Source organism: Streptomyces sp. BRA346, from assembly GCF_052851135.1.
Genome location: NZ_JAIWIH010000014.1, coordinates 57672 through 115342, shown reverse-complemented (window position 1 = coordinate 115342; position 57671 = coordinate 57672). Strand labels below are relative to the sequence as shown.

Here is a 57671-nt window from a genome sequence, read left to right as displayed (position 1 = left end):
GGGGGATGGCTGCGATGGCTGTTCCGGCATGGTTCTGATCCTGCCACCGGTCCCGGACCGGCGGGAAATGCCCCTGCGCGGGCCCCGGAGTGGCCGTAAGCTGTATCAGCTTCGACGTTCCTTACCCCCTCGGCCCCGCCGACCTGCTCTCTTCGCTCCCGCCGTCCCGTCCCGCCGCTCTGCCCGCCCGCGGAGGCCCCGCCATGCCCGGACCCGGTCCGTACCGTGTGATCTTCGCCGCCCCCGGCGCCAAGGCGTTCTCCGCGGCCGGGTTCATCGGGCGGATGACGGTGGCCATGACGAGCATCGGCGTGGTCACGATGGTCTCCCAACTCACCGGGCGGTACGGGCTCGCCGGGGCGCTGGCGGCCACCCTCGCGCTCTCCGTCGCCGTCATCGGCCCGCAGACCTCCCGGCTGGTCGACCGGTACGGCCAGCGCCGGGTGCTGCGCCCCGCGACGCTCATCACGCTCACCTCGCTGGCCGGACTGCTGCTGGCGGCCCACCGGGGCTGGCCGGACTGGACGCTGTTCGTGTTCGCCGCCACGGCCGGCTGCGTGCCGAGCGTCGGCTCGATGGTGCGGGCCCGCTGGGCGGCGATCCACCAGGACGCGCCGCGTGCACTGCACGCCGCGTACGCCTGGGAGGCCATCGTCGACGAGGCCTGCTTCATCCTCGGGCCGATGATCGCGATCGGGCTGTCCACCGCCTGGTTCCCGGAGGCGGGCCCGCTGCTGGCGGGCTGTTTCCTGGCCGTCGGCGTCTTCTGGCTCACCGCGCAGCGGGCCACCGAGCCCGTGCCGCATCCGCGCGGTTCGCACAGCGGTGGCTCCGCGCTGCGGTCGCGCGCGCTCCAGGTGCTGGTCCTCACCTTCGTCGCGGTCGGGACGATCTTCGGGGCGGTCGACGTGGCGACGGTGGCGTTCGCCGAGGCCGAGGGCCACAAGGCGGCGGCGAGCCTGGTCCTGGCGGTGTACGCGCTGGGCTCGTGCACGGCGGGAGCCGTCTTCGGACTGCTGCCGCTCAAAAGATCGCTGTCTTTCCGCTGGTTGCTGGGTATTTGTGCGATGACCGTGAGTATGATCCCCCTCCAACTGGTCGGGAACCTGTCGTTTCTGGCCGTGGCGCTCTTTGTCGCGGGCCTGGCCGTCGCACCGACGATGGTCACGACCATGGCCCTCGTCGAACAGCACGTACCACGCGCGCGCCTGACCGAGGGCATGACCTGGGTGAGTACCGGGCTCATGGTCGGCGTGGCGCTCGGCTCGTCGGCCACCGGAGGGGTGGTGGACGCCGCCGGGGCCCGCGCGGGGTACGCGGTGCCGGCCGTGGCCGGGGCGCTCGCGGCGGCGGTGGCGTTCCTCGGGTATCGCCGGCTCCGGCCGGCGCCACAGCGGGAGGGGTCGGGTGCGGATGGCCGTCAAGACCGTAAGAACCGAGCGGAACAGCGTGTGGCGTAACTGGGCGGGGAACGTCATCGCCCGTCCGGTGCGGAGCGTGGCTCCCTCCTCGACCCAGGAGCTGGCCGAGGCCGTGCGCCGGGCCGTGGCGGACGGGCTGCGGGTCAAGCCGGTGGGCACCGGCCACTCCTTCACCACCACGGCCGCCACCGACGGCGTGCTGATACGCCCGGACCGCCTGGTGGGCGTGCGGGAGGTGGACCGGGAGGCGGGCACGGTGACCGTCGCGGCGGGCACCACGCTGCGTCAGCTCAACGAGACCCTGTCGGCCCACGGTCTGTCGCTGACCAACATGGGCGACATCATGGAGCAGACGGTCGCCGGGGCCGCCTCCACCGGCACCCATGGGACGGGGCGCGACACCGCCTCGATCGCCGCCCAGATCAAGGGACTGGAGCTGGTCACGGCGGACGGCTCGGTGCTGCGCTGCTCGGCGACCGAGCACCCGGAGATCTTCGCGGCCGCCCGGGTCGGCCTCGGCGCGCTCGGCGTGGTCACGGCGATCACCTTCGAGGTGGAGCGGGAGTTCCTGCTCACCGCGCGCGAGGAACCGATGTCCTTCGACCGGGTGATGACGGACTTCGAACAACTCGTCGCCGAGAACGAGCACTTCGAGTTCTACTGGTTCCCCCACACCGGCAACTGCAACACCAAGCGCAACAACCGCAGCACCGGCCCCGCCTCCCCCGTCGGCCGGGTCAGCGGCTGGGTGGACGACGAACTGCTGTCCAACGGCATCTTCCAGGTGGCCTGCACGGTGGGCCGGGCGGTCCCCGCCACCATCCCCGGGATCGCCAAGATCTCCAGTCGGGCCCTGTCCGCCCGGACCTACACGGACATTCCTTACAAGGTCTTCACCAGTCCGCGCCGGGTCCGTTTCCTGGAGATGGAGTACGCGGTGCCGCGCGAGGCCGCCGTCCCGGCGCTGCGCGAACTGAAGGCGACCGTCGAGCGGTCGGGGCTGCGGGTCAGCTTCCCGGTGGAGGTGCGGACGGCGCCCGCCGACGACATCCCGCTGTCCACCGCCTCCGGCCGGGACACCGCGTACATCGCCGTCCACCTCTACCGGGGCACCCCGCACCGGGCGTACTTCACGGCCGCCGAGCAGATCATGACCGCGCACGGCGGACGCCCGCACTGGGGCAAGCTGCACAGCCGCGACGCCGCCTATCTCTCCGGGGTCTATCCGCGGTTCGGCGAGTTCACCGCGCTCCGCGACCGGCTCGACCCGGACCGGGTGTTCGGCAACGACTACCTGCGGCGGGTGCTCGGCGGCTGAGCCGCCCGGCCGGTCAGCGGGTGCGCCCCGGGCCGCGCCCGCTCCGGCGCCTCCGGCCACGGCGTGGACATTCGTTCCAGCTCCCGGGGGGAAGCGGACTATAAACGAAGCGGACCGTTCCGATTCTGACGTTCCTGTGAAACTTGCGGCCCAAAATGCGCCCCACTTCGAAGGATTCGGCGCCGGATCACCACGCCACGCCCGAACTCGGCTGGCGCGCCGCTCCACCCGAGCGGCCCAAATGGAGTACTGTGGCGAGCCCTGGCCCCGCTTTCCCGTCCGGCCGCCCGGACCCAACGGGAGGGGGCAGAGGGCGGCAACCAACCGGCCCGGGCAACTCGGCAAAGTTGTGGCAGGCTGCACCCGGGCAGGCCACACTCGTCTAGCGGGAGAGCAGCGACGCAACCGTGACGTCGGCAGGCACCACCCGGGAGGTCCCCATGCCCGAACTGCGTGTCGTGGCCGTCAGCAACGACGGCACACGGCTGGTGCTCAAGGCTGCGGACAGCACGGAGTACACACTTCCCATCGACGAGCGACTGCGCGCCGCGGTGCGCAACGACCGCGCTCGGCTCGGCCAGATCGAGATCGAGGTCGAGAGCCATCTGCGACCCCGTGACATCCAGGCCCGTATACGTGCCGGCGCCACGGCCGAAGAGGTCGCGCAGATGGCCGGCATTCCCGTCGACCGCGTGCGCCGCTTCGAGGGCCCGGTGCTCGCGGAGCGCGCGTTCATGGCCGAGCGCGCCCGTAAGACACCCGTGCGCCGCCCCGGCGAGAACACCGGACCGCAGCTCGGCGAGGCCGTGGCGGAGCGGCTGCTGCTGCGCGGCGCCGAGAAGGACACCGCGCAGTGGGACTCGTGGCGGCGTGACGACGGCACCTGGGAGGTGCTGCTGGTCTACCGGGTCGCCGGTGAGCCGCACTCGGCGAGCTGGACGTACGACCCGCCCCGGCGGCTGGTCCAGGCCGTGGACGACGAGGCGCGGACGCTCATCGGCGAAGCCGACGACACCCCGGAGCCCAGCTTCCCCTTCGTCCCGCGCATCGCCCGGCTGCCCCGGGACCGGGACAAGGACAGAGACAGAGACCGGGACAGAGAAAGAGACTGGGACCGGGGGACATCCTCCGAACAGGGCGACGACGAGGACGAGTCCGCCCTGCCGGTACCGGCGTCCGCCTCGGTGGACGACGGCCTCGGCGAGCGCGACTCGCTGACCAGTCTGCTGGAGGCCGTGCCCAACTTCCGTGGCGACATGGTCGTGCCCGAGGCACCGGTCGTGGCGCCGCCACCCCCGCCGGACGAGCCGCTGGAGGAGGCCGAGGCCGTCGAGCCGCCCGCCCCGGCGGCGAGCGCGGGTTCGGCGTACGCGGATGTGCTGATGCCCCGTTCGGTCGCGGGCCACCGCGACCGGCTGACGGGGACGACGGACCGCCAGGCGGAGGCGGACGGTGTCCGTCCGGGTCGCCGGGCCGCGGTGCCGAGCTGGGACGAGATCGTCTTCGGTACGCGCCGCAAGAAGCAGGAGTAGCCTCCGGGCCGCTCGCTCTCCACAGGCTCCGGGCCCGTCACCGCGGTGCGGTGGCGGGCCCGGAGCCTGGTGCGCGGCGGTGCGGATTCAGCCGGGCTCGTGGCCGGTGGCCACCGGACGGCTGCCGTCGGCGGACCACTCGCTCCACGACCCCACGTACAGAGCCGCCGGAATCCCGGCTTCCGCCAGCGCCAGCACCTGGTGCGCGGCCGAGACGCCCGAACCGCAGTACACCCCGACCTCCGCGTCCCCGGCGGCACCGAGGTCCGCGAAGCGCTCGACCAGCCGCTCGGCGGGCAGCAGATGGCCGTCGGTGGTGACGTTCTCGGCGGTGGGAGCGGAGATCGCGCCCGGGATGTGGCCGCCGACCGGGTCGATCGGCTCGACCTCGCCGCGGTAGCGCTCCCCCGCCCGCGCGTCCAGCAGCACCCCGCGCCGGGCGAGCGCGGCCGCGTCATCCGCCGTGAGCAGCGGCAGGGCGCCGGGCTCCGGGAAGAAGTCCCCCTCGGGCTCGCCCGGGAGTTCGGTGGTCAGCGCGCCCCCGGCCGCGGTCCAGGCGGGCAGACCGCCGTCGAGCACGCGGACGTCGGGGTGGCCCGCCCAGCGGAGCAGCCACCAGGCGCGCGCCGCTGCCCACCCCTGTCCGCCGTCATACGTCACCACGCGCCGGTCCCGGCCGACCCCGGCCCGGCGCATCGCGGCCGCGAACGCGGAAAGATCGGGCAGCGGATGGCGCCCCGCCGCGCCGGCCGGGCTCGCCAGTTCGGTGTCGAGATCGACGTACACGGCGCCGGGCAGGTGTCCGGCCTCGTAGGCAGGGCGGCCGGGCGGGCCGCCGAGCTGCCAGCGCACGTCCAGCAGCAGCGGGGGGCGCTCCCCCGCCAGCGCGTTCATGAGGTCGGGTGCGGTAATGATGGCATTCATGGGAACCATCCTTGCGTAGATCCGCCCGCGACGTTTGGACCCCCCGATCACTCAACGCACAGCTGAACGTCACTCCACGGCAAGCACAGCGAAACGGATGCGCGGCAATAAACCGGTCATTCTTCCTCCGGAGCAGGCATTTTGCGGCGCGGCCGGGCGCTTGCCGTGGCAGGTGGTGCAAATATCGTTCGGGCCCCCCACATCAGCACGTCCGCATCACCGCCCCGCGCCGCCGAACGGCCCGGGGCCGCACGGCCACGACGATGGTCCGAGGAGAGAGTGACGTATGACCGAGGCAACGACTCGGCGCACACCGGGCACGCCCTGCTGGACGAGTTTGATGGTGCACAGCCTTGCCGCGACACAGGACTTCTACCATGCCCTGTTCGACTGGGAGTTCACCCCGGGTCCGCAGCAGCTCGGGGCGTACGTCCGCGCCGTACGGGACGGCGTGCCGGTCGCCGGACTGGGCGAGCTGCCACCGGAACGTCGGCTTCCAGTCTCCTGGATGACCTATCTGGCCTCCCACGACGCCGACGAGACGGCGGAGATGATCCGCGCCTGCGGCGGCACCGTGGCCGTGGGCCCGCTGGACGCGGACGAGGCGGGCCGGATGCTGATCGCCGCCGACCCGGAAGGCGCCGTGTTCGGGGTGTGGCAGGAGGAGGAGCACGCCGCCCTCCGGGAGTCGGGAGCGCCCGGCACCCCGGTCTGGCACGAGCTGACGGCCCGCGACTCCGGGGCGGTCGTGAAGTTCTACCAGATGGTCTTCGGCTACGAGCCGGACGGTACGCCGAGCGCGTCGCCGCCCGAGCCCGGCGAGCCGGTCCGCCGGACCCTGCATCTGGGCGGGCGGCCGGTGTGCGCGCTCCGGAGCGCGGACCGGGCCCTGCCCCGCGACCGGGGCGCGCACTGGATGACCCACTTCGCGGTACGGGACGTGGACGAAGCGGTGCGCCGGGTCGCCGAGTTGGGCGGCCGGGTGGTCGAGCCGCCGTCGGACCGGGCGACCGGGCGCGCGGCCCTGGTCACGGACCGGGAGGGGGCGGCCTTCACGGTCGTCCGGGCTGAGGGGGGTTAGGGAGCCGTCGGCGGGCCCGCGGGCGAGTCGACCGGGAGCACATCGGGTGACAGGCTGGCGGCCCGCGCGCCGGCGGCCGTCATCCGGCGCCGGTGGTGGCGGCGGCACAGCACCTCGTAACCCACCTCGCTCTCCGACTGGTTGACGTCGCCCACCACGACCTGGGCGCCCTCGACGACCATCTCGCCGCCGACCGTACGGGCGTTGTGCGTCGCCCGGGCACCGCACCAGCACAACGCCTCGACCTGGAGCACCTCCACACGGTCCGCGAGTTCGACCAGCCGCTGGGAGCCGGGGAAGAGCTTGCTGCGGAAGTCGGTGGTGATGCCGAACGCGAAGACGTCCAGCCCCAGGTCGTCGACGATGCGGGCGAGTTGGTCGATCTGGAGCGGGGTGAGGAACTGCGCCTCGTCCACGATGACGTAGTCGGCACGGTTCCCGGCCGTCAGCACGCCGACCACATGGGCGTAGAAGTCCAGGTCAGGCATGGCCTCGACGGCCTCGGTGACCAGCCCGAGCCGCGAGGAGAGCTTGCCGTGGCCCGCCCGGTCGTCCCGGGCGTAGATCATCCCCTGGAGCCCGCGGGCCGAGCGATTGTGCTCGATCTGAAGAGCCAGCGTGCTCTTTCCGCAGTCCATGGTTCCGGAGAAGAACACCAGCTCGGGCATGGGGGTGGCGGAGCCTTTCGTACGAGACAGGTGACGGTGACGCGGTCGTGCGGGTGACGCGGTCGCTCAGGAGCGTACTTCGAGCAGCGGGACGAGCTGCTCCACCGGGGTCATCGAACCGTGCAGCCCGACCATCGCGGACTCCTTCGGCTCGGTCTCCGAGGCGACGATCGCGATGTCGTCGCGGGCGGCGGCCACGATGTCGCCGATGCGCCGGTAGACCCGGTCGTCCACACCGCCGGTGCCGCCGGGCGGCCCGAACCAGCCCGCCTCGATGGCCTCGTCACGGCTGGCTACCCACATCCGCTCCCCCACCACCTCGCGCCATACGGCGAGCACGTCGCCGGCCGCGCCGGGGACCGCGTACAGATGGCGGGCACGGCCCTCGCCGCCCAGCAGCGCGACGCCCGCCCGCAGCTCCCAGTCGGTGTCGAAGTCGAGGCGCGACTCCGGGTCGAAGGGGATGTCGATCATGCCATGGTCGGCGGTCACGTACAGCGCGGCGCGGGGCGGGAGTTGTTCGGCGAGCCGCCGGGCCAGCCCGTCGACGTAGCGGAGTTGGTCACGCCACTCCGCGGAGTCGACGCCGAAGCGATGACCCTTGCCATCCACTTCGCTGTAGTACGTGTAGACGAGCGAGCGGTCCGCGGCGCCGAGCTGCTCGGCCGCGAGGTCCATCCGCTCCTCGCCGGAGAGCCGGCCGTGGAAGGTGCCGCCGCTCAGCGCGATCTTGGTGAGCGGGGTCTCCGCGAAGGTCGGCGCGGAGACCTGGCAGGTGTGCACGCCCGCGGCGTCGGCCAGCTGGAAGACCGTGGGATACGGCTGCCAGGCGTGCGGATCCGTCCAGGGCTGCCAGCGCAGCTGGTTCATCAGCTGGCCGGTGGCGGGGTCGGCCACCGTATAGCCCGGCAGCCCGTGGGCGCCGGGCGGCAGGCCCGTGCCCACGGAGGCGAGCGACGTGGCGGTGGTGGAAGGGAAACCCGCGGTGAGCGGGGCGCCGGTGCCGTTCAGCGAGGTGGAGAGCAGCGAGGTCAGGAAGGGCGCCTCGGCGGGGTGATCGCGGAGCAGCTCCCAGCCCAGGCCGTCGATCAGGAAGACGCAGACCCGGTCGGCGGGTGCGAGGGCGAGCCCGGACGTCAGCCCCGGGACCTCCTGGCCCGCGGCGATCGCGGGCAGCAGATCGGCGAGCGAGCCCGTGCCGTAGCGCGGCAGCGGAGCGGCACGGGGGTCGAGCGGGACCGGCTCGGGCCAGGCGGAGTCGGCGGCGGTGGTCGGGCCGGTGGCGGAGCCGGGCATCAGCGGCCGGTGTCCGGCGTGGCCGCGGTGGCCTCGGAGAGCGCCTGGGCGAAGGCGAGGGTCTGGCGGACGGTGTCGGGGCCGTCGCCCGCCTCGCTGACCCGCAGGCTCAGGTCGTCGGCGGTGGACGAGCCGGTGTAGCCGTGGTCGGCCTCGCAGTTGGGGTCGCCGCAGGCGGCGGGCTCCAGGTCGAGGCGGTTGACGGCGCCCCAGCCGATGGTCAGCACGACCTCGCGGGGCAGCGTGCCCGGGGTGTACGACTCGGGGTTGGCGACGACCCGGCTGAGCACGACCGACGAGATGCGCTGGAGCTTCACGGACTCGGTGGAGGTGGTCGCGTACGGCGACGGGGAGGTGCCGTCCGCGGCCTGCTCGTCGGTGTGGCTGACGATGAAGCGGTTTCCGGTGAGGACGAGGACCGTGACATGGCGGCGCACCTCGTTGGCGTCGAACGTGGTCTCCTGATGGACCAGGTACGACACGATCGGCTCGCCGCCCACGGCGGCCTCCACCGCCTCGGCCACGAGTGCCGGGTAATAGCCGCTGCGCTCGATCGCCGCGCGCAGCCCCTGGGTCGTCGTACCGGTCTTCGCCATGGGCACCATCCTACGGGGCGGCGCCGACACCGGCTCCCATGCCCGTCACCGGTCCCGGCCCGTCAGTACGCGGGCAGATGGCGGGGGCCGAGGTCGGTGCGCACGGGCGGCGGCGCCAGCCGCGCGGACGCGCCGAGCACGGAGAGGCCGCGCTGGGCGACGACGACCGGCTCCAGGTCGACGGCGACCACCTCGGGATGGTCGTCCACCAGCCGCGACACCCTCAGCAGCAGCTCTTCGAGGGCCGCGGTGTCCACCGGCTTGGAACCCCGCCAGCCGAAGAGGAGCGGCGCGGTCCGGATGGACCGGATCAGTTCGGCCGCGTCCCGGTCGGTGGCGGGGACGAGCCGGTGGGCGGTGTCGCCCAGCAGCTCGGACGGGGCGCCGGCGAGCCCGAAGGAGAGCACGGCTCCGGCGGCGGGGTCTATCGCGGCCCGTACGACGGTGTCGACGCCGCGCGGGGCCATCCGCTGCACGACCAGGCCCAGCTCCTCGGCAGGGCCGAGATGGGCGGTCAGTTCGGCGTACGCGCGGCGCAGTTCCGTCTCGCCGCCGAGGTCGAGCCGCACCCCGCCCAGGTCGGTGCGGTGGCGCAGCTGCGGGGCGGTGGGCTTCAGCGCGACCGGGTAGCCGAGCCGCCCGGCGGCCCGTACGGCGGCGTCGGGGTCGGGTGCGGGCAGCGCGGGCAGCACGCTGACGCCGTAGCGGGCCAGCAGGCGCTGGGTGTCGGCGGCGGACAGCTCGAGGCCGGATTCGCCAGTCCCGTCCGGTACGGGGGCGTCGGGCGGCGGGATGTCCGGGTGCGGGGCTCCCTCGGGCGGGGCCAGCAGCACCTCGATGTCGGCGGCGGCCCCCGCCTCGTCGATGTCGTCGTACTCCGGCACCCGGCCGGGTTCCTCGGATTCCCGCCGCCAGCGCGCGTACCACACGGCCTCGGCGAGCGCCCGCACCGCGCGCTCGGCGGCCGGATAGGCCGGGATCCGGCGGATCTCGGCCGGTGGTGCGGCGCCGGGCGCCGAGGCCGGGTCGCCGATGCCCGCGAGGGCCTCCGCGAGGCCGGGGATCTCCAGGTGGACCACCGCCACCGGCTTGGCCGCGCCGCGCCCGGACGCCTCGGTGGCCGCCGTGCGGACGGCCGCGGCGAGGTCCGCCGCACGGGCGTCGCCGACCCATGGGATGGCGGTGACGACGACGGCGTCGCACGCGTCGTCGGCGAGCGCCCCGGTCAGGGCGCGGTGGAAGTCCTCGGGGGCGGCGGCCGTGGTCAGGTCGCGGGGCGGCAGCGGGCGCAGCCCCTCGGTGAGGCAGGCGTCGTAGGTGAGCAGCCCGAGGGATTCGGAGTTGCCGAGGATGGCGACGCGCGGCCCGTCCGGGAGCGGCTGGGAGGCGAGCAGGACCCCGGCGTCGGCGAGCTGGGTGACGGTGTCCACACGCAGGACGCCCGCCTGTCGCAGCAGGTCGGAGACGGTGGCGTCGGGGATGCGGGTGGTGGGCACGGCGTGCCCGGTGGGGGCGCTGCCGCTGTGCCGGGCGCCCTTGACGACCACGACGGGCTTGACGGCGGCGGTGCGCCGGGCGAGCCGGGTGAACTTGCGGGGGTTGCCGATGGATTCGAGGTACATGAGGGCGACGTCGGTCTCCGGGTCCTCGTACCAGTACTGGAGGAGGTCGTTGCCGGAGACGTCGGCGCGGTTTCCGGTGGATACGAAGGTGGAGAGGCCGACCATGCCCGCGAGGCCCGCGAGACCCGCCGTCCCCTCGGTGCCGGTGGGGCGGGTGAGTCCGGCGCCGCGCCGGTGCAGCCCGGACAGCAGGGCGATGCCGATCGCGCCGGACTGGGTGAACAGCCCGATGCGGCCGGGGACGGGCAGCCGGGGTGAGAGGGAGGCGTTCAGCCGCACGCCCTCGGCGGTGTTGATGATGCCGAAGGCGTTGGGGCCGATGACGCGCATACCGTAGGTGCGGGCCTGGCGGACCAGGTCGCGCTGGCGGTCGCGGCCCTCGGGGCCGCTCTCGGCGTACCCGGCGGAGAGGACGACGAGCCCCTGGACGCCGTGGTCGCCGCAGTCGGCGACCACGGCGGGCACCTGCGCGGCGGGCACGGCGACGACGGCCAGGTCGACCGGTCCGTCGATCTCGCGCAGGGAGCGGTGGGCCGGGACGCCGTCGGGCTCCAGGCGCGTCCAGTCCTCGGGGAAGGCGTGGTTGACGGCGTGGACCCGCCCGGTGAAGCCACCGTCGAGGAGGTTGCGCAGCACGGTGCGGCCGACCCCGCCGGGGGCGCGGCCGGTTCCGATGACGGCGACGGAGCCGGGGGTGAGCAACCGCTGCACGGAGCGCGCCTCGGCGCGCTGCTCACGGGCGCGCATGACGGCGAGGGAGCGGTCGGTGGGTTCGAGGTCGAATTCGAGGCGGACGACGCCGTCGTCGAAGCTGCGTTTCTGGGTGTAGCCGGCGTCCGTGAACACCTTGATCATCTTGGTGTTGGCGGGCAGCACCTCGGCGGCGAAGCGGCGGATCCCGCGCTCGCGGGCGACGGCCCCGATGTGTTCGAGGAGGGCCGAGGCCACGCCGCGGCCCTGGTGGGCGTCCTGGACCAGGAAGGCGACCTCGGCCTCGTCGGCGGGGGGCCGGTCGGCGTCGCCCTCACCGGGTGGCGGGAGGTGGGCGGGCAGCCCGTCCTCGTCGATGCGGTCGTAGCGGACGGTGGCGATGAACTCGCCCCCGACGGTCGCCGCGAGGCCGACCCGGTCGACGTAGTCGTGGTGGGTGAAGCGGTGGACGTCGCGGTCGGAGAGCCGGGGGTAGGGCGCGAAGAAGCGGTAGTACTTCGACTCGTCCGAGACGTGTTCGTAGAAGCTGACCAGGCGCTGCGCGTCATCGGGCGTGATGGGGCGGATCTGCGCGGTACCACCGTCCCTGAGCACCACGTCGGCCTCCCAGTGGGTGGGGTACGCGTGATGATCCGACGGGCTCGGCATGGGGACAGGGTACGGGCTGAAGTCCGGGACGCAGAGGTCCGCATGGCGGACACCCTTGCGTGAACGGGGGGTGTCGAGGGAAAGTCCGTATCGGACCTGTTCGGACATGACTGGACCCACTCGGGCCCCGACCCGGGCGAGACCGGACACCGTATGATCTGGTCTAGACAACAGCACCCGCAGATCTGAAGGGCAACACCATGGCTGAGCGCCGCGTCAACATCGGCTGGGCCGAGGGCCTGCACGCCCGCCCGGCGTCGATCTTCGTCCGTGCGGCGACCGCCGCCGGCGTCCCCATCACGATCGCCAAGGCGGGCGGCGCCCCGGTCAACGCCGCTTCCATGCTCGCCGTGCTCGGCCTGGGCGCTCAGGGCGGCGACGAGGTCGTGCTCGCCTCCGAGGCCGACGACGCGGAGGTCGCGCTCGACCGTCTGGCGAAGCTGGTGGCCGAGGGCCTTGAGGAGCTTCCGGAGATCGTCTGATTCCGTCCGAATCACATTTCGGCGCGGCGGGGCCGCGGTGAACCATTACGGGTCACCGCGGCCCCGTTGTTTTTTCGCATCCCGAATTCCATTGAGCCGCATTAGCGGACGGCTGTTAATTCCGGCCGCTCGCCGTGTTTACGGAATGTTTCGAAGTTCTCACCTGGGACCCGTTTCGCAATCGGTATTCGGCCAGCGAGCGTTCGGTGTGCGCGGCGGCGAGCGCCCGCGCCCGGTCGGCGTCGCCGCGCGCGACCGCGTCCACGATCGCCCCGTGCTCCGCCCAGGACTCGACGGCGCGCACCGACGGGTCGGCGCCCCCGGTCGCCCCCGGTAGGCCCGGCGCGGCCTGTACGGGCTGCATGGACTGGACCACCTGCGCGGCCTGCCGGGCCGGGTCCGACGCGTACACCCACGCCGTCTTGCGCCGCAGCTGCACCAGCATTCCCGCCAGGCTCGGGCTGCCGGACGCCTGGGCGAGCGTCTCGTGGAACCAGTCGCCCAGCGAGCGCAGCTCGCCCAAGCGGCCGCGCTGGGCCCGCTCCTGGCCGAGCCGGACCAGACCGCGCAGCACCTTCAGATGCCCCTCGGTGCGGCGCTGGGCGGCCCTGGCGGCGCCCAGCGGCTCCAGCAGGGCCCGGATGTCCAGGAGGTCGGCCGCCTCCTTCTCGGACGGCTGGGCGACGCACGCGCCCGCATGCCGCCGGGTCGTGACGAAGCCCTCGGACTCCAGGGTGCGCAGCGCCTCGCGGACGGGCACCCGGGAGACCCCGTAGCGCCGGGCGAGCAGCTCCTCGGTCAGCCGGCTGCCGGGCGGATAGGTACCGGAGATGATGTCGTCACGGATCGCCGTGCACACCGCATGCGCCGAAATCCGGCGACCGCCCTGGAGTGCGGCCGTATCCCCGTTCACTTCCGGTCCCGCATTGTCGAACCTCCGCCTCAACCCCGCGAAACGCATCCGATTGACGCGTGTTCAGCGACTCTATTCGAAGCCGCCGGGATTTCCGATGGGCGAAGGCAATTCAGGGATATTTTTTGGTCACAGTGGAGCGTCCCGGCCGGGTAACGCCGAAGGCCCCGTCCGGAGCGGACGGGGCCTTTCGACAGGAGCGGCGACGGGTCAGAGGTTGACGCCGTGCGAGCGCAGGTAGGACAGCGGGTCCATGTCCGAGCCGTACTCCGCGGTGGTGCGGGCCTCGAAGTGCAGGTGCGGGCCGGTGACGTTGCCGGTGGCGCCGGACAGGCCGATCTGCTGGCCGGGGGTGACCTTCTGGCCGACCGAGACACCGATCGAGGAGAGGTGGCCGTACTGGGTGTAGGTGCCGTCGTTCATCTTGATGACGACGTTGTTGCCGTACGAGCCGCCCCAGCCCGCCTCGACGACCTCGCCCATGCCCACCGACTGCACCTCGGTGCCCGTGGAGGCGCTGAAGTCGATGCCGGTGTGGCTGCCGGAGGACCACAGGCCGCTGGACGCCTGGTAACCGGTGGAGACGGAGGAGCCCTCGACGGGCGACACGAACGTGTTGAGGCGCTTGCGCTCCTCCTCGCGCGCGGCGCGCTCCTTGGCCTCGCGCTCCGCCTTGGCCTTCTTCGCGGCCGCCTCGGCCTTCCGCGCGGCCTCCTGGCGGGCCACGGCCTCGGCCTTCGCCTTGGCGGCGGCGGCCTCGGCGGCGCTCTCCTGGGACTGGGCCTGCGCGTCGATCTGGTCGGAGAGGCCGTCGCCGATCACCATCGCCTGGCGGAGACCGGTGTCCTGGGGAGACGGCGTCTCGCCGGTCGCGGCGAGGGCCGGGCCGGCGATGCCGGCGACGACGCCCGAGGCGACCGTGGTGATGCCGGCGATGTTCGCGCCGGTACGGACGGCGGTCTGGCTGGGACGTCGGTGCTTCCCTGCGGCACGGGTGAACGCCATGTGGTGGCGCACTCCTTTCCTTCCTTCTCGCCTACCGGGTTAGCTGACGGGTTCGGAGCAGGAAGGTCTCCTACGGGCCCCTCCCCCGGCCGGGGAAGGCGTCCGATTCACCCCAGGGACGTTTGGGTCCCCGGCTCCCCTGGCACTCGCACCATGGGACTCGGCGATGACTGTCCGTGCCGCGGGTGCGGCGGGTATCCGGCGAACAGCCGCACTGACGCTAAACGGGCCGCGTTTCGATCACCAAACGGTTACGGGTTTTTGTTGTTCTCGCCACAAACCAAACGCCCCTCATATCGGGCATAAGGGAGGACCCTGGCGTCTCGCTTGACGCCAGGGTCCTTGTTCTGATGGTGCGTTGAGCCGGGCCCCGGAACATCTCGGGCCCGGCGGAGAGCGGTTCAGCCGGTGATGACGCGCACCTCTCCGATGCCGAGCGCCCTGACCGGCTCCTCGATCTTCGAGGCGTCACCCACGAGCACGGTCACCAGCCGGTCGGCCGGGAAGGCGCTCACGACCGCCGCGGTCGCCTCCACCGTCCCCGCCTCCGCGAGCCGGGCGTACAGCTGCGCCTGGAAGTCGTCCGGCAGGTGCTGCTCGACCTGGTCGGCGAGCGTGCCCGCGACAGCGGCGGCCGTCTCGTACTTCAGCGGGGCGACGCCGACGAGGTTCTGCACGGCGACATCGCGCTCGGCGTCCGTCAGCCCCTCCTCCTTCAGCGTCCGCAGCACCGTCCACAGGTCGTCCAGCGCCGGGCCGGTGACCTCGGTGGCCACCGAACCGCTGATCGCCAGCAGCGAGGCGCCCGCCGAGCCGCCACCGGCCGGCGAGGGCGGCGTGGAGCGCAGCACCTGGCCGAAGGCGCGCACCCCGTAGGTGTAGCCCTTCTCCTCGCGCAGCACCCGGTCCAGCCGGGAGGTGAGGGTGCCGCCCAGGCAGTAGGTGCCGAGCACCTGCGCGGGCCAGACGCGGTCGTGCCGGTCGGCGCCGATGCGCCCGATGAGCAGCTGGGTCTGGACCGCGCCGGGCCGGTCGACGATCACCACACGACCGGTGTCGTCGGCGATGATCGGCGGGACCGAGCGCTGCGGGGCCGGGCCGCCGGTCCAGGCGCCGAGGGTGTCGGCGAGCGCCTGGTCGAGGTCGACACCGGCCAGGTCGCCGACGACGACCGCGGTCGCGGTGGACGGCCGGACGTGCGCCTCGTAGAAGGCGCGCACCGCCGCGGCGTCGATGCCCTCGATGGTCTCCTCGGTGCCCTGGCGCGGCCGGGACATCCGCGACTCGGCCGGGAACAGCTCCTTGGCCAGAGCCATGGAGGCACGGCGGGCCGGGTTCGCCAGCTCGTGCGGGATCTCGTCCAGTCGGTTGCGCACCAGCCGCTCGATCTCGCCGTCGGGGAAGGCGGGGGCGCGCAGCGCGTCGGCGAGCAGGCCGAGCGCCTTGGGCAGCCGGGAGACCGGCACCTCCAGGGAGACCCGGACGCCGGGGTGGTCCGCGTGGGCGTCCAGGGTGGCGCCGCAGCGCTCCAGCTCGGCGGCGAACTCCTCGGCGGTGTGCTTGTCGGTGCCCTCGGACAGGGCGCGCGCCATGATCGTGCCGACGCCGTCCAGACCGGCCGGTTCGGTGTCCAGCGGGGCGTCGAGGTTGATCTCCACGGCGACGACCTGCTGGCCGGGGCGGTGGCAGCGCAGCACGGTGAGCCCGTTGGACAGCTCACTGCGCTCCGGCGCCGGGAAGGCCCACGGCTTGGGGGCGCCGCCCTGCGGCTGCGGGTGGAAGGTCATGGTGGCGGTGACGGCGTCGCTCACTGGGCCGCCTCCCCTTCTGCGTCGGTGTCGGCGGCTTCTGCGGCACCGGAGGACTCGTCGTCCGCGTCCTCGGCGCCCTGGACGGGCTCGTAGACCAGCACGGCCCGGTTGTCGGGGCGCAGCCGCGCCGCGGCCACGGCCCGCACCTCCTCGGCGGTGATGTCCAGCACCCGCCCCACGGCGGTCAGCGCCAGCTGCGGGTCGCCGAACAGCACGGCGAAGCGGCACAGCTCGTCGGCGCGGCCGCCGACGGTGGCCAGCCGGTCCAGCCACTCGCGCTCGATCTGCGCCTGGGCGCGCTCCATCTCCTGCGGCGTCGGGCCCTCCTCGGCGAAGCGGGCCAGCTCCTCGTCGACGGCGGCCTCGATGCCGGGCACCTCGACCCCGCCGGAGGTCTTCACGTCCAGCCAGCCCAGCGACGGCGCGCCCGCCAGCCGCAGCAGACCGAACCCGGCGGCGACTGCCGTACGGTCGCGGCGCACCAGTCGGTTGTGCAGCCGGGAGGACTCGCCGCCACCGAGGACGGTCAGCGCCAGGTCGGCGGCGTCGGCCTCACGGGTGCCGTCGTGCGGCAGCCGGTAGGCGGCCATCAGGGCGCGGGCCGGGACCTCCTCCTCGACGACCTCGCGCAGCTGCCCGCCGATGACCTCCGGGAGCGTGCCGTCGCGGGGCGGCCGCTTGCCCTCGTGGGAGGGGATGGTGCCGAAGTACTTCTCGATCCAGCCGAGCGTCTGCTCGGAGTCGATGTCGCCGACGACGGACAGCACCGCGTTGTTCGGCGCGTAGTACGTGCGGAAGAACTCCCGGGCGTCCTCCAGGGAGGCGGCGTCCAGGTCGGCCATCGAGCCGATCGGGGTGTGGTGGTACGGGTGGCCCTCGGGGTAGGCCATGGCGACGAGCTTCTCGAAGGCCGTGCCGTACGGAACGTTGTCGTAGCGCTGGCGGCGCTCGTTCTTGACGACGTCCCGCTGGTTCTCCAGGCTCTCGTCGTCCAGCGCGGTCAGGAGGGACCCCATCCGGTCCGCCTCCAGCCACAGCGCCAGCTCGACCTGGTGGGCGGGCATCGTCTCGAAGTAGTTGGTGCGCTCGAAGCTGGTCGTGCCGTTGAGCGAGCCGCCGGCCCCCTGGACCAGCTCGAAGTGGCCGTTCCCCGTCACCTGGGCCGAGCCCTGGAACATCAGGTGCTCGAAGAGGTGGGCGAGGCCGGTACGCCCCTTGACTTCGTGGCGTGAGCCGACGTCGTACCAGAGGCAGATCGCGGCGACCGGGGTCAGGTGATCCTCGGAGAGCACTACCCGCAGGCCGTTGGCCAGACGGTGCTCGGTCGCTTTCAGGCCGCCGGAGCCGGCCTGTTGCGTGGCCGTGTGACCCATGGGCATGTACGTCCCTTCGATCGCGTGTGGAGCGCGTGCGAACCGCTGTGATGAGCGCTTCTGTCACTGTATGCAACCGCACGGACATCTGGCGAAGTTCCCGTCACGCAAAGGTCCGGCAGAGGTCCCGCCGTGCCGTTCGGGGACGGCCCGTTCCACAGTTGTCGGTGGACGGGGCCACAATGGTCCGCGTCAGATCCCGCTCTGCCGTTGAAGGAGCCGCAAGCGCGATGGCCCGCCGCAGCACGAAGAGCCCGCCGCCGGACGACTTCGAGGAGCGCATCCTCGACATCGACGTCGTCGACGAGATGCAGGGCTCCTACCTGGAGTACGCCTACTCGGTCATCTATTCGCGCGCGCTGCCCGACGCCCGCGACGGGCTCAAGCCCGTGCACCGACGCATCCTCTACCAGATGAACGAGATGGGGCTGCGCCCCGAGCGCGGCTTCGTGAAGTGCGCCCGCGTCGTCGGCGAGGTGATGGGTAAGCTCCACCCGCACGGTGACGCGTCGATCTACGACGCGCTGGTGCGCATGGCGCAGCCGTTCTCGATGCGCCTGCCGATGGTCGACGGCCACGGGAACTTCGGCTCGCTGGGCAACGACGACCCGCCCGCCGCCATGCGGTACACCGAGTGCCGGATGGCCTCGGCGACGTCCCTGATGACCGAGTCCATCGACGAGGACACGGTCGACTTCTCGCCGAACTACGACGGCAGCGAGCAGGAGCCCGTCACCCTCCCCGCCGCCTATCCGAACCTGCTGGTCAACGGCACGTCCGGGATCGCGGTCGGCATGGCGACGAACATGCCGCCGCACAACCTGGGCGAGGTGGTCGCCGCCGCCCGCCACCTGATCAAGCACCCGGGCGCGGACCTCGACACGCTGATGCGGCATGTGCCGGGTCCCGACCTGCCGACCGGCGGCCAGATCGTCGGGCTCAGCGGCGTCCGGGACGCGTACGAGACGGGGCGCGGCAGCTTCAAGATCCGCGCCACGGTGGCCGTGGAGGACGTGACGCCCCGCCGCAAAGGCCTCGTCGTCACCGAACTGCCCTTCACCGTCGGTCCCGAGAAGGTCATCTCCAAGATCAAGGACCTGGTCGGCGCGAAGAAGCTCCAGGGCATCGCGGACGTCAAGGACCTCACCGACCGTGCGCACGGCCTGCGCCTGGTGATCGAGATCAAGAACGGCTTCAACCCGGAGGCCGTGCTGGAGCAGCTCTACAAGCTCACGCCGATGGAGGAGTCCTTCGGCATCAACAACGTGGCGCTGGTGGACGGCCAGCCGCTCACGCTGGGGCTCAAGGAGCTGCTGGAGGTCTACCTCGACCACCGCTTCGACGTGGTGCGGCGGCGCAGCGAGTTCCGGCGCACCAAGCGGCGCAACCGGCTGCACCTGGTCGAGGGGCTGCTGGTGGCTCTGCTCGACATCGACGAGGTCATCCGCCTCATCCGGTCCAGCGAGAACTCGGCGCAGGCCAAGGAAACGCTGATGGACCGCTTCGACCTGTCGGACGTCCAGACGCAGTACATCCTGGACACTCCGCTGCGCCGGCTGACCAAGTTCGACCGCATCGAGCTGGAGTCGGAGCGCGACAAGCTCAACGCGGAGATCGAGGAGCTGACCCGGATCCTCGACTCGGACGCCGAGCTGCGCAAGCTGGTCTCCTCCGAACTGGCCACGGTGGGCAAGAAGTTCGGCACCCCGCGGCGCACGGTGCTGCTGGAGTCCGCCGACGCCCCGGTGGCCGCGGTGCCGCTGGAGGTCGCGGACGACCCGTGCCGGGTGCTGCTGTCCTCCACCGGGCTGCTGGCCCGTACGGCGAACGGCGAGCCCTTCGCGGGCGAGCAGGCCAAGCGCAGCAAGCACGACGTGATCGTCTCGGCGGTCCCGGCGACGGCCCGCGCGGAGGTCGGGGCGGTGACCTCGACGGGGCGGCTGCTGCGGCTCCAGGTGATCGACCTGCCCCAGCTACCGGAGTCCTCCGCGACCCCGAACCTGGCGGGCGGGGCGCCGATCGCCGAGTTCCTGTCCCTGGAGGAGGGTGAGGAGCTGATCTGCCTCACCACCCTGGACGAGTCCTCGCCGGGGCTCGCGATCGGCACGGAGCAGGGCGTCGTCAAGCGCGTGGTCCCGGACTATCCGGCCCACAAGGAGGAGCTGGAGGTCATCGGCCTCAAGGAGGGCGACCGGATCGTGGGCGCGGTCGAGCTGCGCACCGGCGAGGAGGATCTGGTCTTCATCACCGACAACGCCCATCTGCTGCGCTATCCGGCCGGCCAGGTGCGGCCGCAGGGGCGGGCCGCGGGCGGCATGGCGGGCATCAAGCTCGCGCCCGACGCGAAGGTGATCTCGTTCACGGCGGTCGACCCGGCGGCCGACGCGGTGGTGTTCACGGTCTCGGGTACGCACGGCACGCTCGACGACTCCGTACAGCAGACGGCCAAGCTCACCCCCTTCGACCAGTACCCGCGCAAGGGGCGGGCCACGGGCGGGGTGCGCTGTCAGCGGTTCCTCAAGGGCGAGGACTGTCTGGTGCTGGCCTGGGCGGGCGCGACCCCGGCCCGCGCGGCGTCGGCCACCGGCGCCCCGGTGCCGCTGCCGGAGCCCGATCCTCGCCGGGACGGCTCCGGAGTGCCGCTCGCCAAGCCGGTGGCGGTGGTCGCCGGGCCGGTGTAGGCACGGCGGGAGCGGACGGTCAGGGGCGCGGCACCGGAGCGGTGCCGCGCCCCTGCGCATGCGGCTACCGTGAGCGACGAGCGCGGCGCCTCCTCAGTGCCCGGCGCCGTTGCGGCGGGCCCGCAGCTGCCGGAGCGCGACCCGGGCGCCGGGGTGGCCGCGGTCGGCCGCCTTCCGGAAGTGCCGCTCCGCCCCGGTCGGGTCGCCGAGGTCCAGATGCAGGGTGCCGAGCACCACCAGCGCGGTGAGATCCCCGGCGTCCACCGCCTTGCCGAGCCAGTGCAGGGCCTCCGGGTACGCACCGCGGTTGCCGAGCCCGATGCCGTAGACCGTCATGCCCTCCCGGTCACCGGCGAGCGCCGCCTGCCGGGCGAGCTCCTCGGGGATCGGCCGCCCCTCGGCGTACGCCGCCCGCACCCTCGCCCGCACCGCCGGATCCAGCCGCCGCACCCCGCGCTTCCCTCGGCGTCCGCGCCACCGCGCCCACAGCCCGCACATCAGAACCCCCCTCCGCCCCCGGAGCGGCCATTCTCCCGCCGTCCCGGCCCCCGCGGAACAGGGTGCGCGTCCCCGGGGAACCGGACCGTCTCGCTCCCCCGTCACCCTGATTACCCCACCCGTGCGCGAAGTTGATCGACAGAGGTTAGGCTTACCTTCGTGAGCACGTGCACGACCGCTTCCCGGGATCTGTCCGAGCCGCTCGCCGGGACGGCGGCCACCGCCCCCACCTGGCTGCTTGTCGAACAACCGGGCCCCTGGGGCACCGAGGCCCTGACCGCCAGCCGCCTGGACCCGGCCGTGGGGCGCGCCCTGGAGCGCGCCGCCGAAGGCACCGGCGTCCGGGTCGCGCTGATCCGCCGGCCCGGGCGCCATGCCGACCTGCACGCGGGCAGCCGTCACCGGGTGTTCGTGGCGCACACCCGGCCCGGCCGCTCCTGGATCCGTACGACCGCCCTCGCCGACCCGGGGCAGCTGCTCGGCCTGGACTTCGCCGCGCTGGGCGCGGGCGACGCGGGCTGCCTTGCCGGTGCGGCCGACGACGCTCCCGGCGGCCTCCCCGGGGAGTGGGAGGAGTACACCGGCGATCCGCTGGTGCTGGTGTGCACCAACGGCAAGCGCGACCGCTGCTGCGCGCTGCTCGGCCGCCCGCTGGCCGCCGAGCTGACCGCCGCCGGGGTGGAAGGGACCTGGGAGATCACCCACATCGGCGGCCACCGCTTCTCGCCGACGCTCGTCGTCCTGCCGCACGGCTACGCCTACGGCCGGGTCACCGCCCAGGACGTCAAGGACACCCTCGCGGCGCTGCGCGAGAACCGGGTGGCCACCGAGGGCTGCCGCGGCCGCTCCGCCTGGGAGCGGCCCGGACAGGCGGCCGAGCTGGCGGTCCGCGAGCTGACCGGTGAGGACGGCGCCGACGCGCTGACGGTCATACGCACCGAGAGCGCCGCCCCCGCCTGGTCGGTGACCGTGGCGCACACCGACGGCCGGGTGTGGCGGGTGAGCGTGGCGCAGGCGGCCGCCGCACCGCCGCGGCCGCAGAGCTGCGGGTCGCCGCTGGGCTCCCCGGCCCGCATGGACGTGGTGGGCATCCGGGCCGTGCGGCCCGCGCGCGCCGGACGGACGGTCACCGCCGCCAGGCGCTGAGCGACCGCCCTCTCCCCAGCGGCCCCGGCCTCCCCCGCCGCGCGCGGCCGCCGGGGGTACGGGGGCGTGCCCTCGCCCTGCCCTTCGTTACCCTTCGTTGCCATGAGCGCCGCGATACCGCCGGGGCCGCCCTCCGCGGCCACAAGGTGGCGCATCGGCTGGCCCCGACGCGTCTTCTCCCAGGTGCTGCTGATGCAGCTGGCCATCGCCACGGGCGTCACCGTGCTCGCGACCGGCCTCTTCCTGCGCCCGCTCGGCTCCCAGCTCGACGACCAGGCCATGCGCCGGGCGCTGTCCATCGCCCAGACCACGGCCTCCGAGCCGCGGCTGGTCACGGCGCTCCAGCACACCCGGCCCAGCCGGGGAGGACCGGTCCAGGCCGCGGCGGAGCGCATCCGCCGCGCGACCGGCGCCGAGTACGTCGTGATCATGGATCGGCGCGGGGTCCGCTGGTCGCACACCTCCCCTGACGAGATCGGCAAGCACGTCTCGACCAGCCCCGAGCAAGCCCTCGCGGGCCATGAGGTCATGCAGATCGACAACGGCACGCTCGGCCGCTCGGCCCGCGGCAAGGTGCCGCTGCGCGACAGGGACGGCCGCATCGTGGGCGCGGTGTCGGTCGGCATCGCGTACGAGACCGTGCGCGGACGGCTGCTCGGCACGCTGCCCGGGATGCTCGCGTACGCGGGCGGCGCGCTCGCCGTCGGCGCCCTGGCGGCCTATCTGGTGTCCCGCAGGCTCCAGCGGCGCACCCATGACCTGGCCTTCTCCGACATCTCCGCGCTGCTCGCCGAGCGCGAGGCCATGCTGCACGGCATCCGCGAGGGCGTCGTCGCGCTCGACGCGCACGGCCGCATCCGGCTGATGAACGACGAGGCGCAGCGGCTGCTGGACCTGCGCGCCGAGGACACCGGACAGCCCCTGGAGGCGGTGCTGCCGCCCGGCCGCACGACCGATGTGCTGGCGGGGCGGGTCACCGGCGCCGATCTGCTGACCGTCAGCGGCGGCCGGGTGCTGGTCGCCAACCGGATGCCCACGGACGACGGCGGCGCGGTGGCCACCCTGCGCGACCGCACCGAACTGGAACGGCTCGGCCGCGAACTGGACGGCACCCGCGGGCTGATCGACGCCCTGCGCGCCCAGGACCACGAACACGCCAACCGGATGCACACCCTCCTCGGCCTGCTCGAACTCGAACTCCACGAGGAGGCCGTGGAGTTCATCACCGAGGCGGTCGGCGTCCACCGTGCCACCGCCGAGCAGGTCACCGAGCGGGTGCACGATCCGCTGCTGGCCGCCCTGCTGGTCGGCAAGGCCACGGTCGCCACGGAGCGCGGGGTGTCCCTGCGCATCGCCGAGGGCACCCTGCTGCCGGACCGGCTGGTGGATCCGCCGGGGCTGGTGACGATCGTCGGCAACCTGATCGACAACGCGCTGGACGCGGCGGTCGGTTCGGCCGAGCCGCGGGTCGAGGTGGAGCTGTGCGCGGACGACCGTACGGTGCTGCTGCGGGTCTCGGACACCGGGCCCGGCATCCCCGCCGACCGGCGCGACCTGGTGTTCACCGAGGGCTGGTCCACCAAGAAGCCGCCCGCGCACGGACAGCGCGGCATCGGGCTGGCCCTGGTGCGCCGCCTCGCCGAGCGCCAGGGCGGCAGCGCACGGGTGGCCGACCGTGACGGCGGCGGCGCCGAGTTCACCGTCGTCCTCCCCGAGGCGCTGACCCAGGAACCGGCCGGGGAACCGGCCAACGCGCCGCTGACCGCGACAGGAGAGCCGCGATGACATCGGACACCGGCCCGGGCGGTCTCATCGGGGTACTGGTCGTGGACGACGACGTACGGGTCGCCCGCGTCAACGCGGCGTACGTCGGGAAGGTGGCGGGCTTCCGCGTCGCCGGGCAGGCGCACACGGCCGCCGACGCGCTGGCCTTCCTGGAGCGCGGCCACGCCGACCTCGTCCTGCTCGACCACTACCTGCCGGACGAGACCGGACTCGCGCTGGTGGGGCGGCTGCGGCAGCTGGGCCATCACACGGACATCATCATGGTGACCGCCGCCCGCGACATCGGCACCGTGCAGGCCGCGATGCGCAACGGCGCGCTCCAGTACCTGGTCAAGCCGTTCACGTTCGCCGGGCTGCGCGCCAAGCTGGAGGGCTACGCGGCGCTGCGCCGCGCCCTGGCGGGCGGCGGCGAGGCCGGACAGGACCAGGTGGACCGGATCTTCGGTGCCCTGGGCGGCGCGTCGGCGGGCCCCGCCGAGCTGCCCAAGGGCCACTCGGCGCTCACCGCCGACCTCGTACGGGAGGTGCTGCGCGGCGCCGACGGCCCGCTGTCGGCCCAGGAGGTCGCCGAGCGCGCGTCGCTCAGCAGACAGACCGCCCAGCGCTATCTGAAGCTCCTGGAGCGCACGGGCCGGGTGCGGCTCAGCCTCAAGTACGGCGAGACCGGCCGCCCGGAACACCGCTACGACTGGGTCTGAGCCCGGGGGCGCGCGGCGCCCTCAGGCCGCGCCCGCCCCGGTGAGGGCCCGCACCTCCGTCTCCGCGTGCCGGGCCGCGTGCCCGCGGGCGTCCGTGGCCTCGTCGGAGAGGACCGTGCCGAGCCAGCCGGCGAGGAAGCCGAGGGGGACCGAGACCAGCCCGGGGTTCTGGAGCGGGAAGAGATGGAAGTCCACCCCGGAGAAGATCGCGTCGGGCCCGCCGGAGACCACCGGGGAGAACACCACCAGCACCACCGCCGGGACCAGCCCTCCGTAGACCGACCACACCGCTCCGCGCGTGGTGAACCGCCGCCAGAACAGCGAGTACAGCAGCACCGGGAGGTTCGCCGACGCGGCGGCCGCGAAGGCGAGCCCCACCAGGAAGGCCACGTTGAGGTCGTCGGCGAGCAGCCCGAGGCCGATCGCCGCCGCCCCGATCCCGACCGCCGCGACCCGCGCGACCGCGACCTCGCTGCGCGGTGTGCGGTCCTTGCGGCGGCTCAGCGAGGCGTACAGGTCGTGGGCGACGGAGGCCGAGGAGGCGAGGGTGATCCCGGCGACGACGGCGAGGATGGTGGCGAACGCGACGGCGGCGACGATCGCGAACAGCACGGTCCCGCCCGTCGATCCCGCGCCCCCGCCGAGATCGAGCGCGAGCAGCGGCACGGCCGTGTTGCCCGCCGCGTTGGAGCTGCGCACGGCATCGGTGCCCAGCACGGCCGCCGCGCCGAAGCCCAGCACGATCGTCATCAGGTAGAAGCCGCCGATCAGCCCGATCGACCAGATGACGGACCGGCGGGCGGCCGGGGCGGTCGGCACGGTGTAGAAGCGCGAGAGGATGTGCGGCAGCCCCGCGGTGCCCAGCACGAGGGCGACGCCCAGGCTCACGAAGTCCAGCCGGGCGGTCCAGCCGTCGCCGTACGCGAGCCCCGGGGCGAGGAAGTCGCTGCCCTGCCCGCTGTGCCGCGCCGCGGTGCTCAGCAGGCTGTCGATGTCGCCGTGGAAGCGGACCAGGACGAGCACGGTGAGCGCCACCGCGCCGCCCATCAGCAGGACGGCCTTCACGATCTGGATCCAGGTCGTGGCCCGCATCCCGCCCAGCGCGACGAAGACCACCATCAGCGTGCCGACGCCGATGACCGTCCAGGACCGGGCCCGGGCCCCCGTCTCGTCCAGCAGCAGGGCGACCAGGCTGCCCGCGCCGACCATCTGGGCGACGAGGTAGAGCACGCAGACGGTGACCGAGGAGACGCCCGCGGCGATCCGGACCGGGCGCTCGCTCATCCGCGCGGCCAGCACGTCGGCGAGGGTGAACCGGCCGCAGTTGCGGACGAGTTCGGCGACCAGCAGCAGCACCACCAGCCAGGCCACCAGGAAGCCGACGCAGTAGAGCACCCCGTCGTAGCCGAAGAGCGCGATGAGGCCGGAGATGCCGAGGAAGGAGGCGGCCGACATGTAGTCGCCCGCGATGGCGAAGCCGTTCTCCATCGGCGAGAACAGCCGCCCGCCCGCGTAGAACTCCTCCGGGGAGCCCTGCCGCCGGCGGCTCGCCCACGTGGTGATCGCGAGCGTGGCGGCCACGAAGACGCCGAAGAGCAGCAGCGCGAGGCTCTGCTGATTTCCCGTCACCGCCCGTGCCCCCGCATCATCTCCTGCGTCACCCAGCGCAGCTCCAGCGCGACCCGGTCCCTGCGCAGCCGGGCATGGCGGGCGTACGCCCACGTCAGCAGGAACGTGGTGGCGAACTGCGCGAGCCCCGCGACCATCGCGACGTTGAGCGACCCCGCCACCGGGCGGGCCATCACACCGGGCGCGGTCGTCGCCGCCACCACATACGCGAGGTACCAGAGCAGGAAGGCGGCGACCGCGGGGAAGACGAAGCGGCGGTAACGCCTGCGCACCTCCTGGAACGCGGCGCTGCCGTGCACCTCCGTGTACACCTCCTCGGCGGCGGGCGGGCGGGCGCGCCGGGGCGGACCGGCCGTCTCGTCCGGCCCGCCCCAGCCGGAGGCGAGCGCGTCGTACCAGGGATCGTCCAGCCGGGCCGCCCCGGCATCGCGCGCGTTGTGCATGTCCACCCGAAAGCTCCTTGTTCACTGCCGCGTTGGCGTGCCCAAGGATGGACAGAGGGAGAAGATCCCGGATACTCCAATACCGGACGTTCACCCCATCAGGTGACTCAGGTGATGAACGACCCGGAATCGTCGTCCCGTGGAGCGGCGATGCCGTAGCGGTAGGCGTAGCGCACGGCCTGGGCGCGGTCGCGGACCGCGGTCTTCGCGAACAGGTTGTTGATGTGCGTCTTCACGGTGGCGGGCGCGATCATCAGTCGGCGCGCGATCTCCGGGTTGGACAGCCCCTCGGCGACCAGCGCCAGGACCTCCGCCTCGCGGGTCGTGAGCCCGTCCGGCAGCGGCCCGGCGGCGGTGTCCCGCCCGGACTCGCCCCGGTCGGACCCGTCTCGCTCCGCGAACCGCTCCCCCTCTGGTCCCGCCTCCAGCGTGCCGCCGAGGAGTTCGGCGCACTCGCGCATTCCGAGCAGACCGTACCCGGCGCCACTGACGGTCAGACCGGCGGCGGCCGGTGCCGAGCGGGCACCGCTGTCGCGGACCTCGAGCGAGACCGCGGCGCGGCGTAGCCCAGCCGCAGCTCCACCCGGGCGCCCGGCGCGTGCTTGCGGACGTTCGTCAGCGCCTCCTGGGCGACCCGGCGGAGCGTGAGTCCCGCCTCCGCGGTCAGCGTCCGCGGCTCACCCTCCCGTACGAAGCGGGCGCCCTCGGCCGCGGCCGAATCCCGCAGGAAGTAGCGCCGCGGCGGCCACGCGGTGGTCGTGGTCGATCAGCCCGGGTTCACGCGGGGCCAGGTAGCCGAGCACCACCGGCACCACCCACCAGCGCCGCGCGTCCTCGGTCACCTTCTGCGGCCGGAACTGCCGTACGAGCACGATCACGAACGACCGCGGCGATGAGCACGACCCGGGCGAGTTCCGGCATGACAAGAGCCTCCGTGGGGCGGGAACGACAACGCTCCCGACGCTACGGACGGGCCCGGCCACGGAGATCGGAGCCAGGGCGGATTCCGGGTGGACGCCGTCTCTCCACCCGGGGGTGGAGAGACGGCCGCTTCAGACGTCGCCCGGACTCCTCGGACGCCTCGGACGCCTCAGAGGCCTCAGGTACCTCAGATGCCTCAGACGTCGATGCGCGACCGGTCCAGGGTCGCCGCCGAGTTGGTGATGAACTCCTTGCGCGGCGCGACCTCGTTGCCCATGAGCAGGTGGAACGCCTGCTCGGCGGCCTCCAGATCGCTGATGTTGATGCGCCGCAGCGTGCGGTGACGCGGGTCCATCGTCGTCTCCGCGAGCTGGTCGGCGTCCATCTCGCCGAGACCCTTGTAGCGCTGGATGCCGTCCTTGTAGCGGACCCCACGGCGCTCCAGGTCCAGCAGCGTCTCCCGCAGCTCGTTGTCGGAGTACGTGTAGAGGTACTTCTCCTGACCCCGCTTCGGGTTGATCAGCTCCACCCGGTGCAACGGCGGCACGGCCGAGAAGACCCGCCCCTGCTCCACCATCGGCCGCATGTAGCGCTGGAAGAGGGTGAGCAGCAGACAGCGGATGTGGGCGCCGTCGACATCGGCGTCGGCAAGGAAGATCACCTTGCCGTAGCGGGCCGCGTCGATGTCGAACGTACGGCCCGAACCGGCCCCTATGACCTGGATGATCGATCCGCACTCGGCGTTCTTCAGCATGTCCGACACGGACGACTTCTGGACGTTGAGGATCTTGCCGCGGATCGGCAGCAGCGCCTGGAACTCGGAGTTCCGGGCGAGCTTGGCCGTACCGAGCGCCGAGTCGCCCTCGACGATGAACAGTTCGCTGCGGTCCACGTCGTCGCTGCGGCAGTCGGCCAGCTTCGCGGGCAGCGAGGAGGACTCCAGCGCGGTCTTGCGGCGCTGCGCCTCCTTGTGCTGGCGGGCCGCGATGCGCGTACGGGCCGCGGCGACGACCTTCTCCAGGACGGCGCGGGCCTGCTGCTTGGCGTCCCGCTTGGCGGACGTCAGGAACGCCTTCAGCTCCTTGGCGACCACATTGGCCACGATCCGGGAGGCGGCCGAGGTGCCCAGCACCTCCTTGGTCTGCCCCTCGAACTGCGGCTCCGCGAGCCGCACGGTCACGACGGCGGTCAGGCCCTCCATGACGTCGTCCTTGACGACGTCGTCCTCGGCGACGCGCAGCAGCTTGGCGGAGCGCAGCACCTCGTTGACGGTCTTGGTGACCGAGCGCTCGAAGCCGGAGACGTGCGTGCCGCCCTTGGGTGTGGCGATGATGTTCACGAAGGACTTGGTGGTGGCGTCGTAGCCGGTGCCCCAGCGCAGCGCGATGTCGACGCCCATCTCCCGGGTGACCTCGGTCGGCGTCATGTGGCCACGCTCGTCGAGGACCGGCACGGTCTCCTTGAAGGTGCCCTGCCCGGACAGGCGCAGCACGTCGCAGACGGCCTTGTCCTGGGCGAGGTACTCGCAGAACTCGCTGATGCCGCCGTCGTAGCGGAACTCCTCCTCGACGGGCCCCTCCCGGCCCTCGAGAGCCCGCTCGTCCCGGACGACCAGCGTCAGGCCCGGCACCAGGAAGGCGGTCTGGCGGGCGCGGGCGTGCAGCGTCTCCAGGGAGAGCTTGGCGTCCTTGAGGAAGATCTGCCGGTCCGACCAGTAGCGGATGCGGGTACCGGTGCGGGTCTTGGGGACCCGCTTGCCCTTGAGGAGGCCGCTGGAGGGGTCGAAGGGGGCGTCCGGTCCGGATTCGGTGAAGATTCCGGGGACGCCGCGCCGGAAGCTGATCGAGTGGGTCTTGCCGTGCAGGTCCACCTCGACGTCGAGGCGGCTGGACAGCGCGTTCACCACGGAGGCGCCGACGCCGTGCAGACCGCCGGAGGCCGCGTACGCTCCGCCGCCGAACTTGCCGCCGGCGTGCAGCTTGGTCATCACGACCTCGACACCGGACAGCCCGGTCTTGGGCTCGACGTCGACCGGGATCCCCCGGCCGTTGTCCCGGACCTCCACGGAACCGTCGTCGTGCAGATGCACCTCGATGCGGTCACAATAGCCGCCCAGGGCCTCGTCCACGGAGTTGTCGATGATCTCCCAGAGGCAGTGCATGAGACCGCGACTGTCGGTCGATCCGATGTACATACCGGGCCGCTTGCGCACTGCCTCGAGCCCCTCGAGGACGAGAAGGTGCCGCGCGGTGTAGTTGGAGCCGCCCCGGTCTGCTCCGGTCAGCATCGCAGTGGACGGCACGGACGTGTCGGCGGTCACGCGGTTCGCTCCTCGCTGAATTTCTGTTGGCCCAACTGTGGGCACGATGGTGGCACGGGTCGCCCGTCAGAGCGTACCGAGGCCTGATAGAGCCTTCGTGCCGCCACCCGTGAAACGTCCATCCTAGTCCAGGCCGCCCTGTTTTCGCTCGTACGTTCGATAGCCCGTTTGGCGTGAAGCACACATCACGTTCCCTTGGAGGCATGAACCATTTAGGCTCCGGGCACGTCCTCATTCACAACCGGCAACCCGGCCGGGGGGACAAAACCCGACAAGCGACGTGAATCCGTAAACCAACGCAATACGGCTCATTCGCCGCCAACCGTCACCATCCGGCCCACTCAGAAGCAATTTTTGAGAAAAAGCCACGAGCGGGAACGATATCGGGCTGGTTGGATGTTGACCCTGGTACGACAGCTCGTCGAGCTAGAGAAGAGGCGACGTGACTACTGTTCTGACCCCCGCGAGCCCGCTGACGGCCGCTGACCGCTGCGACCGCTGCGGCGCCCAGGCATACCTGCGCGTCGTCCTGATGAGCGGCGGTGAACTGCTCTTCTGCGCCCACCACGGTCGCAAGTTCGAGCCGGAACTCAAGAAGATCGCCGCGGAAATACAGGACGAGACCGAGCGGCTGACCGCCGCTCCGGCGTCTGCGTCGGACGACGAACGCTGACGCCTCGCGCCACGACGACGAGCGAAACCGGCCAAGGGCCGGACGTCGGGCGGCCCGCCCCAGCCAGGGGAGGGCCGCCCGCGCTCGTCGTGGCGTGTCGCGACCGCTGACGCCGTCCGGCGCCCAGGACCCCGGGGACCCCTCCGGGCCCCTCCCGGGCCTCTCGGACCCCGCGGCGGACCTGAGGCACCCCCTCGGCCGCCTCAGCCATACGCGGCCACCAGCGACACCACCGCCGAGATCCGGGTGTAGACGCCCGGCCGTCCGGCCACCGCACAGCCACTCCCCCACGACACCAGGCCCACCAGCCGCCCGTCGGCGACCAGCGGACCTCCGCTGTCCCCCTGACAGGCGTCCCGGCCGCCACCCGGAACCCCGGCACAGACCATCGAAGCCGACTGGTAATCGCCCTCCGCGTTGCCGGGATAGGCGCTCCGGCACGTCGCGTCGGTCAGGACGCGTACCGCCGTGGCCCGCAGCGTCAGCGCATAGCTGCCGTCACCGTCCGTATCACCCCAGCCGTACACCAGCGCCTTGCTCCCGGCCCGGTACGCCGGATCCCCGGCCCGCGCCATGCGGATGACGTAGGCGGGCGGCAGCGGCCGCCCCAGGGTGAGCACCGCGATGTCACCGGCCCGGTCGTCGGACTGGTACGCCGGGTTGACCCACACCTTCGCGGGCGCCATCTCCACCCCGCGGGTCCCGCGCAGATCATTGCGGCCGACGATCACCCGCAGGTCCCGCACCTCCTGCCACTTCTTGCCCAGCACCGCCCGGCTCAGGCAGTGCGCCGCCGTGATGACCTTCGTGGGGGTCACCGCCACACCGCCGCAGAACTGGCCCGAGCGCTTCTCCCCGAACAGCTCACGGCTGGCCAGCGCGACAACCCAGGGCGCCTCGGCCGTACGAACCCGGTGCCCACCCACCACGGCACGATCGGCCGTCGCCGGGCCGGGCGCGAGCAACAGCAGCGCGAGCGCGGCCGCGAGCAGCATGGCGAGGCGGGCGGGGGACGAGGGCAGCGACTTACGCATGCAGCCTCCTGACCGTACGGAGCGAGTCGCCCACCCAGCGTCACCCCGCCCGGCGTGATCCGCATCCCGGGGAGGTCCAATCGGGGCGGGCCGCCCTGGGCCAACCGAGTGATTCGTCCCCGGGCAGCACGTTCCGCGGACGGCGCTTCCGACAGCACGAAGGCCGGGCCCTCCGAGGAGGCCCCGGCCTTCGTGTTGGCGCTGTGCGGCGCGGAAGCCGCCCGTCAGTCCAGGTAGTCCCGGAGGACCTGGGAGCGGGACGGGTGGCGCAGCTTCGACATGGTCTTGGACTCGATCTGGCGGATGCGCTCACGCGTCACGCCGTAGACCTTGCCGATCTCGTCGAGCGTCTTCGGCTGACCGTCGGTGAGGCCGAAGCGCATGGACACCACGCCCGCCTCGCGCTCGCTGAGCGTGTCGAGCACCGAGTGCAGCTGCTCCTGGAGCAGGGTGAAGCTCACGGCGTCGGCCGGGACGACGGCCTCGGAGTCCTCGATGAGGTCACCGAACTCGCTGTCCCCGTCCTCACCCAGCGGGGTGTGCAGGGAGATCGGCTCACGGCCGTACTTCTGGACCTCGATGACCTTCTCGGGGGTCATGTCCAGCTCCTTGGCCAGCTCCTCCGGAGTGGGCTCACGACCCAGGTCCTGGAGCATCTGGCGCTGCACCCGCGCGAGCTTGTTGATGACCTCGACCATGTGCACCGGGATACGGATGGTGCGGGCCTGGTCGGCCATGGCACGCGTGATCGCCTGGCGGATCCACCAGGTGGCGTACGTCGAGAACTTGTAGCCCTTGGTGTAGTCGAACTTCTCGACGGCGCGGATCAGACCCAGGTTGCCCTCCTGGATCAGGTCCAGGAAGAGCATGCCGCGGCCCGTGTAGCGCTTGGCCAGGGAGACCACCAGACGGAGGTTGGCCTCCAGGAGATGGTTCTTGGCGCGGCGGCCGTCCTCGGCGATGATCTCCAGCTCGTGCTTGAGCTTGGGGGCGAGCTTGTCGGAGTTGGCGAGCTTGTCCTCGGCAAACAGACCGGCCTCGATCCGCTTCGCGAGCTCGACCTCCTGCTCGGCGTTGAGCAGCGGGACCTTACCGATCTGCTTCAGGTAGTCCTTGACCGGGTCGGCGGTGGCGCCGGCCGCGGCGACCTGCTGCGCGGGGGCGTCGTCCTCGTCCTCGTCGGAGAGCACGAAGCCCGCGTTCTCCGGCTCCGGCTCGGCACCCTCGGGGGCCGGCTTGCCGCCCGTCGGCACCTCCTCGATGACGTCCTCGGCCTCGAGGATCTCGTCGGTGACGTCCTTCTTGGGGGTGGTCTTCTTCGCGACCGTCTTCTTCGCGGCGGTGGTCTTCTTCGCCGCCGCCTTCTTGGCGGTGGTCTTCTTGGCGGCGGCCTTCTTCGCGGGGGGCGCCGACGCCTCCTCGGCCGGGCCTCCCGCGGCGGCCGCGGGAGCGGCCGGAGCAGCGGGGGCCTTCTTGGCGGCGACCGTCTTGGCCGCGACGGTCTTGGTGGCGGTGCGCTTTGCCGGACTCTTCGCTGCGACGCTCTTGCGGGTGCGCTTGGGCGCCTCTGCGGCACTGACCATCAGCGTCACACCCTCCTCGTCGAGGATCTGGTTGAGGCTGCGCAGAACGTTCTTCCACTGGGTTGGCGGAATCTGGTCAGCCTCGAAGGCCCGACGCACGTCATCGCCGGCAATCTGCCCCTCAGCCTTTCCCCGCTCGATGAGCGCCATGACAGACTCGGATTCGGCGATCTCCGGCGGGAGCGTACGGGATGTGCTGGCCGACACGAACAACCTCTCGGAACGTTGGAAACGGCTTCCGGCCCCGTCCGCTGTGGACCGGAGCCGACGACCGCCGGCAGGGATGAACCGACGGCGCGCGGGCGGAGTGCGGAGGAGTACAGCGTCGCGAGCGACATCCGTATTCCCTCCGCGGCTGCCACCTCTTTAATCATCGCGCTGCCCCAAAGAGCGTTACGCCCAATCGTCGTGGCCCGAGTCACACCACATATCGGTCTTAATACCCACCCAACGGGACAGATAACTCCGAGTCGATCACGCGCCGACTCCCGGGCGGCCTTCCTGGTCAGCCCGTACTGCGTCTCATGTCACGTCCCGCACTCCACGTTTCCGCGCCGTCGCCAGGCTCCGCGCCGCGCCGCCGAACCCGCGGGCGGGATCCGGCGACGCCGCTCCGTACGCCGTACCCCGCTCACCGCCGGCGGCCCGCCGCCCGCGGCATGCCATACGCCGTACGCCCCGGGCGCCGTACGCGCCGCGGGGTCAGTGCTCGCGCGGCGCGGGCACCCCGACCTCGGCGTGATCGAGATCCGGGTGGACGGTCAGGAGTTGGCGCATCGCCCCTTCGGCCGCGGCGGCGTCTCCCGACCCGACCGCCTCGACGATCCGGCGGTGGTGGCCGACGCTCGCCTCGGTGAGCCGGTCACAGCCGCTGGCCGGCGCGCCGGAGACATGGAGCGCGGCGGCGACGATGCCCGCCAGGTGCTCCAGCATCCGGTTGCCCCCGACCTGGAGCAGCAGGGCGTGGAACTCGGCGTCGGCGCGGGAGAAGGTGAGAGTGTCACCCTGGGTCAGCGAGTGCCCCATGATCTCCGCCATGTCGGCCAGCCGCTGCTGCACGTCCTCGCGGCCGTGCCCCGCGGCGAGGCGCGCCGCGAGCGGCTCGATCGTCCAGCGCAGCTCGCACAGCTCGCGGCGCTGGTCGTCACGCTGCGGCCCGAAGGCACGCCACTCGATGATGTCCGGATCCAGCAGGTTCCAGTCGCTGACCGGGCGGACCCGGGTGCCGACGTTGGGACGGGCGCTGACCAGGCCCTTGGCTTCGAGGACGCGCAGCGATTCCCGGACGACGGTGCGGGAGACCTCGAAGCGCTGGCCGATCTCCTCCGGGACCAGCGGGCGGTCCGCGCCCAGGTCGCCGGAAACGATCATCTGGCCGAGCTGCTGAACGAGTTGGCCGTGCAGCCCGCGGCCCCGGTTGCCGGCCGCGCGGCGGCCCACCCGGCCGATCTCCGCGTCCGCGCCGTCCCAGGAGGGGGCACTGCCGCGGTCGGCGCCGGGGGCGTCGGCGTAGGAGTAGCGGTCAAGCTCGCCCGAGCCGGCGAGGCCGGAGTCGGCGGGGCGAGCCGCGGTCATGGTGGTGTGCGCAAGGGTACTCACGCATCCTTTGTCGGCGACGCTCCGGAGACCCTTGAGGTCTTTGGTGAAAAGCACACGAAAGGGTGATCGCCCATTACCTCACAATTGACGCTGATTCGGACAGAAAGCGGCACCCTTCACCGGAGTTGCGACCACTTCATGAGCAGCCCCTGCGCGACCATCGACGAGCCGCTCCCGGGGCACAGAATCCCCTGCCGCGGACCGGCCCCTGCGTCCCGGTCCGCGGCAGGGCCGTCTACTGGCGGGCTCTTCTGCCGCGCAGCCCGGTGAGGGCGTAAGCGAACAGCAGCACCGCCACCGACAGCATCAGGGCCTGTCCCACGGGCTGGCCCGCGAGCCGCAGCACGGCCGCCACTCCCCGGTTGAGCATGGACGGCGGACGGTCCAGCGCCACGGCGCGCAGCCGGTGCGGCAGCCCGACGAGCGAGTGCAGCGACGGCTCGTCCATCGCGCGCCGGACCACGGGAACCGCCAGGAGCGGCACCGCGAGGAGCGTGGCCAGCCCGAGCGCGGTGGACCGGAAGACACCCGCGGCGAGCAGTCCGGCCCAAGAGCAGCCGATGGTGAGGCCGAAAACGCTCGCCATCAGCACCGGCCAGTCGCTCGGGAGCGGCACCGCGTTTCCGCCGACGAGCAGGAGGAGCGCCGCGCTGTCGAGGACGATGGCGCCGAGCGAGAGCAGCGTGGCACCGACCGCGCAGACGACGAACTTGGCGGCCAGCAGACCGATCTGTTGCGGTACGGCGTCCCGGGCGGGGGCCAGCGCCGGATAGCGGAACTCGTCGCCGAAGGCCAGGGCGCCCAGCAGCCCGGCGGCGATCGCGATGGGCGGCAGCGGAAGGTCGGTGGGCCAGCCGGTCAGCCGGTGCAGCTCCCCGGCACCGCCGTCGCGGGCCAGCAGCACGGACGCGAGGAGCGAGAGCGCGAGCGCCGCCGCGCCGATCAGCCAGCTGGACCGCACTCCGGTGGCGCGGCGCAGTTCGTACCGCATCGGCCAGGCGGGGCCCGGAAGCCGGAGCCTGTGGAGCACCCGGGGCGACGAGGTCTCGGGGGCGCGGGCGCGGGCTCCCGCGGGGGTCGCGGGTCCCAGGTCGGCCGTCTCCTCGACCAGCCGGTGCACCACGATGCCGTGGCGGTAGGCGGCCTCGCCGACGGAGGCGCTGGGCAGGCCGTAGACGGAGATGCGGGTCTCGTCGTCCCGCACCACCGAGAACGGGTCGGCGACCGCCTCCTCCTCGGCCTCGGGTTCCGCCTCGGCCAAGACACTCACGGGGGCCGCGGCGCCGGGCCCCGGGACAGGCACGGGAACCGTGGCGGGCTCGGCATCCGCCTCGGGCGCGCTCGCTCCCGCGGGCGCGGTGTCGCCCTCGGCCTGCGTCGTGTCCTTGGCGCGGCCGAGGCCGCCGAACCTGGATGTGGCCTTGAGCTTGATCCCACCCTTGGCCTCACCCTCGGCCGCGGCCTCCTCCGCCTGGGCGCGAGCCGCCGCTTCGGCCGCCGCCGCACGCTCCGCGCGCCGCTCGACCTCCGCCGCCTCCCGGGCGGCATGGGCCTCCTCCTCCAGGACGGCGGCCAGCCGTCCGGCGAGCGGTGAGCGGACGACGACGCGGGGGCGCAGCCGGGTACGGGCGAACTCGTCGACCGACTGATCGGCCACCAGCCGGCCCTCTTCCAGCGTGAGGACGCGGTCCGCGACGCGGACGACCCCTTCGGCGTCCTCGGTGGTGATCAGCACGGCGCCGCCCTGGTCGGCGAATCCGCGCAGCAGTCCGTTGAGCCAGTCGGTCTCGCGGGCCGACAGGCCCCGGGCCGGTTCGTCCAGCACGAGGGCGTGCGGGTCTCCGAGCAGCGCGGTGGCGATGCCGAGGCGGCGCTCCATCCCGAGGGCCAGGTCGCCGAGGCGCTCGTCCGCCAGATCCGTGAGGCCGACGACGTCGAGGACGACATCGGCGCGCGTGGCGGGCACCCCGGCGGCGGCACCGAGCATTCTCAGATGACCGCGCACGGTGCGCCCCGGATGTCCCGGGACATCGTCGAGGAGGACGCCGATCTCACGGGCCGGGCGCCGGATGCGGTGCAGGGGGCGGCCCCGGAAGAACGCGGAGCCTTGGCCCCGGTCGAGCTGAAGCAGCAGCCGCAACGCGCTGGTCTTCCCGGCGCCGGGACCACCGAGCAAGGCGGTGACACGGCGCGGCGGGGCCTCGAAGGTGAGATCGTCGACGGCGGGCGCGTGGTTGCGACGGCGGGCGCTGGTCAGTCCGGTGGCCTGGATCATGGCTTCTCCCGCGGGGCATGGAACCGCTCGGTGGCACGTGGGGACTGGTGTGTACCGGAGCACGGTAACCCGCTATGTCCTATTTCGTCGTCACATACACCCCTTGATGAGTCGTCGTGTCACAGGCCGTCACACCTCGGGACGAAGCATGGGCGGGTTGAGCAGCGTGGCACCCCCGGCCCGGAACAGCTGCGCGGGACGACCGCCCTGACGGGTCGTCGTGCCCCCGGTGGGCACCAGGAATCCCGGGGTTCCGGTGACCTTGCGGTGGAAGTTGCGCGGATCCAGAGCCACGCCCCACACCGCCTCGTACACCCGGCGCAGCTCGCCGACCGTGAACTCCTGCGGGCAGAAGGCGGTGGCCAGCGAGGAGTATTCGATCTTGGAGCGGGCGCGCTCGACGCCGTCCGCCAGGATGCGGGCGTGGTCGAAGGCGAGCGGGGCGGCCAGGTCCGCGTCCCGGCTGAAGGCTCCTTCCTGGTCGAGCAGCGACTCCACCGGGGCCCAGCGGACGCTGTGGGCGTCGCCCCCGGGCCGGGGCGCGGGCAGGTCGGGCGCCAGCGCCAGATGTGCGACGCTGACCACCCGCATCCTGGGATCCCGCTTCGGGTCGCCGTAGGTGGCGAGCTGTTCGAGGTGTGCGGCGTTCGGCGGGACCGGAAGCGCCGGGTCATGGGCGTGCAGCCCGGTCTCCTCGGCCAGCTCCCTGGCCGCGGCGGCGGTCAGGTCCTCGTCGGCGCGTACGAAACCGCCGGGCAGCGCCCATCGCCCCTTGAAGGGTGGCTCGCCGCGACGGACGGCCAGCGCACACAGCGCGTGCCGCCGCACGGTGAGCACGACCAGATCCACGGTGACGGCGAAAGCCGGGAAGGCCGATGGGTCGTAGGGCATGACTCGATCATAGTCGTCTGCCTGACGATAATCAGGCCGTTGAGCATGATCGGCGATGTTCCGAAAAGCGCTCTCCCAGGCGTTTTCCCGTTCGGCGTTCGCATCTCCTTCCGCATGGGGTGATCACTCCATGGCATTCCTGACGGCCCGTCCGGCGCCGCCCGTGGTCAGCGGCGGCTGCGCGTGCCGCGCCCGCCCGACCTGCGCCGGGTCCGGGCCCTGCCCTCCGGCCGCCGCCTGGCAGCGGACGCTCCCGGTCCGGTGGGGCCGCCCGGTCCGGTGGTACGCGCGGGCCAGCGCCGTCCGGCCCGCTCCGGATGCCCTCCGCCGTCCGTCGCCGGGGGTTCCGCACTCGCGGGCTCGGGAGCCGTGCCGGTGGCCGTGCCGTCGAGCCGTCGCAGCTCGTCATGGACCGCGGCGTGCATCGCCTGGTCCGCACCGTCCCGGCGAAGACACTGACGCAACAGCTCGGGATCGAGCCCCTCGTTGCACGCCTGATGGAGCAGCTTGGCGAAGAGGTAGTGCGGATCGACCCGCAGCGCCCGGCCGAGCGCGACCCGGGCCGAGGGCTCGTCGCCGGATGACCAGGCGACCCACCCGGCAAGGGTGAGCGGGGCTGCGGCGTGCTCCCCGTACGAGCCGACGCAGCGGCGGGCCAGTGCGCGCCACAGCCGCAGCGCCGCCTCGGCGTCCGGCCCCTCCATCCACTGGGCGGCCCGGTCGCGCGCCATCCTGTCCTGTAGCCCGATGATCACCGACGCGGCCTCCTCGTCGTCCAGCAGGCCGTCGTCGCGGGCATCGGCCGCGCCCGGGTCCGCGATCGGCGGCGCGCCGCGCAAGCGGTCCATCATCCGGCGCGCGAGGTCCAGGGTCTCCTCCCGCACGGCGGCACAGTCCACACCTCCCAGGATCTTCGGCACGAGCCGGCTCCCGGCCATGTCGAGCGTCCGCTCCTGCCCCTCGGCGCGAGCCCCGGTGAGCGGCGCGAGCCTGGCCTCCATCTCGCGCAGCGAACCGCGCACGTGCACCCCCGCGAAGGTCGCGGCCGCGGCCATCACCGAGGTGCCCGGCATGGCGAGCGGCACCCCTTCCGGCGGACAGCACCGCCGGTCGGGACAGACATACGACCAGAACCGGCCGTCGGAGAGGCACAGCGCCTCGAAGACCGGCACCTCGAGGCCGCCGCACGCGGTGCGCAGACGCTGGGCGAGGGGCCGCAGCCGCTCCATCACCTCCCGCCCGGACTCGCCCTCGGCCGGTTCCTGGCACAGGAACAGCACGATCCCGCCGGGCCGGTCACCACGCCGCTCACTGCCCCCGATCAGGCATTCGGCGAGCTGATCGCACACCTCGGGCCACTCCTCGCGGACGCGGGGGATGCCGAGCCGAAGCCTGCCGCCGAACCGGCCGCGCGGTCCGTGCAGCGCGATCATCACCACGCTGTCATCGGGGTGGAAGCCCAGAACGTAGGGCAGGGCGTCGGCGAGCTCGGCGGGGCTGCGGAGGGTGACCTGCTCCTCGCCGGACAGACCGGCCGTGTCGTTGTCTCGAGTCATGACCCGACGGTCCCTCAGCCCGGTCGGCTCCGCCAGCCCTGTGGATAACGTTATCCACAGGCTGCGGGCCCCGCTCGCGCGTTGTCGGGGGGATCGGGTTGCATGGGGGCATGAGCGACGAAGACCTGCGTATCTCGGCCGACCGCGTCCTGGCCCGCCTCGTCGGGGACACCACCGGCTCCGCACGACTGCGGGAGGATCAATGGCGGGCCATCGAGGCGCTGGTCGCCGATCGCCGTCGGGCGCTGGTCGTGCAGCGCACCGGCTGGGGCAAGTCCGCGGTGTATTTCGTCGCCACCGCGCTGCTGCGCGAGCGCGGCAGCGGCCCGACCGTGATCGTCTCCCCGCTGCTGGCGCTGATGCGCAACCAGGTCGACGCCGCGGCGCGGGCCGGTATCCACGCCCGCACCATCAACTCCTCGAACGCCGAGGAGTGGGACACCATCCAGGCGGAGGTGGCCGCGGGTGAGGTGGATGTGCTGCTGGTGAGCCCCGAGCGGCTGAACAACCCCGACTTCCGCGATCAGGTGCTGCCCCGGCTCGCCGCCGCCACCGGGCTGCTGGTCGTGGACGAGGCACACTGCATCTCCGACTGGGGCCATGACTTCCGGCCCGACTACCGCAGGCTGCGCACCATGCTGGCCGACCTGCCCCAGGGCGTGCCCGTGCTGGCCACGACGGCGACGGCCAACGCCCGGGTGACGGCGGATGTGGCCGAGCAGCTGGGCACGGGCGGGCGCGAGAAGCCGGGCGACGACGAGGGAAGCGCGCGGGCGCTGGTGCTGCGCGGGCCGCTGGACCGGGAGAGCCTGAGCCTGGGCGTGCTGCGGCTGCCGGATGCCGCGCACCGGCTCGCCTGGCTCGCCGACCACCTCCATGAGCTGCCGGGCTCCGGGATCATCTACACCCTCACCGTCGCCGCGGCCGAGGAGGTGACCGCGTTTCTGCGGCAGCGCGGCCACACCGTCGCTTCCTACACCGGCAAGACCGAGAACGCGGACCGCCAGCAGGCCGAGGAGGATCTCCTGGCCAACCGGGTCAAGGCGCTGGTCGCCACCTCCGCGCTGGGCATGGGCTTCGACAAGCCGGACCTGGGCTTTGTGGTGCACCTCGGTTCGCCCTCCTCCCCCATCGCCTACTACCAGCAGGTCGGGCGCGCCGGGCGTGGTGTGGAGCACGCCGAGGTGCTGCTGCTGCCGGGCCGCGAGGACGAGGCGATCTGGCGCTATTTCGCCTCGCTTGCCTTCCCGCCCGAGGAGCAGGTGCGCCGCACCCTCGACGTCCTGGCGGCAGCGGACCGGCCGGTGTCCCTGCCCGCGCTGGAGCCGCAGGTCGAGCTGCGGCGGTCGCGTCTGGAGACGATGCTCAAGGTGCTCGACGTGGACGGCGCGGTGCGGCGGGTGCGCGGCGGCTGGACGGCCACCGGCCGGCCCTGGACCTACGACGCCGAGCGGTACGCCTGGGTGGCGCGGCAGCGCGAGGCGGAGCAGCAGGCGATGCGCGACTATGCCTCGGCGACCGCCTGCCGGATGGAGTTCCTCCGGCAGCAGCTGGACGACGAGAAGGCGGCGCCCTGCGGCCGCTGTGACAACTGCGCGGGGGCCCGGTTCACCACCGAGGTGTCCGACGCTTCACTCGACGCGGCGCGTGGCGAGTTGGGGCGGCCCGGTGTGGAAGTGGAGCCGCGCCGCATGTGGCCGACCGGGCTGCCCGCGGTCGGCGTGGACCTCAAGGGGCGTATCCCGGCGGGCGAACAGGCCGCGACCGGGCGGGCGCTCGGCCGCCTCTCCGACATCGGCTGGGGAAACCGGCTGCGTCCGCAGCTCGCGCCGCAGGCTCCGGACACCCCGGTCCCCGACGATGTGGCGAGCGCGGTGGTGACCGTGCTCGCGGACTGGGCCAAGGGCCCCGGCGGATGGGCGTCGGGCGCCCCGGACGCACCGGCCCGTCCGGTGGGGGTTGTCTCGCTCGCCTCGCACACCCGGCCCCAGCTGATCCAGAGCCTCGCGGAGCGGATCGCCGCCATCGGCCGGATGCCTCTGCTGGGCACCGTCTCGTACCACGACACCGAGGTGGACACCCGCGTGCCGCGGACCAACAGCGCGCAGCGGCTGCGGGCGCTGCACGGGGCGCTGACAGTGCCGCCCGCTCTGGCGTCGGCCCTCGCCGAGGCCGGTGGCCCGGTACTGCTCGTCGATGACCTGGCGGACACCGGCTGGACGTTGGCCGTCGCGGCCCGGCTGCTTCGCCGGGCCGGTGCGGCGGCGGTGTTTCCGCTGGTCCTCGCCGTGCAGGGCTGAGCACGGCGGTGGTCCGGAGAAGGGATGAGGAATATAGGAGGCACATAGCCGCAAACCGGCCAGGTGTGCCAACTGCTCATTGCCGCGCGCGAGCGCTTCCCGCAAGAATTGTCTGAAGCTCCCCGCGCCGGCCCTCTCGTGGTCCTGACGGGGCCGTGTCGTGGTGTGCGCCCGCGCCCGACCCTCGCACGGACCATGGGCGCGCAGACGAAGGGAGGACTGTGACCTTCGGCTTCGCTCCGCCACCGTCCGCCGACCCCGCTGTCCGGCTGGGCCGGACGCTCGAACCCGCCGAATGGGCCGCCGCCGGCATTCCGCTGCTGCGCAATCCGCGCGAGGTCGTCCTCGGGCTGCACAGCCGCCATCTGCCGACTCCCTCGACGGCCGTCGTCGCGGTCCTCGACCCGGAGGAACGCCTGACGGCAAGCGCCTCGTTCAGGCAGCACGGCTCCGCCGCACCCGACGGATGGGCGTTCCGCAACGCCCTCCTGGCGCAGCTGCGCCGGGTGATCCCGCACGATCTGCGGCGCCGCTCGCCGATCCGCACCGCCGTGCTGCTCTACTGCCGCGAGGGTGAGAGCCGGTGGACCGAAGAGGACGGCGCCTGGATGTGGGGTCTGCGGGACGCCTGCACCCTGCACGGGCTGCGCTGTGGTGCGTACATCACGCTGACCCGGGAGGGCTGGCAGGTCCTGGGAGAGGGGCGGGGCGGCCGTCGGCCGCACTCCGCTTCGCTCCGGACCACCCTGGGGATCGCCCCCGCACCCGATGGCGACGCGGCGCCCCCGCCGCGTCCCCTGAACGGGACACACGAGGCGCTGCACCGCTCAGCGGCCGTGTGACCGCCGACCGTCCGGACGCCGGACAGCTCCGTGACGTGCGTCAGGGGCTGCCGGGCACCGGGCGTACGGGAACTGCGGAATCAGACGCCCGCGGTCATGAGGGTGTTGATGCGCTGCGGGTCACCGCAGACGATCAGCAGCGCCGAGGCACGGCTCATCGCCTGGGGCAGTGCGCCGGCCACGGCATCGTCCGCTCCGCCGTTGACGGCGACGACCACGACCGAGCGGCCCTTGGCGCGGTCGGCGTCCGCGGCGGCGTAGAAGACATCGTCACCGGCGTCGTGCTGCGCCCAGTAGGACGCCTCGCCGAAGGACAACTCGTGTGCCGCCCACGGATGCTGGTCCCCGGTGGTCAGCACCAGGATGTCGCCTGGCGCCCGGCCGGAGTCCAGCAGCAGGTCGACCGCCTCGTCGGCCGCGTCCAGGGCGCCGTCCACCGAGGCGGGGATCAGCTGGATCTGGGGCGCGGCCGTCGAGGCGGGGGCAGTCTTGGCAGCCGAGGCCGTCGGTGCGGTCGGCGCGGGCTTCGACGCATCGCTCGTGGTGCGCTGCGACGGAGCCGACGAGGTCCCGGCGGAACCACGGTTCGGACCGGGGCTGCCGGGCCGCCGCGGGGCGGGCCGGGGGCCGGGACCAGGGACAGGACGAGGGGTCGGCGCGGTGCGGCCTGCGGCCGGTGTCGCGCGAGGACCCGGGACACTCTCGTGAATCTGAGGCTCCTCGGGGATGAGAGGCATGGGCTGATGTCTATCAAACGTCGGTGCGAGTCGCACCAGCGGGTGGTGGTTTGGACCGTTCGGTCTGCTCAGAAGTCGAAGCCGAGTTGGCCGTCGACCTCCAGCTCGGACGGTCCAGGTGTCGTGCGCACGCGCTTGAGATGCCGCCAGCGGGGCAGCCCGTCCAGGTAGGCCCAGGACAGCCGGTGGTGGGGCGTGGGCCCCTGGTCCCGCAGGGCGGCGCGGTGCACGGGGGACGGGTATCCGGCGTTGTCCCCGAACCGGAAGTCCGCGTGTGCGTCCCCCAGTTCGGCCATCAACGCGTCCCGCCGCACCTTGGCGATCACGGAGGCGGCAGCGACGGCCACACAGGACTGATCGCCCTTGATGACCGTGCGGACCCTCCAGGGAGCGCCGAGGTAGTCGTGCTTGCCATCGAGGATCACCGCGTCCGGACGGACGGGCAGCCCCTCGAGAGCCCGGGTGGCGGCGAGCCGGAGGGCAGCCGTCATCCCCAGGTCGTCGATCTCCTCGGGCGAGGAGTGACCCAGGGCGTGCGCGGTGACCCACGTCTCCAACTCGTGCGCCAGCTCCGTGCGCCTCTTGGGGCTCAGCAGCTTGGAGTCCGTGAGCCCGGTCGGCGGGCGCCGCAGACCGGTGACCGCCGCGCAGACCGTCACCGGGCCCGCCCAGGCCCCTCGCCCGACCTCGTCGACACCGACGACGATCTTGGCTCCTGTCGTGGCGCGGAGCGAGCGCTCGACACTGTGGGTGGGCGGTTGGTAGGCCATGGCGAGGACAACATTACGCCGCTCACCCGGGCGCCGTGTACCCGGATCAGGCGCTCCGCCCCCAGGTGGCCGGAACGGGTCCGGCCACGGACGGCTTCGACGCCCCTCCCTACCCAACCGGACTCGGCGCGGGGGCGATTCGGTGGCGCGGGGCACCCGGCCGCGATCCGGGACGGCACTCGGTGCCGTCCGTCAGTCAGCCGCCGGGATCCAGGCCGGGAGCGGCTCGGTGAGCTCCTGCCATGCGCGAGGCGGTGCGCCGCCAGAACCGGACGCGACCACTCCCCCGGCGATCGCGCAGGTGGTGTCCACGTCCCCACCGGCCTGGGCGGTCGTCCAGAACGCGTCCTCGAAGGAGCCCAGATGCCGGGCCGCGGCCCACAGGGCGAAGGGCACGGTGTCGTGGGCGCTGGTGCGGCGGCCGCACCCCAGCACCGCGGCGACCGTACCGGCGTCCGCGTAGTCCAGCATGTCGCGGGCGCGCCGCAGCCCCGCCTGGACGGCGCTGCGCGGGACGGCCTCGACCACCCGGTCCAGCAGGGCTTCCGGCCCGCCGTGGCCCGCCGGGTCGGCCACCACGGCTGCCGCGGCGGCTACCGCCATCGCCCCCGCCACGGCTTCCCGGTGCTGGTGCGTGGTGTACGCGGAGATCTCCGCCTGATGCGTCGCTTGCTCCACGTCCCCGGCGTACCAGGCGCCCAGCGGAGCGATCCGCATCGCGGCGCCGTTACCCCATGATCCTTGTCCCTGGAACAGTCCGGAGGCCAGATCGCGCCAGTCGCCGCCCTCTCTGACCAGCCGGAGCATCCGGTTCACGGCGGGGCCGTACCCCCGGTCGAAGTCATGGCGCACGGCGAACGACCGGGCGAGGTCGTCCTGGTCGATCCGGCCGTGCTCGGCGAGGACGGCCAGCACGGAGCAGCCCATCTCGGTGTCGTCCGTCCACTGCCAGGGGGATGGCGGCAGTTCGCGGCGCTTGAGGAAGGGATAGTTGGCGGGAACGAAGAACTGGGAGCCGAGGGCATCGCCCACGGACAGCCCGCGCAGGCTCGCCAGAGCCCGGTGGTAACGGTCAGCGGTCATCGCTGGGCACTCTAACCGGTGAGTCCGTAGGGCTCGGGCGTACACCAGCGCTCGAAGGGGCGGTCGAGGTGGTAGCGGCCGTCGGAACCCAGCAGCAGCATCCGCGTCTCGGCGTTGTCCGGGTTGGACAGGGACTCGAATTCGGCCACGCTCCAGTGCAGCCAGCGCATGCAGAACAGCCTCATGGTCAGCCCATGGGTGACCAGCAGGACGTTCGGCGGGTGCGCCGGGTCCTCGAAGCTGCGCCACAGGCTCTCCAGGAACGCGTCCACCCGGTCGTAGACATCGGCCCCGGACTCGCCCTGCGCGAAGCGGTAGAAGAAGTGCCCGTAGGCGTCGCGGTACGCCTTCTGCTTCCGCACGTCCTCGCGGTCCTGCCAGTTTCCCCAGTCCTGCTCGCGCAGCCGCGGCTCCTCCCTGACCCGGGTACGGGAAGGGTCCAGGCCGAGCAGCTCCAGGGTCTGGTGGGTGCGGCGGTACGGCGACACATAGACCGAAACGCGCTCGTCGGCGAAGGTGGCACGCAGCCGGGCACCCGCCTCCTGCGCCTGCTGCCGCCCGGTCTCGGTCAGTCTCAGGGCATGGTCGGGCACGCGTTCGTACACCGAGTCATCGGCATTCCCCTCCGATTCTCCGTGCCGTATGAGGATGATGCGCCGGGGTCGTGCCATGCCGCCCACCCTAGATCGGGCGTCGGGCAAGCGCCTCGCTCCCCTCCTCCGTCACCAGGCGGCCGTCGCGGATCTCGCAGAGACGGCCGGTGAACCGGCGGCGCAGCAGCCGGTCGTGCGAGACCACCACCAGCGCGCCTTCCCATCGGTCCAGCGCCTGCTCCAGCTGCTCCACGAGGCCGAGGGCGAGATGGTTGGCGGGCTCGTCGAGCAGCAGGAGATCGGCGGGGCGGGCCAGCAGCCGGGCGAGGGCCAGGCGGCGGCGCTGGCCCGCGGAGAGCGCCCCCACCGGCACATGGAGATCACGCTCATGGAACAGACCGAAGGACAGCAGCAAGGCGGCGTGCTCCTCCGCCGCACCCGGCAGCCCGAGCCCGAAGGCCGATAACAACCGCTCCCTGGGGCGGGCGACCGGGATCTCCTGCGCGAGGTAGCCGATGCGGCCTCGACGCACCACGTGGCCCTCGTCCGGCCGCTCCACACCGGCCATCACCCGCAGCAGGGTGGATTTACCCGCCCCGTTCGCACCGTGGACGAGCAGCCTCTCGCCCGCGGCCACCGTGAGCGCGTCCACCGCCAGCCGGTCACCCACCCGGACCCCGTCCAGGCCGACGAGCGCCCCTTGCTCGCCGCCCGCCGCGGGGCGCCCGGCGAACCGCAGCGGTTCCGGCGGGCGCGGCACCGGGTCCTCCTCGAGCCTGCGCAGCCGCTCCCGGGCATTGCGCACACGGCTGGAGACCGAGGACTGCACCCGCCCCCTGTCCCGGTCGTAGGCCATCTTGTTGCCGTCTTTCATGCCCCGCCCCGGCGCGACCCGCCGCGCCACCGTCGTGGCGGACTCGGCCAGCGCTGCCGTCTCCGCGCACCACTCCTCGTAGGCCTGCTCCCAGCGGCGGCGGGCGGCGGCCTGTTCGGCGAGGAATCCGCGGTAGCCCCCGCCGTACCGCACCAAGGTGTGCCGGTCGGCGTCCACCTCGACGATCGCGGTCGCCACCCGCTCCAGGAACATGCGGTCGTGGGAGACCGCCACGAGCGTGCCCGGATGGGCCCGCAGCGCGTCCTCTAGCCAGGTGAGCGCCGTGCCGTCGAGATGGTTCGTCGGCTCGTCGAGAAGCATCACCTCGGGAGCCGCGGCGATCAGACAGGCCAGCCCGAGCCGGGCCTGCTCGCCCCCGGAGAGGCTGCCGAGCCGCCGCTCCCTCCCGACGGACCCCAGCCCCAGACCGTGCAGGGCCTTCTCGACCCGACTGTCCGCGGCATAGCCCCCGCGCGCTTCGAAAGCCGTGAGCACCTCGCCGTACTCGGTGAGCGCCTCCGGAGCGGAGCCGGTGAGGTCGGCCTCCAGCTCGCGCAGTCTGCGCTCCAAGGCACGGACCTCCGCCAAGGCCGCGTCGACGGCATCGCGGACCGTGCGATCAGGGGGCAGCTCGGGTGTCTGGCCGAGGTGGCCCAGACCGCCATCGGCCATGGTGACCACCACGCCGTCGTCCGGCGGTTCGGTACCGGCCAGCGCACGCAGAAACGTGGACTTGCCCGCGCCGTTCTCCCCGACGACGCCCACGCGCTCACCGGGCCGCACCGCGAACGACACGTCGTCGAGCAGGGTCCGGTCACCTCGGGACAGCGTCACACCGCGCAGTGAGATCTGAGTGGGCAAGGGCACTCCTCCGCGATCCGAGCGGTACGTCATACGACAGAGCCTGTAAACACAACCATAGTTGCATTATCCTCGGAGTGACACAGGAAACCCGCTAACACAACCGGAGTTGCAATTGCCGGAGACTGGCTCCCACACGCCCGGCACCGTCCGCCCCGGCGGGCGCACCGCGCGCACCCGTGCCGCGGTGCGCGACGCCGTGCTCACCGGCCTCGCCGAGCACGGCTATCCGGGCCTGACGGTCGAGTACGTCGCCGAGCTCTCGGGCGTCCACAAGACGACGGTCTACCGGCGCTGGGGCAGCGTCGAGGGGCTGGTGGCCGACGCGCTCCAGCTCGCCGGGGAGGATTCCTGGACACCCCCCGACACCGGCAGCCTCGACGGCGATCTGCGGGCTCTGGCCCGCGAGGTGACCGAGACGTTCGGCGACGCACCGACCGCGGCCGCACCGACCGCCTTCGTCGCCGCCGCGTTCCAGTCCCGGCGCGCGGCGGAGGCGCTCCACGACTTCTACGCCGAGCGGTTCGCCCGGTGTGAATCCGTGGTGACGCGGGCTGTCGAGCGCGGCGAGGCGCCCCTCGGGACCGACGCCGGGGCGGTCGTGCGGGCCGTATCCGCCCCGCTGTTCTTCCGGGTGCTGATCACTCGCGAACCCATCGGCACACCGCTCGCCGACCAATCGGCGGCCGCCGTCGCCGCCGCCGTCCGGGCCGGGGCGTACCTCCCGGCCGGGTGACGCTCGGACGCACGGCCCAAGGACTCAAACCGGGCGCGGTCGCGCCCTCAGACCGTCCAGGCCGACTCGACGCCCACCACGTCGCCGGCTATCGCGGCCACGTCCGCCTCCGTCTGGGCGCGCAACCCCAGCCGCTCCACCCGCTCCACCCGGTACTTCCCGTGTTCGGCGGCAGAATCCCACATCGACAGCACGAGGAACTCGTTGCCCGGTGCCTCGCCGAAAACCCCGCGCAGCATGCCGGGCGACCCGGCCATCGCCGGATTCCACACCTTCTCCTGCACCAGCGTGAAGTGGTCCACCCGGTCCGCGTGCACCCGGCAGTGCGCGACCCGCAGCACGTCCGCGTCGTTGAACCGGGGCTGGAAACCGACCTTCACATCGAAGCGATGCTCGAAGAGCCGGACCTGCATGTTCCGGTACGTGCCCGACTGCGCGGCCGCCAACCGATTGTGCGACCGCGCCATGAAGGAGTCGTAGAACGCCCGGCTCTCCCAGAACGCGAAGATGTGCGCCACGTTCGGCTGCCCCCGGCTCCAGCCACCGCCCTGCCCCCGGAATCCCGGCTCGCCGGGCATCCCCGCCCACTTCCGCTGCCCCCGCTCGAACCCCGGGCGGTCCACCACGGTGCAGCGAATCCACTTGACCAGCACCGCGCCATCCTACGGCCCCGACGGTGGCCCGCATCACACAGCGAACCGTCCGCCCCGCGCATCGGGGTGGACAGCCGGTGTCGCGATGGTGGTCGTATCCGGTCGTATCCGGTCGCCCCCACGGGCCTCCGGTCAGCGCCGCCTGCGCCCCGGCCCCGGCCCCGGAAGCCCCGCACCGGCACCCGGCATTCCGCTTCCGGGGGCCGACAGCCGCATGCCCGGACTCGGCGCGTACGCCGCCTGCAACTGCTGCCCTCCGGGCAGGGGCGCGTACCAGGCGCTTCCGTACAGGACGCTGCTGAGCCCGGACAACAGCCGTTGCGCATCGGGTTCCGATCGCACCACCAGCCGCATGAACTGGCTGCTGCTGCCGAGCTTGTTGCCGCACTCGCGCACCAGCACGCCGTGTTCGGACAGCAGCCGGTCCCGCACCTGCACGCCGTCCGCACCCTCCGGCAGTTTGACGAACACGAAGTTGCCTTGTGAGGGGAAGACGGTCATTCCCGGCAGACATCCCAGCTGCGCAATCATTTCCTGCCGGTCGCGGGCGAGCATCCGCAGGCTCATCTCGTAATCCTGCTGGTGGTCCTTGAGCATGAAAACGATGATCTCGGCGAAGGAATTGAGGTTCCACTTCGGCAGCCTGGAGCGGACCTTCCGCGCGAGCGAGGGGTTCGCCACCAAGTAGCCGAAGCGCACGCCGTGCAAACCGAAGTTCTTTCCCAGGCTGCGCAGGACGACGACGTTCGGGCGCACCACGGCCTCGTCGACGACGCTCGGCCACGGACCGGAGTCAGGGTCGACGAACTCCAGGAAGGACTCGTCGATGACGACCAGATCGAGGTCCGCGAGGGAGTCCATGAACGATATGACGGCGTCGCGGGAGAGGAGGCCGCCGTCGGGATTGTTGGGATTGCAGATGACGGCGGTGCGTGATCCCCGCTGCCGAATGAACGACACGAAGGCATCGGGATCGAGGGCGAAGCCGTGCCGTTCCGGCAGGCGGAACATGTCCACGCGCTTGCCGGTTTCGTCCGGCTGATCCGTCCACCGGCCGAAGGTGGGGATCGGCACGGCCAGGCTGTCCTTGACCAGCAAATGGTCGATCCAGGTGATGAGTTCCGTCGAGCCGTTGCCCATTGCCATGGTCTGTGGCTGGAGATCGAGCAGGTGCGCCAGTTCGGCTGTGATCGTATCGGCGGAGCTGGGGTAATAGGTGAGGATGTCGCGCAGCATGGCCGACAGCTCGTCGAACATACCGGGGGTGGGGAAATAGGGATTACAGGGGATACAGAAATCCACGATGTCCTGTCCGCCGCCCGCTACCCCCGCGCGATTCAGCATGAAGTACGACGGACTGTGGTTGGTGCCCCGGAAGAGCTGTGCGGCATTACCCGTGTTGCCGATGGCGGCGACAGTCACAGCAAGACCTCCTCGGTCACATGGGCCGTGCTGGGCACGACGTTCGGCTCCGCTTGCACAGAGCGTCGCGCACGAGCCACCGCCAGTCGGGGCGTTGCCGAATTTCATGGTGCGTGTGAGAAGTCGAGTGACAGGAGATACGGGAACCGCTACAGTCCCCCGGACTTCTGCCTGCGTCCCGGGCGACCACGGCACCGGCATCCCCTCCACCCACGCGAACCCACGCGAGCGGGGCGCGGCCCGAAGGCCACGCCCCGCGTCGAAGGTCACCCGCCAGGGCGGACGATCAGCTGCAACCGCTCGTCGAGCCGCAGCCCTCGCACAGGTAGCAGCTGCCCGCGCGGCGCATCTTGGTGCCGCAGGAGAAGCACAGCGGTGCGTCGGCGTTCAGGCCCAGCTGGATCTCGACCAGCTCGGTCGAGCTGTGGGCCTCCTTCGGGGCGGACGTCTCCGACTGGGACGCGGTCGTGGTGGCCTTCGGGGCCTCCAGCCGCCGCGGCGCCGACTGGGCGAGGCCCTCGACGTCGACATCGTCCTCGGACGCCTCGTAGGAACCCGTCTCCAGGTGACGCTGGCGCTCCTCGGCGGAGTGGATCCCGAGCGCCGACCGGGTCTCGAACGGCAGGAAGTCCAGCGCGAGCCGGCGGAAGATGTAGTCGACGATCGACTGAGCCATCCGCACGTCCGGGTCGTCCGTCATACCGGCCGGCTCGAAGCGCATGTTGGTGAACTTCGAGACGTACGTCTCCAGGGGCACCCCGTACTGGAGGCCGACCGAGACGGCGATGGAGAAGGCGTCCATCATGCCCGCGAGGGTCGAGCCCTGCTTGGACATCTTCAGGAAGACCTCTCCGAGCCCGTCGTCCGGGTAGGAGTTCGCCGTCATGTAGCCCTCGGCGCCGCCGACCGTGAAGGAGGTGGTGATGCCGGGGCGGCCCTTGGGCAGGCGCTTGCGGACCGGGCGGTACTCGACGACCTTCTCGACCTCCGGCTCGGCCTGCTCAGCCGCCTTCTCCTCCTTCTTCTTGGCGGAGAGCGGCTGGCCGACCTTGCAGTTGTCGCGGTAGATCGCCAGCGCCTTGAGGCCCAGCTTCCAGCCCTCGAAGTAGATCTCCTCGATCTCCTCGACGGTGGCCGACTCCGACATGTTGACCGTCTTGGAGATCGCGCCGGACAGGAACGGCTGGGCAGCGGCCATCATCCGCACATGGCCCATCGGCGAGATGGAGCGCTCGCCCATCGCGCAGTCGAAGACCTCGTAGTGCTCGAGCCTCAGCCCCGGCGCGTCGATCACATTGCCGTGCTCGGCGATGTGGGCGACGATCGCCTCGACCTGCTCCGGCTGGTAACCGAGCCGCTTGAGCGCCTTGGGGACCGTGTTGTTCACGATCTGCATCGAGCCGCCGCCGACCAGCTTCTTGAACTTCACCAGGGCCAGGTCCGGCTCGACGCCCGTGGTGTCGCAGTCCATCATCAGGCCGATGGTGCCGGTGGGGGCGAGCACCGACGCCTGGGCGTTGCGGAAGCCGCTCTTCTCACCGAGGCGCAGGACGTCCTGCCATGCCTCGGTGGCCGCCGCCCAGACCGGGGAGTCCAGGTCGTCCATGCGCTTGGCGATGGCGTTGGCGTCCGAGTGCTGCTTCATGACGCGGTTGTGGGCGTCCGCGTTGCGGGCGTAGCCGTCGTACGGGCCGACGACGGCCGCCAGCTCGGCGGAGCGCTTGTACGAGGTGCCGGTCATCAGGGAGGTGATGGCTCCGGCCAGGGCCCGGCCGCCGTCGCTGTCGTAGGCGTGACCGGTGGCCATCAGCAGGGCGCCGAGGTTGGCGTAGCCGATGCCCAGCTGGCGGAAGGCGCGGGTCGTCTCGCCGATCTTCTGGGTCGGGAAGTCCGCGAAGCAGATGGAGATGTCCATCGCGGTGATGACCAGCTCGACGACCTTGGCGAAGCGCTCGGCGTCGAAGCGCTGGTTGCCGGCGTCGTCGTCCTCGAGGAACTTCATGAGGTTGAGCGAGGCCAGGTTGCACGAGGAGTTGTCCAGGTGCATGTACTCGCTGCACGGGTTGGAGGCGGTGATCCGGCCCGTCTCCGGCGAGGTGTGCCAGTGGTTGATCGTGTCGTCGTACTGGATGCCCGGGTCGGCGCAGGCCCAGGCCGCCTCGGCCATCTTGCGGAAGAGGGACTTGGCGTCGATCTCCTCGATGGACTCACCGGTCAGGCGACTGCGCAGGCCGAACTGCGAGCCGGACTCCACGGCCTTCATGAACGTGTCGTTCACCCGGACCGAGTTGTTGGCGTTCTGGTACTGGACGGACGTGATGTCGTCGCCGCCCAGGTCCATGTCGAAGCCCGCGTCGCGCAGGGCGCGGACCTTCTCCTCTTCCTTGACCTTGGTCTCGATGAACGCCTCGACGTCCGGGTGGTCGACGTCGAGCACGACCATCTTGGCGGCCCGGCGGGTCGCGCCGCCCGACTTGATCGTTCCGGCGGAGGCGTCGGCGCCGCGCATGAAGGAGACGGGCCCGGAGGCGTTGCCGCCGGAGGAGAGCAGCTCCTTGGACGAGCGGATGCGGGAGAGGTTCAGGCCGGCGCCGGAGCCGCCCTTGAAGATCATCCCCTCTTCCTTGTACCAGTCCAGGATCGACTCCATGGAGTCGTCCACGGAGAGGATGAAGCAGGCGCTGACCTGCTGCGGCTGCTTGGTGCCGACGTTGAACCACACGGGCGAGTTGAAGCTGAAGACCTGGTGCAGCAGCGCGTACGTGAGCTCGTGATCGAAGATCTCGGCGTCCGCGGGGGAGGCGAAGTAGCCGTTGGCCTCGCCGGACTTGCGGTAGGTGCCGACCACCCGGTCGATGAGCTGCTTCAGGCTCGCCTCACGGGTCGGGGAGCCGACCGCGCCGCGGAAGTACTTGCTCGTGACGATGTTGACCGCGTTCACCGACCAGAAGTCGGGGAACTCCACGCCGCGCTGCTCGAAATTGACCGACCCGTCACGCCAGTTGGTCATGACGACGTCACGACGCTCCCAGACCACCTCGTCGTACGGGTGCACGCCAGGGGTGGTGTGGACGCGCTCGATACGCAGACCCTTGTTCTTGCTTCCCTTGGAGCGGGAGCCTCGTGCGGGGCCGCTCGTCGTCTCTGTCATTCCGCCTCCCTGTACGGGCGAAAACGCCCTGATGTGCCCATTTCTTCCCGGGCACGGTGTCTCTTGTCTTTCACCCGGAGGCGTGATGTGCCCCGGGCAGGTCTTCGGCCGCCGGTCAGTCGGCGGCAGTGACGGGCGCGGGGACCTCGGCGGCCCCTTCGGCGCCGGGCCCGCGGTCGTGCGCGGGAGGCCGTTGCTGGTCACGCAGCTCCGCGACCGCGGCCTCGAAATCCTCGAGCGAGTCGAAGGCGCGGTAGACGGAGGCGAAGCGGAGGTAGGCGACGAGGTCGAGCTCCTGGAGCGGACCGAGTATGGCGAGCCCCACGTCATGGGTGGACAGCTCGGCGCTTCCGGTGGCCCGTACGGCCTCCTCCACGCGCTGACCGAGCTTGGCGAGGGCGTCCTCGGTGACGGGACGGCCCTGGCATGCCTTGCGCACCCCGGAGATGACCTTGTCGCGACTGAAGGGCTCGGTGACCCCGCTCCGCTTGATCACCATCAGTGACGCGGTCTCCACGGTCGTGAAGCGGCGTGCACAGTCGGGGCACTGGCGGCGCCTGCGGATCGAGCAGCCGTCGTCCGTGGTCCGGCTGTCGACGACGCGGCTGTCGGGGTGCCTGCAGAAGGGGCAGTGCATGACTCCGTACCCTCCCTCACCCTCAAGAACGGCGCATGACTGACAAGCTCCGACCGGCCGCGCGGGGCCCGTCGAAGCGACCACAAGCATAGGCGAAGATCTCGGCAACGAATCACCAGGGACCACAAGCTGTGGGTGGCTGACATCCATCAAACCACTAGATCTGGTGTCTGGCACCCATCCGCACCGCGTGGCGTGTCATGACTCGGGAGCAGGCACGAGACTACGCGAACCCCACGGGTCCCGGATCCACAGGGGCCGGAGTGCAAGACTGAGGCCCGACGCCGGGCACGGCCGAAACCCGCCACCGGAGACGGCCGAAGCCTGCCGCAGGACACGACCGAAACCCGCCACCGGGGACGGCCGGCGCCCCCTCCTCAGCCTGCACCGGAACCGCCTTATACACCCAAGCCTGTGATCACGTCAGCCCATCTGGGATATTTCACTCGAACGTGTGTTTGGCGCAACCTTTCGAAAGCAACTACCGTTGTCCAACTAGGGAGAACATCTCGAGAGGGGCCGTCGTGACCACCACCGCAGAGAGCGCCGCTGTTACCGCCCAGGAGCGCTCCCAGAGCCGACTCGAACAGACGCACGCGATGAATCAGACTCACGCGATCAACGACGCGAGCACGAACCCAGAGGGGCAGAAGGCGACCCGATCACTACCCGGGCGACCTCCAGGCATCCGGGCGGACAGTTCAGGGCTGACCGACCGGCAGCGTCGCGTCATCGAGGTCATCCGCGACTCTGTGCAGCGACGCGGCTACCCCCCGTCCATGCGGGAGATCGGTCAGGCGGTGGGCCTCTCCAGCACCTCCTCCGTCGCCCATCAGCTGATGGCCCTGGAGCGCAAGGGCTTCCTGCGGCGTGACCCCCACCGGCCCCGCGCGTACGAGGTCCGTGGCTCCGACCAGCCCAGCGCGCAGCCGACGGACACCACCGGCAAGCCCGCCGCCTCCTACGTGCCGCTGGTCGGCCGGATCGCGGCCGGCGGGCCGATCCTCGCCGAGGAGTCGGTCGAGGACGTCTTCCCCCTCCCCCGCCAGCTGGTCGGCGACGGCGAGCTGTTCGTCCTGAAGGTGGTCGGCGACTCCATGATCGAAGCCGCCATCTGCGACGGGGACTGGGTCACGGTGCGCCGCCAGCCCGTCGCCGAGAACGGTGACATCGTCGCCGCGATGCTCGACGGGGAGGCGACGGTGAAGCGGTTCAAGCGCGAGGACGGCCATGTCTGGCTGCTCCCGCACAACGCCGCGTACCAGCCGATCCCCGGTGACGAGGCGACCATTCTGGGCAAGGTCGTCGCGGTGCTGCGGCGCGTCTGAGCCGACGGACCGTGGCGCGCCACCAGGCGTGCCCAACGACCGGGCCCCGGGACCACTGCGCCGGTTCCGGGGCCCTGCTGTAGGCCCGCGCTACGCCCCCTCGGCCTTGGCCGCCGCGTCGATCGCGGCCAGAGAACGGCGCACCTGGTTGCGGTCGGTCGTGTACCAGAAGTCCGGCATGGTCTTGCGCAGGAACGAGCCGTAGCGGGCCCGCTCGACCCGCGGGTCCAGAACGGCGACGATGCCGCGGTCCCCGGAGGCCCGCACGAGCCGGCCCGCGCCCTGAGCCATCAGAAGGGCGGCGTGCGTGGCCGCGACCGCCATGAAGCCATTGCCACCGGCCTCCTCCACGGCCTTCTGGCGAGCGCTCATCAGCGGGTCGTCGGGGCGCGGGAAGGGCACCCGGTCCATGACCACCAGCTGACAGCTCGGGCCCGGCACATCCACGCCCTGCCACAGCGACAGCGTGCCGAACAGGCAGGTCCTGGCGTCGGCGGCGAAAGCCCGGATCAGCTCGCCGAGGGTCTCCTCGCCCTGGAGGAGGATGGGCATGTCGAGCCGCCCGCGCAGCTCTTCCGCGGCGGCCTGCGCGCCGCGCATGGACGAGAACAGCCCGAGCGTGCGCCCGCCCGCGGCCTCCACCAGCTCGGCCAGCTCATCCAGCATGTCGCTGCGGCTGCCCTCGCGGCCGGGCTGGGCGAGATGCTTGGCGACGTAGAGGATCCCCTGCTTCGCGTAGTCGAAGGGCGAGCCGACGTCGAGGCCCTGCCAGCGCGGCGCGGACTCCTCGCCGCCTTCGGGGTCCTGCGGGCTCTCGGGAGCGAGACCGAGCGACGCGGCCACCCCGTTGAAGTCCCCGCCGATCTTGAGAGTCGCGGAGGTGAGGATCACCGAGCGGTCCTCGAACAGCTTCTCGCGCAGCAGACCGGACACGGACAGCGGGGCGACGCGCAGCGAGGCACCGAAGCGGTCGTGCCGCTCGTACCAGACCACGTCGAACTCGGAGCCTTCCACGATCCGCTCCGCCACCTGGTGGATGTTCTCCACCGCGCCCAGGGCCTGCTTGCGGACGGCGTCCTCGTCCTGAACCGAGGCATCACGGGTGGCACCGAGCGCGGAGATCACCGTGCGGGCCGCGTCGCGCAACGCCATCAGGGCATAGCTCAGGTCCTCGGGGATGGTCTCGAGGCGGCCGGGCAGAGCCAGCTCCATGATCCGCTCAAAGGTCTCCGAGGCGGTCTGGAGGGCGTCGGCCGCCTTCTCGTTGACCAGCTTGGCGGCGCGCCGCACGGCCCGGTTGACCTGGCCGGGGGTGAGCTCGCCGCTGGCGACGCCGGTGACGCGGGAGACCAGCTCATGCGCCTCGTCGACGATCAGCACCTCGTGGCCGGGCAGAACCGGGGCGCCCTCGATGGCGTCGATGGCGAGCAGCGCGTGGTTGGTGACGATCACCTCGGCGAGCTTGGCGCGCTCGCGGGCGGCCTCGGCGAAGCACTCCGCGCCATAGGCGCACTTGGACGCGCCGAGGCACTCCCGTGAGGTGACCGACACCTGGGACCAGGCACGGTCGGAGACGCCGGGCGTCAGGTCGTCGCGGTCGCCCGTCTCGGTCTCGTCGGACCAGTCGCGCAGCCGCATCAGGTCCTTGCCCAGCTTGCTGGTGGGCGCGGCCGCCTCGAAGGGGTCGAACAGTCCGGCTTCGTCGGCGTCGTCCTGCGGCACCCCTTCGTGGAGGCGGTGCAGGCACAGGTAGTTGGACCGCCCCTTGAGCATGGCGAACTCGGGGCGGCGGCGCAGCAGCGGATGCAGAGCGTCGACGGTACGCGGCAGATCGCGCTCGACGAGCTGGCGCTGGAGGGCGAGGGTCGCCGTGGCGACGACGACGGGCTCGCCGTGGGCGAGGGCGGGCACCAGATAGCCGAGCGACTTTCCGGTGCCGGTACCGGCCTGGACCAGCAGATGGGAGTTGTCGTCGATCGCCTCGGCCACGGCTTCGGCCATGGCTGTCTGGCCAGGGCGTTCGGTGCCGCCGACGGCGGTGACGGCGGCGTGCAGCAGGTCTGCGAGTGGAGGCGAGGACGTGTCAGTCATAGGGCTGCCAGCCTACGCGGCGGCACCGACATCACTCTCGCTGGCGGTCGCATCACCCTCCGTGGAGCGAACGCGTGGCATGGGCGGAACCCGGCCGGGCCGAGCGGTGTATCAGAGGTAAAGGCGGCGATCGGAGGCCGCCGCGGATCGCAGGGGGTCACGATGGCTCACAGCTGGTGGCGCAGGGCGCGGTCGCGCAGCATCAGTGCCGCGCGTTTGCCGGGGAGGTCGACCTCGGCGGAGAAGCGGAAACCGGCGCCGAGGAAGGCCGCGACGGAGGGGGTGTTGCGCAGGTCGGGTTCGGCGACGACGCGCGCGCAGGACGGGCGGTGTTCGAGTACGAGATCGGCCGCGGCGCGGAGCAGGATCGTGCCGAGGCCCTGGCCACGGTCGCCGATGCGACCGATGAGCAGGTGGATGCCGGTGTCGTGCGGCCGGGCCGGGTAGTGCCGGGCGAGCG

At 72.1% G+C, this 57671-nt stretch carries 45 protein-coding genes, 3 pseudogenes and 1 riboswitch (2 of these 49 cut by a window edge); of the genes and pseudogenes, 14 read left to right on the top strand and 34 right to left on the bottom strand.

Annotated elements, in window-relative coordinates:
- On the bottom strand, positions 1 to 30 hold the 5' end (the start) of the coding sequence (locus LCH29_RS19210) for a ferrochelatase (protein WP_446462953.1). The gene continues 1113 nt to the left of window position 1, outside the view; only the first 30 of its 1143 coding nucleotides appear in the window; its start codon is at positions 28 to 30; the stop codon falls past the left edge of the window.
- Positions 31 to 203: 173 nt separating this feature from the next.
- Here LCH29_RS19210 and LCH29_RS19205 point away from each other — a divergent pair, with 173 nt between their 5' ends.
- The 3 genes from LCH29_RS19205 (at position 204) to sepH (ending at position 4271) form a co-directional block, all read left to right on the top strand.
- The gene (locus LCH29_RS19205) at positions 204 to 1460 is read left to right on the top strand and encodes an MFS transporter (protein ID WP_446462952.1); all 1257 of its coding nucleotides are present in this window, start codon (positions 204 to 206) and stop codon (positions 1458 to 1460) included.
- Positions 1414 to 2739: a D-arabinono-1,4-lactone oxidase gene (locus LCH29_RS19200; protein WP_446462951.1), complete on the top strand. Its 1326-nt coding sequence runs from the start codon at positions 1414 to 1416 to the stop codon at positions 2737 to 2739. The genes LCH29_RS19205 and LCH29_RS19200 overlap by 47 nt, the downstream gene beginning before the upstream one ends.
- Positions 2740 to 3146: 407 nt before the next feature.
- Entirely contained in the window at positions 3147 to 4271 is a 1125-nt protein-coding gene (sepH, locus tag LCH29_RS19195) for a septation protein SepH (protein WP_446462950.1), read from the top strand.
- A gap of 87 nt (positions 4272 to 4358) precedes the next feature.
- On the opposite strand, the gene LCH29_RS19190 is transcribed toward sepH, so the two are convergent.
- Positions 4359 to 5195 (bottom strand): sulfurtransferase, encoded by an 837-nt coding sequence (locus tag LCH29_RS19190; RefSeq protein WP_446462949.1) that lies wholly within the window; start codon positions 5193 to 5195, stop codon positions 4359 to 4361.
- 286 nt (positions 5196 to 5481) lie between these two features.
- On the opposite strand from LCH29_RS19190, the gene LCH29_RS19185 reads away from it, so the two are divergent.
- A complete protein-coding gene (locus tag LCH29_RS19185) occupies positions 5482 to 6276 on the top strand; it encodes a VOC family protein (RefSeq protein WP_446462948.1) in 795 nt (264 codons plus the stop codon).
- On the opposite strand, the gene LCH29_RS19180 is transcribed toward LCH29_RS19185, so the two are convergent.
- The 4 genes from LCH29_RS19180 to LCH29_RS19165 form a co-directional block, all read right to left on the bottom strand.
- The gene (locus LCH29_RS19180) at positions 6273 to 6944 is read right to left on the bottom strand and encodes a thymidine kinase (protein ID WP_446462947.1); all 672 of its coding nucleotides are present in this window, start codon (positions 6942 to 6944) and stop codon (positions 6273 to 6275) included. The two genes, LCH29_RS19185 and LCH29_RS19180, sit on opposite strands and share 4 nt — an antisense overlap.
- Positions 6945 to 7010: 66 nt before the next feature.
- Positions 7011 to 8240, bottom strand: coding sequence for an alkaline phosphatase family protein (locus LCH29_RS19175; RefSeq protein ID WP_446462946.1), 1230 nt, complete (start codon positions 8238 to 8240; stop codon positions 7011 to 7013).
- Entirely contained in the window at positions 8240 to 8836 is a 597-nt protein-coding gene (locus tag LCH29_RS19170; protein ID WP_063735875.1) for a DUF5998 family protein, read from the bottom strand. Before LCH29_RS19170 ends, LCH29_RS19175 begins: the two co-directional genes overlap by 1 nt.
- A 62-nt stretch (positions 8837 to 8898) precedes the next feature.
- On the bottom strand, positions 8899 to 11817 hold the full coding sequence (locus LCH29_RS19165) for a bifunctional acetate--CoA ligase family protein/GNAT family N-acetyltransferase (protein WP_446462945.1): 2919 nt from the start codon (positions 11815 to 11817) through the stop codon (positions 8899 to 8901).
- A 200-nt stretch (positions 11818 to 12017) separates the two neighbouring features.
- Here LCH29_RS19165 and LCH29_RS19160 point away from each other — a divergent pair, with 200 nt between their 5' ends.
- Positions 12018 to 12299, top strand: a complete 282-nt coding sequence (locus tag LCH29_RS19160; RefSeq protein WP_446462944.1) for an HPr family phosphocarrier protein — start codon at positions 12018 to 12020, stop codon at positions 12297 to 12299.
- Positions 12300 to 12414: 115 nt separating this feature from the next.
- On the opposite strand, the gene LCH29_RS19155 is transcribed toward LCH29_RS19160, so the two are convergent.
- The 4 genes from LCH29_RS19155 to LCH29_RS19140 all read right to left on the bottom strand — a co-directional run bounded on the left by LCH29_RS19155 (position 12415) and on the right by LCH29_RS19140 (position 17401).
- The gene (locus tag LCH29_RS19155; RefSeq protein WP_446462943.1) at positions 12415 to 13212 is read right to left on the bottom strand and encodes a GntR family transcriptional regulator; all 798 of its coding nucleotides are present in this window, start codon (positions 13210 to 13212) and stop codon (positions 12415 to 12417) included.
- Between the two features lie 210 nt (positions 13213 to 13422).
- Positions 13423 to 14217, bottom strand: a complete 795-nt coding sequence (locus LCH29_RS19150) for a M23 family metallopeptidase (RefSeq protein ID WP_446462942.1) — start codon at positions 14215 to 14217, stop codon at positions 13423 to 13425.
- 14 nt (positions 14218 to 14231) lie between these two features.
- A riboswitch (cyclic di-AMP (ydaO/yuaA leader) is annotated at positions 14232 to 14393 on the bottom strand.
- 225 nt (positions 14394 to 14618) lie between these two features.
- Positions 14619 to 16028 carry a M16 family metallopeptidase gene (locus LCH29_RS19145; RefSeq protein ID WP_446462941.1) on the bottom strand — a complete coding sequence of 470 codons (1410 nt, stop codon included), beginning with the start codon at positions 16026 to 16028 and terminating at the stop codon, positions 14619 to 14621.
- A complete protein-coding gene (locus LCH29_RS19140) occupies positions 16025 to 17401 on the bottom strand; it encodes a M16 family metallopeptidase (RefSeq protein WP_446462968.1) in 1377 nt (458 codons plus the stop codon). The genes LCH29_RS19145 and LCH29_RS19140 overlap by 4 nt, the downstream gene beginning before the upstream one ends.
- A gap of 230 nt (positions 17402 to 17631) precedes the next feature.
- Here LCH29_RS19140 and LCH29_RS19135 point away from each other — a divergent pair, with 230 nt between their 5' ends.
- On the top strand, positions 17632 to 20082 hold the full coding sequence (locus tag LCH29_RS19135) for a DNA gyrase/topoisomerase IV subunit A (RefSeq protein ID WP_446462940.1): 2451 nt from the start codon (positions 17632 to 17634) through the stop codon (positions 20080 to 20082).
- 93 nt (positions 20083 to 20175) lie between these two features.
- Here the strand turns inward: LCH29_RS19135 and LCH29_RS19130 are convergent, their stop codons facing one another.
- Positions 20176 to 20532, bottom strand: a complete 357-nt coding sequence (locus LCH29_RS19130) for a tetratricopeptide repeat protein (protein WP_446462939.1) — start codon at positions 20530 to 20532, stop codon at positions 20176 to 20178.
- Between the two features lie 207 nt (positions 20533 to 20739).
- Here LCH29_RS19130 and LCH29_RS19125 point away from each other — a divergent pair, with 207 nt between their 5' ends.
- From LCH29_RS19125 to LCH29_RS19115, 3 genes are all read left to right on the top strand, one after another.
- On the top strand, positions 20740 to 21726 hold the full coding sequence (locus tag LCH29_RS19125; RefSeq protein ID WP_446462938.1) for a sucrase ferredoxin: 987 nt from the start codon (positions 20740 to 20742) through the stop codon (positions 21724 to 21726).
- 102 nt (positions 21727 to 21828) lie between these two features.
- Positions 21829 to 23511: an ATP-binding protein gene (locus LCH29_RS19120; protein ID WP_446462937.1), complete on the top strand. Its 1683-nt coding sequence runs from the start codon at positions 21829 to 21831 to the stop codon at positions 23509 to 23511.
- Positions 23508 to 24209 (top strand): DUF7342 family protein, encoded by a 702-nt coding sequence (locus tag LCH29_RS19115; protein WP_446462936.1) that lies wholly within the window; start codon positions 23508 to 23510, stop codon positions 24207 to 24209. Before LCH29_RS19120 ends, LCH29_RS19115 begins: the two co-directional genes overlap by 4 nt.
- A 21-nt stretch (positions 24210 to 24230) precedes the next feature.
- On the opposite strand, the gene LCH29_RS19110 is transcribed toward LCH29_RS19115, so the two are convergent.
- The 6 genes and pseudogenes from LCH29_RS19110 to LCH29_RS19085 form a co-directional block, all read right to left on the bottom strand.
- Entirely contained in the window at positions 24231 to 25838 is a 1608-nt protein-coding gene (locus LCH29_RS19110; RefSeq protein ID WP_446462935.1) for a solute symporter family protein, read from the bottom strand.
- Complete coding sequence (locus tag LCH29_RS19105) at positions 25835 to 26287, bottom strand: DUF485 domain-containing protein (protein ID WP_446462934.1); 453 nt, start codon at positions 26285 to 26287, stop codon at positions 25835 to 25837. The genes LCH29_RS19110 and LCH29_RS19105 overlap by 4 nt, the downstream gene beginning before the upstream one ends.
- 101 nt (positions 26288 to 26388) lie before the next feature.
- Positions 26389 to 26631: pseudogene (locus tag LCH29_RS19100) on the bottom strand (helix-turn-helix domain-containing protein); the annotation flags it as partial.
- A 39-nt stretch (positions 26632 to 26670) separates the two neighbouring features.
- Positions 26671 to 27023, bottom strand: a pseudogene (locus LCH29_RS19095) (ATP-binding protein); the annotation flags it as partial.
- Positions 26959 to 27159: a hypothetical protein gene (locus LCH29_RS19090; protein ID WP_446462933.1), complete on the bottom strand. Its 201-nt coding sequence runs from the start codon at positions 27157 to 27159 to the stop codon at positions 26959 to 26961. The pseudogene LCH29_RS19095 and the gene LCH29_RS19090, both read right to left, overlap by 65 nt.
- Positions 27160 to 27398: 239 nt before the next feature.
- Complete coding sequence (locus LCH29_RS19085) at positions 27399 to 29522, bottom strand: DNA gyrase/topoisomerase IV subunit B (RefSeq protein ID WP_446462932.1); 2124 nt, start codon at positions 29520 to 29522, stop codon at positions 27399 to 27401.
- Positions 29523 to 29964: 442 nt separating this feature from the next.
- Between LCH29_RS19085 and LCH29_RS19080 the strand changes: the two genes are divergently transcribed.
- Positions 29965 to 30195: a DUF7455 domain-containing protein gene (locus LCH29_RS19080; RefSeq protein WP_123103422.1), complete on the top strand. Its 231-nt coding sequence runs from the start codon at positions 29965 to 29967 to the stop codon at positions 30193 to 30195.
- Between the two features lie 203 nt (positions 30196 to 30398).
- Here the strand turns inward: LCH29_RS19080 and LCH29_RS19075 are convergent, their stop codons facing one another.
- The 6 genes from LCH29_RS19075 to LCH29_RS19050 form a co-directional block, all read right to left on the bottom strand.
- A complete protein-coding gene (locus LCH29_RS19075; protein WP_446462931.1) occupies positions 30399 to 31229 on the bottom strand; it encodes a S1 family peptidase in 831 nt (276 codons plus the stop codon).
- A gap of 224 nt (positions 31230 to 31453) precedes the next feature.
- Complete coding sequence (locus tag LCH29_RS19070; protein ID WP_446462930.1) at positions 31454 to 33025, bottom strand: RNA polymerase sigma factor; 1572 nt, start codon at positions 33023 to 33025, stop codon at positions 31454 to 31456.
- A 489-nt stretch (positions 33026 to 33514) separates the two neighbouring features.
- The gene (locus LCH29_RS19065; protein ID WP_063631560.1) at positions 33515 to 34465 is read right to left on the bottom strand and encodes a FadR/GntR family transcriptional regulator; all 951 of its coding nucleotides are present in this window, start codon (positions 34463 to 34465) and stop codon (positions 33515 to 33517) included.
- Positions 34466 to 34646: 181 nt separating this feature from the next.
- Positions 34647 to 36686: an ATP-binding cassette domain-containing protein gene (locus tag LCH29_RS19060; protein WP_446462929.1), complete on the bottom strand. Its 2040-nt coding sequence runs from the start codon at positions 36684 to 36686 to the stop codon at positions 34647 to 34649.
- A 129-nt stretch (positions 36687 to 36815) separates the two neighbouring features.
- Positions 36816 to 37577, bottom strand: coding sequence for an NUDIX hydrolase (locus LCH29_RS19055; protein ID WP_009714572.1), 762 nt, complete (start codon positions 37575 to 37577; stop codon positions 36816 to 36818).
- A gap of 167 nt (positions 37578 to 37744) precedes the next feature.
- Entirely contained in the window at positions 37745 to 39133 is a 1389-nt protein-coding gene (locus LCH29_RS19050) for a DUF4192 domain-containing protein (RefSeq protein WP_446462928.1), read from the bottom strand.
- A 110-nt stretch (positions 39134 to 39243) separates the two neighbouring features.
- Here LCH29_RS19050 and LCH29_RS19045 point away from each other — a divergent pair, with 110 nt between their 5' ends.
- Both LCH29_RS19045 and LCH29_RS19040 read left to right on the top strand, forming a co-directional pair.
- Positions 39244 to 41433, top strand: a complete 2190-nt coding sequence (locus LCH29_RS19045; protein WP_446462927.1) for a RecQ family ATP-dependent DNA helicase — start codon at positions 39244 to 39246, stop codon at positions 41431 to 41433.
- Positions 41434 to 41654: 221 nt separating this feature from the next.
- On the top strand, positions 41655 to 42275 hold the full coding sequence (locus LCH29_RS19040; RefSeq protein WP_446462926.1) for a hypothetical protein: 621 nt from the start codon (positions 41655 to 41657) through the stop codon (positions 42273 to 42275).
- A gap of 80 nt (positions 42276 to 42355) precedes the next feature.
- Here LCH29_RS19040 and LCH29_RS19035 read toward each other — a convergent pair whose 3' ends face one another.
- The 5 genes from LCH29_RS19035 to LCH29_RS19015 form a co-directional block, all read right to left on the bottom strand.
- Positions 42356 to 43012, bottom strand: coding sequence for a hypothetical protein (locus LCH29_RS19035; protein WP_446462925.1), 657 nt, complete (start codon positions 43010 to 43012; stop codon positions 42356 to 42358).
- Between the two features lie 68 nt (positions 43013 to 43080).
- Positions 43081 to 43782, bottom strand: coding sequence for a ribonuclease HII (locus tag LCH29_RS19030; protein WP_123108505.1), 702 nt, complete (start codon positions 43780 to 43782; stop codon positions 43081 to 43083).
- Between the two features lie 192 nt (positions 43783 to 43974).
- Positions 43975 to 44865 (bottom strand): ADP-ribosylglycohydrolase family protein, encoded by an 891-nt coding sequence (locus tag LCH29_RS19025; RefSeq protein WP_446462924.1) that lies wholly within the window; start codon positions 44863 to 44865, stop codon positions 43975 to 43977.
- 11 nt (positions 44866 to 44876) lie between these two features.
- The gene (locus LCH29_RS19020) at positions 44877 to 45536 is read right to left on the bottom strand and encodes a histidine phosphatase family protein (protein WP_446462923.1); all 660 of its coding nucleotides are present in this window, start codon (positions 45534 to 45536) and stop codon (positions 44877 to 44879) included.
- Positions 45537 to 45546: 10 nt separating this feature from the next.
- A complete protein-coding gene (locus LCH29_RS19015; RefSeq protein WP_446462922.1) occupies positions 45547 to 47226 on the bottom strand; it encodes an ABC-F family ATP-binding cassette domain-containing protein in 1680 nt (559 codons plus the stop codon).
- A gap of 76 nt (positions 47227 to 47302) precedes the next feature.
- Here LCH29_RS19015 and LCH29_RS19010 point away from each other — a divergent pair, with 76 nt between their 5' ends.
- Complete coding sequence (locus tag LCH29_RS19010; RefSeq protein WP_446462921.1) at positions 47303 to 47929, top strand: TetR/AcrR family transcriptional regulator C-terminal ligand-binding domain-containing protein; 627 nt, start codon at positions 47303 to 47305, stop codon at positions 47927 to 47929.
- A gap of 47 nt (positions 47930 to 47976) precedes the next feature.
- Here the strand turns inward: LCH29_RS19010 and LCH29_RS19005 are convergent, their stop codons facing one another.
- The 4 genes and pseudogenes from LCH29_RS19005 to nrdR form a co-directional block, all read right to left on the bottom strand.
- Complete coding sequence (locus LCH29_RS19005) at positions 47977 to 48582, bottom strand: YdbC family protein (RefSeq protein ID WP_446462920.1); 606 nt, start codon at positions 48580 to 48582, stop codon at positions 47977 to 47979.
- Between the two features lie 156 nt (positions 48583 to 48738).
- A pseudogene (locus tag LCH29_RS19000) lies at positions 48739 to 49926 on the bottom strand (pyridoxal phosphate-dependent aminotransferase); the annotation flags it as partial.
- 364 nt (positions 49927 to 50290) lie between these two features.
- Entirely contained in the window at positions 50291 to 53155 is a 2865-nt protein-coding gene (locus LCH29_RS18995; protein WP_446462919.1) for a vitamin B12-dependent ribonucleotide reductase, read from the bottom strand.
- A gap of 115 nt (positions 53156 to 53270) precedes the next feature.
- Entirely contained in the window at positions 53271 to 53792 is a 522-nt protein-coding gene (gene nrdR / locus LCH29_RS18990; RefSeq protein ID WP_446462918.1) for a transcriptional regulator NrdR, read from the bottom strand.
- A gap of 524 nt (positions 53793 to 54316) precedes the next feature.
- Between nrdR and lexA the strand changes: the two genes are divergently transcribed.
- Positions 54317 to 55120, top strand: coding sequence for a transcriptional repressor LexA (lexA, locus tag LCH29_RS18985; protein ID WP_123108499.1), 804 nt, complete (start codon positions 54317 to 54319; stop codon positions 55118 to 55120).
- Between the two features lie 90 nt (positions 55121 to 55210).
- Here the strand turns inward: lexA and LCH29_RS18980 are convergent, their stop codons facing one another.
- Both LCH29_RS18980 and LCH29_RS18975 read right to left on the bottom strand, forming a co-directional pair.
- Positions 55211 to 57211 carry an ATP-dependent DNA helicase gene (locus LCH29_RS18980; RefSeq protein ID WP_446462917.1) on the bottom strand — a complete coding sequence of 667 codons (2001 nt, stop codon included), beginning with the start codon at positions 57209 to 57211 and terminating at the stop codon, positions 55211 to 55213.
- A gap of 167 nt (positions 57212 to 57378) precedes the next feature.
- A protein-coding gene (locus LCH29_RS18975; protein WP_446462916.1) for a GNAT family N-acetyltransferase crosses the window boundary here: on the bottom strand, positions 57379 to 57671 show its end. 394 nt of this gene lie beyond the right edge of the window; the window shows 293 of its 687 coding nt (coding positions 395–687); its start codon lies beyond the right edge, outside the window; it ends in the stop codon at positions 57379 to 57381.

Coding starts and splice junctions, on each gene's coding strand:
- LCH29_RS19135 (WP_446462940.1), top strand. CDS start 17,632: ATGGCCCGCCGCAGCACGAAGAGCCCGCCGCCGGACGACTTCGAGGAG.
- LCH29_RS19055 (WP_009714572.1), bottom strand. CDS start 37,577: ATGCCCTACGACCCATCGGCCTTCCCGGCTTTCGCCGTCACCGTGGAT.
- LCH29_RS19190 (WP_446462949.1), bottom strand. CDS start 5,195: ATGAATGCCATCATTACCGCACCCGACCTCATGAACGCGCTGGCGGGG.
- LCH29_RS19200 (WP_446462951.1), top strand. CDS start 1,414: ATGGCCGTCAAGACCGTAAGAACCGAGCGGAACAGCGTGTGGCGTAAC.
- LCH29_RS19115 (WP_446462936.1), top strand. CDS start 23,508: ATGACATCGGACACCGGCCCGGGCGGTCTCATCGGGGTACTGGTCGTG.
- LCH29_RS18995 (WP_446462919.1), bottom strand. CDS start 53,155: ATGACAGAGACGACGAGCGGCCCCGCACGAGGCTCCCGCTCCAAGGGA.
- LCH29_RS18980 (WP_446462917.1), bottom strand. CDS start 57,211: ATGACTGACACGTCCTCGCCTCCACTCGCAGACCTGCTGCACGCCGCC.
- LCH29_RS19035 (WP_446462925.1), bottom strand. CDS start 43,012: ATGCCTCTCATCCCCGAGGAGCCTCAGATTCACGAGAGTGTCCCGGGT.
- LCH29_RS19025 (WP_446462924.1), bottom strand. CDS start 44,865: ATGACCGCTGACCGTTACCACCGGGCTCTGGCGAGCCTGCGCGGGCTG.
- LCH29_RS19120 (WP_446462937.1), top strand. CDS start 21,829: ATGAGCGCCGCGATACCGCCGGGGCCGCCCTCCGCGGCCACAAGGTGG.
- LCH29_RS19175 (WP_446462946.1), bottom strand. CDS start 8,240: ATGCCCGGCTCCGCCACCGGCCCGACCACCGCCGCCGACTCCGCCTGG.
- nrdR (WP_446462918.1), bottom strand. CDS start 53,792: ATGCACTGCCCCTTCTGCAGGCACCCCGACAGCCGCGTCGTCGACAGC.
- LCH29_RS19075 (WP_446462931.1), bottom strand. CDS start 31,229: ATGCGTAAGTCGCTGCCCTCGTCCCCCGCCCGCCTCGCCATGCTGCTC.
- LCH29_RS19060 (WP_446462929.1), bottom strand. CDS start 36,686: ATGATCCAGGCCACCGGACTGACCAGCGCCCGCCGTCGCAACCACGCG.
- LCH29_RS19160 (WP_446462944.1), top strand. CDS start 12,018: ATGGCTGAGCGCCGCGTCAACATCGGCTGGGCCGAGGGCCTGCACGCC.
- LCH29_RS19150 (WP_446462942.1), bottom strand. CDS start 14,217: ATGGCGTTCACCCGTGCCGCAGGGAAGCACCGACGTCCCAGCCAGACC.
- LCH29_RS19020 (WP_446462923.1), bottom strand. CDS start 45,536: ATGGCACGACCCCGGCGCATCATCCTCATACGGCACGGAGAATCGGAG.
- LCH29_RS19030 (WP_123108505.1), bottom strand. CDS start 43,782: ATGGCCTACCAACCGCCCACCCACAGTGTCGAGCGCTCGCTCCGCGCC.
- LCH29_RS19015 (WP_446462922.1), bottom strand. CDS start 47,226: ATGACGTACCGCTCGGATCGCGGAGGAGTGCCCTTGCCCACTCAGATC.
- LCH29_RS19050 (WP_446462928.1), bottom strand. CDS start 39,133: ATGACTCGAGACAACGACACGGCCGGTCTGTCCGGCGAGGAGCAGGTC.
- LCH29_RS19045 (WP_446462927.1), top strand. CDS start 39,244: ATGAGCGACGAAGACCTGCGTATCTCGGCCGACCGCGTCCTGGCCCGC.
- LCH29_RS19165 (WP_446462945.1), bottom strand. CDS start 11,817: ATGCCGAGCCCGTCGGATCATCACGCGTACCCCACCCACTGGGAGGCC.
- LCH29_RS19180 (WP_446462947.1), bottom strand. CDS start 6,944: ATGCCCGAGCTGGTGTTCTTCTCCGGAACCATGGACTGCGGAAAGAGC.
- LCH29_RS19140 (WP_446462968.1), bottom strand. CDS start 17,401: ATGGGTCACACGGCCACGCAACAGGCCGGCTCCGGCGGCCTGAAAGCG.
- LCH29_RS19205 (WP_446462952.1), top strand. CDS start 204: ATGCCCGGACCCGGTCCGTACCGTGTGATCTTCGCCGCCCCCGGCGCC.
- LCH29_RS19185 (WP_446462948.1), top strand. CDS start 5,482: ATGACCGAGGCAACGACTCGGCGCACACCGGGCACGCCCTGCTGGACG.
- LCH29_RS19170 (WP_063735875.1), bottom strand. CDS start 8,836: ATGGCGAAGACCGGTACGACGACCCAGGGGCTGCGCGCGGCGATCGAG.